Origin of the sequence: Enterococcus villorum (assembly GCF_007990225.1) — a bacterium.
GTDB classification, from domain to species: Bacteria; Bacillota; Bacilli; order Lactobacillales; family Enterococcaceae; genus Enterococcus_B; species Enterococcus_B villorum.
Genome location: NZ_BJWF01000010.1, coordinates 1 through 57,671, shown reverse-complemented (window position 1 = coordinate 57,671; position 57,671 = coordinate 1). Strand labels below are relative to the sequence as shown.

Sequence of the window (57,671 nt, the reverse complement as noted above, 5' to 3'; positions counted from 1 at the left end):
CTGATGCGGGGAAAAATAAGAAAGTCATTTCACTACAACCTGATGTATGGTATTTGAGTGGCGGTGGCTTAGAGTCAATGAAGATAATGATTGAAGATGTAAAGCAAGCATTGAACTAAAAATACATTGGAAAATTTCACTTTTAGAAAAAGACCAAATGATTTCGAAATTTAACTTCCTATTTTCGAGATCGTTTGGTCTTTTTCCTCTATTAATTTAGCTATATTACCATCATTTTTAATTTTTCTGCTCATCAGTGACATGTTTTGGGAAATCCGTCTTCAATATAAATTCATTATCTACTTCGTAAGGATCAATTCTAGATTGGTGCCGTGAAGTATTTTTTAAGCATCTAGTTCGCCTCCTCTTTGGTAACTACAAGGATAAAAGACGAACCTTAAGTAAGTCTTAAAAAGCTACATTTTTGTTTCAGCTAATGTTTGATAATTTAATATGGTCATTGTGCGATAAAAATCGACAGGTAGCTGCGACCAACGTTTTAGTAATTGGTAAAAATAACTTTCTTCGGCTTTAATTTTATATTCACTTAAAATTAAACCAAAAGAAGGCAGTTGTTTTTGAGACATTTTTTTAAATACCGAAAGAGCCTTTTCTTTATCTTCATTGACAAAGAGTGTTTTTACTTCAATGTAAGACCCTTCGATATTTTGTGTTTCTTCAATAAAATAGATTCTTTTTACATATTCTCTCATAGAAATCCCTCCATCATCCGTTATTTTTATTTGTTAAACTAAAGATACCTGAAAGTTGTTAATAAAACGTGAACAAAAAGTTATTGTTTTTCAAGGAATGATTAAGGATTTTTTACTTTTGAGTCACTCATTGCGATTTTAAGACTAGTTTAAGATGAATAGATTAGCTAGGTATTTTCTAGAATGTTTGTCACTTGCCACGCTGAATAAATTTCGATACAGTGAATAAAATGAACAAGTAAATGGGAGGAAGAGAAATGGAAGAAACAAACAGTCGAAATGTTATTTTTGCACAATATCAAAGAATTGAAACCAAGCGCTTGATTTTACGACCAGTAACATTACAAGATGCACAAGATATGTATGAATACGCAAAAGATGAAGAAACTACGCATTTTGTTTTTCCAATGCATCAATCAATTACCGATACAAAAAATAACATTGCCAATTACTTTATGGCAACTCCCTTAGGAAAATACGGGATCGAATTAAAAGACACGCATCAATTGATTGGCACCATTGATTTAAGAGTGCAAGAAAGCCAAGATAATGCAGAGATTGGTTATACCTTAAATAAAAAGTATTGGGGAAAAGGGATTATTGCTGAAGCTTGTCAGGCATTATTAAAGCTGGGTTTTGAAGAATTAAACTTGATTCGTATTTATGCCTATCATGATGTAGAAAACCCAAATTCTGGACGTGTGATGGAGAAGATCGGCATGAAAAAAGAAGGAGTCATCCCATATGCAAGACGTTCAAAGGGGAAAGTCGTTACTTTGGTTTTGCGAGGAATAACACAAAAGGAGTGGTTAGCACAAAAAGAATAACCACGTAGGAGTTATATCTGAATAAGAATGATAGTCCTAACTATAAACAAAGACTAGTCCACTTTAACGGAAAAAACAGTGTTGCACATATATGTTAAAAGTGAACTAGCTAAATTTCAATGCTATCTTTCATTGGTGAAGGAATAGCGTGAATGTAAAAAAGTAAGATTTTCTATCTGATCAGTAGGTGTAGATTTTTCTAATTTTTGTTGAATGGATGTGAAGTCTATTTTAGTTTTAGGATCAGCTCTAAATTTTTTTGCGTTCTCGATTTTATAATGAATCCACTTTGATTGACCCTCTATTTGAAAAAATGGTCTTAGCATAAAATATTTTAGTTTAGAAAGAGGGTCATTTTTATTGCTTAATCGATTTATGAACTTTTCATCTCTTTTCCATTTTATTTTTTTAGCATAATTTTTTCGGTTTAAATAATAGGTTTCAAAAAGATAATCCAATGTTTTATTAAATTCAGTATTATTTGTTTTTAAAGCTGTAAGGAATCTTCTTCGCATTTCTAATGTTGAATGAAAGGAAAAAATAGAGCCCCATTTTGGTGAAATTGTCGTTTGAGATGGATGATGCTCAAATAGGTTTATTTTACAGTTAAAAAGTGCTGTTTTCAGAGTTGCTTCAATCTCGCTGAACACACAATTGCCTATAAATTGCTTGTTCATTTTAATATTAAGTGGTGATAATTTTTTTTCTTTTGATAAAAAAACAAATTCGTTTAGCTCACCATAGAGATCCTTGTCGAATGGATGGACTTTGTTACTATGAAATAAATAATGACTAAGACTATCCAAATCATCTTTAGCAATAGTGATATAATTTACTGGATCAAAGCGATTCTTATCAACCATCATGAGGGTATAGGCTTCGTCTCTTTTATAAACGATGATTCCAGAAGTATGTATAGCATCAAGTGAATCATTGATTAAATAGTCGAGTGGAAGCATAAAAAAGGAGGTAGGATGATTATTTTCAAGTTTTTCAAGTAGCTGTTTGATAGACTCTCTATTGGTTGCTTCATAAAAATCAAGTGTATTTTTGAGTGAAGCGATGATTTTTTCTTTTTGTTCTTTATCAACAAAAAAAGCGTTAGTATCTTGTTCGATCATTTTTTGATAGGCTGAAAATAGTATAAGATAACTTTTTTTTAAGTCCGCCGTCACAGCAAAAATTTTATCGTTTTTCTTCATACCTAATGTAATAGCTAAAATTTCATAGCGTAGTTCATAATCATTCATAGCTTCATATCCTTTTAATTAATTGATTTGGAACATTAGCTAGTCTATCATAGCTTAGAAAGCAGCGGACTACGTATTTTTCCAAAAGTGGGAAAAGGTAGCAAGAAAACTTTTTCAGATAAATATCTCATTATTAATAGAAAGAGATGAACGGAATTGGATAGAAGGAAAAAGATATACGGTCTAAACAAGTTAGTTGCATCCCATTTGTAAAATCATTAAGCTAAACTTGAGGTGATTATAATGGAACTATTATTAACAGAAGAAGCTAAAGAAAAATTACAAAATCAAATAAACGAAGGTGAGCAAGTGTTATTTGATATAGAAGATGGCGATGGCCCATTTGCAGATAGTCGAGTGACTTGCCAACTCGATACGTCTTTTCGTTTAATTATTGTCAAGAAAAATACGACGAAGGACTTGAGTCTCTACACTGAAAAAGTAAAAACACCAATTGGAGTGATTTGGATCAAAAAAAGTGCGTTGATCTACATGGATAATCCTACAACGATTGCTGTTGAACCCACATATAAAAGTTTACAACTAAAAGGAGCAAGTGGATTATTGAAAGGGAACTTGCAAATCATGCACGCAGAATAAATGAATGAAGAAAGTTAGAAGGTAAGAAAATGGGGAAGTTAGCTATTATTAGCGATTTACATGTGGATATCAATAAATTCAGTGAAAAAGAATTAATGATGTTGTTGGATGTCTTAAATAAAAAAAACATTACCCGACTGCACTTGGCAGGGGATGTAGCCAATAAAGTTGATATTTGCCAAGGTGTCGTTGCATTTTTTGCTAAAAAGGGATTACCAACCACATTTAACTTTGGCAACCATGAATTAGCAGATGTCACAGGTGAAGAGATGATGAACCATTTTCCTGCCCCTCATTTTCTAAATGAACGCTATCTTGCTCTAAATGAACGCACAATTTTACTAGGGCTAAATGGCTGGTATGATTATCAATTCTCTGATCTGAAAGAACATAAACAAATCCTTCGCATGAAGAATCTTTACTGGTATGACCGATTTATAAAGCGTGAAGGAGATGATCTTGAAGTAAATGCGCGTTTTCTTAAAGCGGCCAAAGTATTATTAGATATCACTGCATCTAAAGGACTTGATGTGGTTTTAGCTACCCATTTCGTTCCCCAAAAAGAATTTATTGTGTATCAACAAGCGCCTTATGAACGGTGGAATAAATTGAATGCTTTTTTAGGTTCCGCTTCTTTTGGGAGATTGCTGGATCAATACAGCCATATTAAACAAGTGGTTTTCGGTCATACACATCGCAGATTTGAAGATAAAATGATCCATGGAACGATCTATAGCTGTCGACCGTTTGGTTATTACTATGAATGGCAGTTAACTAGAGACTTTGTGCAAGAGTATCAGCTGATTGATCGTTATAATCCCATGAAACTACGTGCTTTATTACGGGCACATCATCCAATGTTTAGTGCCTATCAAACTCAATATTTATCAAAAGAATTTGAAAAAGCCATGACAATTATTCCTTATTAAGGATAAGCTTGTCATGGCTTTTTTTGCTATTGATCGATACTTAGTGGCACTTGGGATTTAGCGTTTTTGTTCTTACTGTTTTCTTGGAAAATTATTTCTGTTTTTTCTTTTGCCTTAGCTATTTTTTCGAAAAGCATCACTTTTTCTTTTGCGTTGTTGTGAGGAAGGTTACATTGATTTTCAGCAGATAACTTCGAAAAAAAATCAATTCTCTTAATGACTATTCCTTCTTCATAAATATTTTTTCCGGATAAAATTTGTTGAATTTCAGGGTATTTATTCATTTCGCTTTTGATTTCTTGATGAATCTTTTTTTTTGTTTCAAATGGCGAAAAGCATAAAATCTTATTTCTTTCCTTTCTTTGTAGATAAAGTTTAAATAATAAATCAAAAGGTTTTTGGGGTCCGTTAAATTCTTGTTTTATTGCGTCTAAAAAATACATACGCATCATTATAACGGAATCAGGTTGAGTGTTCCATTTGATTTTTCCTAAACTTTGTGAGGCAAATAGATCGTGGCGACAGTGAAAGAGGGCTGTTTTTACAGTGGCTTCTATTTCTTTCACGATACAGTTTCCTGTCTTTTGAGGATGCATCCGATAAGATAGTGGAGTTATTTGTTTACCGTTTGCGTGCTCAATGATTTTGTGGTAGATATAATAAGGTTGTTCAGGATGTGGATTGTATTTGTTTAAAACTAACTGATCACAAACTGAGGGCATGTTATTATTGGGAATCGTAACAAAATAGATAGATGCATCTTTAAATTGTTTGTTAACCAAGAAAATTTTATATCCATCTTTTTCTTTATAAATATAGGAACCAAAAACATGACCTTCTGTTGCAGGAGGTTCAACAGTACAGCGTAATGGTAAAATCAGGAAATCTGCAGGATCATTTGGTGTCATTTGTTCCAATATATGTAAGAGTTGTAGATTATTGGTTATAGAGTAGGATAATTTACTTCTATCAAGTGATCGGATGATCGCTTTTTTATCGGATGAGCGTGCAAAAAATTCCTCCTGATCTTGTTCAAGCATTTGGCTATAAATCGAAAACAAGGTAGAATAATTGGAACTATGTTCCTCCACACGAGACAACCAATTATCATTGCGTTTAAATGATAATGAGAGTGCAAAAATATCTAGATATTTTTGCAATTTGTTTACATAAGTCATAAATTTACCTCCATTTATTAAGTTGAAAAATTTGCTTCTTTAGCTATTTCTAAGTATGGTATAATTAAAAACATGAAAATAACTACTTTTTCAAAAAATAAAAATAAATAGAAATCTATAATTGATGCTAAGCATTTTGTTGTTTATAACCAAAATCAATGACAGACAAAGCAGAGTGAAAAAGTTATTAAAGAAACAATCAAATGAAGAAGATGTTCCAAAAAATTGTTGTGATAATTGAAACCTATGGGACACCAATTGTTTTCAAAATCTTAAAATCGAATAAATAGCGTTCAGTATTACTTCTATGGCATTAAGACCATGTTTTTCGCAACCTTATATTTATGTTTTAATTGTAACTGATCTTATGTGCATACTATTTATTCAGTTAATAGCTACAGTTATCTTATAAAAAAACAGCCAATGAAATGACGATTAACCGTCATCTCATTGGCTGTTTGTCTAAATTAAGCCATAAATAAGAATTTGTATACGAATACCGCAACGATACCGGCACAGATTGGAGCAACAACTGGTACCCATGCATATTCCCATTGTGAAGATCCTTTATGTTTCAAAGGAAGGATTGCATGTAACAGACGTGGACCAAAGTCACGTGCTGGGTTTAGTCCTGGACCTGTAGGACCGCCTAGTGAAGCAACTAATGTCCAAACAAGAAAACCAAGGGCTAAATGAGCTGTTCCAAGATTGTCTTGGAAAAATGGTGCTTTAGTAATACCTAGTGCGCCAAAGAATAAGACGAATGAACCGAAGAATTCATTGACAAAACCGTTGAATTTAGAACCAACACTATTGATTGTTGAGAACGTACCTAATACGTGGTTTACGTCTTCTGTTTGATCGTAATAAGGTTTGTAACAAGCAACAACAATTAATTGTCCGATGATTGCACCAATTAATTGAGCAGCAATATAAGGCAAAACTTCCGCCCATGGGAATAAACCATTAGAAGCAAGTGCAATCGTGAATGCAGGATTAATGTGGTTTCCGCTAATTCCACCAAAGATCATTGCTGGTATCATAACACCACAACCATATCCCACAGCGATAAGCATCCAGTCACTTCCATAACCTTTTGTACCTTTTAAATCTACGTTTGCTACAGCGCCATTACCAAGAACGATTAATAAAGCTGTACCGATCATTTCCGCCACTAGACGGGTCATAAGTGAATAATCCATATATACCTCCAAAAATTATAAAAATGCAAAAAAAAAGAAACGTCGACACAATTGGTGTAGTGTTTCGCTTCTGTTATTTTCATTGGTCATAAATAAGTGCAGACAAAAAATGATTTCTATGTATAAAAGAAATCTGACCAACTTCCAAAACAATATTTGAAACTTTTCCATAAAACACCAATCTTAAGTATAAATATACCAAAAAAAAATAAGTATTTTTTTCAAAAAATGTTTGTTAGAAACAACATGTTTTGAAAATTTCAGAAAAAGTTTGTTAGTAAAATGAAAACTAGACGTAAGGAGTGTTTATTGAATGAAATTTTTTCAAGAATTTTTTATCATCCTTTTATTTTCTGTTTTAGGCGAGGGCACACGAGTATTGGCTCATTTACCTATCCCAGGAAGTATTCTCGGTATTTTATTTTTATTTCTTGCTTTTGAAATGCGTATAATTAAACCTGAAAATTTAGGGAAAACAGGTGATTTTTTATTAAATAATTTAACGATTTTGTTTGTCCCGGCAGGTGTCGGGTTACTTGATTATTTTGCAGATATTGCAGTCATTTGGCCGATTTTACTAGGTGCAGTAGTGATTTGCTCAATTGTTACGATGGTGGTTGTAGGAAAAACTGCTGAGGGTGTTGAGAAATTTTTGCGGTATGTCCGTCTTAAACAAACGACTAAAGTACGGACAATTCAAGAAGTAGAAAGAAAGGGGCAACAAATTGACTGAATTATTTCGTAATCCATTATTTGGTTTAAGTTTGACAATAGGTGTTTACGTGCTGTCTGATAAATTTTTACGTAAATACAAATGGCCAATTATCAATCCGCTTGTTTTATCTATTTTGGTCATTATTTTCTTTCTTCATTTTTCTGGTATTAGTTATCAAGAGTATAATGTAGGAGGTAGTTTTTTGACGATGTTGATCACGCCTGCCACCGTGGCATTGGCTATTCCATTGTATAAAAATTTTCATTTGTTAAAAGAAAATGTTTTTCCAGTAGTGCTAGCAATTGTAGCGGGAATCGTGGCAAATTGTCTGGTAAGTGTAGGAATCGGCTATTTATTTACATTAAAAAAAGAGATGGTGATTTCTTTATTACCAAAATCAGTGACTACAGCAATTTCAGTGGATCTTTCTCATACGATGGGTGGGATCAACGCTGTGACGTTAGCTATTGTAGTTTCTACAGGTATTTTTGGTTCATTGATTGCTGCACACGTTTTTCGTTTATTTAAGATTAATAGCCCGATTGCCAAGGGAGTGGCTTTAGGCAGTACATCTCATGCGATTGGTACAGCGAAAGCTATTGAAATGGGAGAGATTGAAGGGATTGTTTCGGGATTAGCTATTTGTGTAAATGGCCTGCTGACTGTTTTTTTATTACCATGGATATTTCAACCTTTTGCTGGTCTGTTTTGATGTGGATCAACGGAATTTATGCTACAATGAAAAAAACGTTCTAGCATAAAGGAGTGGTGAAAGTTGTATTTGTCATCAAAATATTTAAAGCAATTTGATAAAGACCTCTATTATAAGATTCTCCTGCTGGAAAGTTTTGAAGATGGTGAATGGCATACAGCTGCACAATTAGCGCAACTTGTAAAAATAGATGCAAGAAGTGTGGCGAAATATTTAAATGAACTGTCAAAAAATTATCAACATTTTAGCGAGAATAGGCAGTCTTTGTTTATTAAAACCCCTCGATTTGGCTATCATTTTTATGACACGCTTGATTCCATCGAACATGAGCGTTTTTTGATTTATCTCGTGCAAAACACGCTGAAATACCAGCTATTGCACGATATTTTTTTTGAAGAATTTCATACGATGTATCAATTTGCACAAAAAAAGTATATCAGTGAGTCGACCGCTCATCGTAAGATTAATGAATGGAAACAACAATTAAAAAATTATGGTATTTCTTTACAACGAGGAACCTATATCGCCCAAGGAGAAGAAGAAATTATCCGACTTTATCTACACATGACTTTTTGGCAGTTGTTTCGCGGGAAAGTTTGGCCCTTTGAAACGATTTCGCAATTAGATGTGAAAAATATTGCAGAACAGATGATGGCTTTTTTTAATGTTCGATTAAATGAAATCAAAAAAAGAAGATTAGAGTATATGTTAGGTGCATTCTTCTTACGTAAATCACAGAAACATTATGTGGTTTTAAATGAACGAAAGCGCCACTTGATTACTGATAACCCTTTATTTCAAAAGTTTTGTCGCTGGATGCAGCCAGTATTTCCCAATTATTTCCAAAATGAAGATGAATTGGGGGCACTATTTTTGGTATTAATGACACGAGAAGAGTATTATACGGATAAAAAAGTCAGAAAAAGTATCTTCTCTTTTCACCAATTGAGTCAATCACCTCCTTATACTGCTCTTTCTGAAGCAAAAAAGGCTTTGAAAGTTTATCAAGTAAAGCAAGGATTAGTAGAGGAGCCTTTAACTGACGAAGCTGAAAATTATTTGTTTAGTAGCCATTTATTTGCGTATCTTTTTCCTGAGGCTAAGGAAACGATTGACGGGAACGACAGCGATTTTATGAATCATTTAGTCATTGAAAATGAGGAATTAAAGCATTGGCTTGACTTGTTTTTTGAGATGGAACAATCAGTTCACCATCCTGCATTTCAAAATACCTCTTTTTTGATGGGGAGATATTTAACTGTTTTAAAAACGATGGGTGCTTTTACCCCACAATTGCCAAAAGTAAAGATTCTTTTGATGACCGATTTTCCCTTATTTGAAGAACAACTTTTAGTAGAAGGGTTGCAGCGCTTTTTCCGTAATGATTACCAGTTGGTGTTTTTACCCACAGATTATCGTGGAAGAGAAGTGGATCTCTTACTTTCAACAAGTAAAGTCCATCGTAAGCCTTGGTCTGATTTAGAATATTTTATTGTCACGGGAGAATTGCAGTTAACCGATTATATTGAACTTTATACCAGAATCAAATCGATTCAAACAAGCAAAGGAAAGGAAGAGAAAAAATGACATTTGAGGAAATTTTACCAGAATTAAAAAAAGGAGCGAAAGTACTTCGTAAAGGTTGGAGCGGTTTTGAACTTTATGTCGTACTTGTTAATGGAGAAGAATTTGAAGGATCTCCTGTTACTCCTTACTTTTTAATCAAAACAAGTGATGAAGGTTTTTCTAGTTTTGCTCCAACAGTCTGTGACATTCTAGCGGAAGATTGGATCATCGTTGAATGAAAAATAGATACCATGATTTAGCAAGACAAGTGGTGTTTGTCACTGGAGCTGCATCAGGGATCGGTGAAGCACAAGCCAAAGCTTTTTTAGAACAAGGAGCCTTTGTCTTTGGTTTGGATCACCAATTAAGAACAATGGCAGAACTTTCTAAGCAATATCCAGAAAACTTTGCGTATTTTTTAGGGGATGTGACTGAGAAAGAACAATTAATGAAAGCCATCAAACAATGTCATGATCAATTTGGAAAAGTGACGATTTTACTGAATACAGCAGGGGTATTGGATGACTATAAACCCCTATTAGAAACAAATGATCAGTTATGGGATCGTATTTTTGAAGTAAATGTGAAAAGCATGTACCGATTAACGCATTTGATTCTGCCTGATATGCTTAAACAAAAATCTGGCACTATCATTAATATGGCTTCAATTGCAGGGCTCGTAGCTGGTGGCGGTGGTATTGCTTATACGAGTGCGAAGCATGCCATCATTGGTTTTACAAAACAGTTGGCTTTAGATTATGCAGCTCAAGGCATTCGTATTAAGGGGATTGCACCAGGAGCAATTCAGACGCCGATGAATGTGGCAGATTTTGCAGGAAATGGCGAAATGGCAGAATGGGTAGCAAATGAAACTCCTGTTAAACGTTGGGCACGACCAGAAGAAGTAGCAGAGTTGACCTTATTTTTAGCTACTCCTCAAGCCAGTTATATTCAAGGATCAATTGTCCCTATAGACGGAGGTTGGCTCTTGAAATAATGGATTTGTCGAGTGGAGCTCTAGGCTATCTCTATGCTCAAAAAATAAGAAAGCTACTTTTTTTATTGATGTGTTAAACTAGAACTTATTTCTTTTAGCGAAATTATTTTTTAAATTTGGTCTAAACTTTGTTTAGACCAAATTTTTTTTTGCAAAATTATAGAACTGAATCAAGGCAGTTTGTATGGTTTAAGGGTACTATAAAAATTTTGTAAAGAAGGAGAATAATTGATGGATAACTTAAAGCCAACAACGTCAAAAATAGAAACTCAGCATGTAATGTCTATAGAAAAGCGACCGAATCATTTTATAGAATTAGATATAATGGGCATAAACGAGACAAAAAAGATATTAGGGAATAGCTACTATCAAAATGAATCAGAGCATTATTTTGAGATATTAGCGATGACCTTGGGATTAGTGGTAAGTGGAAATTTTGCTCTGCTGAACACGGTACAAAAAATCCTCAACTATTTGTATCTGAAAAAGACAAAAACGTGGCACTCCGTCGTTTTACATAAAAGAGAAAAAGTTCAATAGTTACTCTTTCTCTAGTTATTCCTTTATACGAAAAGAACGAAAATGTGACAAACGTTTTTTCAAGAACATACCTATCGAAGCGGCAGCAATGGATTTAATTGCTTCCGGGAAAATAAAAGGGAGAAAGCCACTTAAAAATGCCGTATAAAGAGAAAGTCCACTACTGATCATCAACCAAAGCATGCCACAACATAATGCGGCTATTGAACCAACTAGGTTGGCGGACAGTACTATAGGATAGCGTGATCCTACTTTTTCCATAATCGAACCAATCAACCAAGTTTGTACGATAAAACCTATGAGGTAGCCACCAGTAGGGCCAAATAATACACCAATTCCTCCAGTCATTCCAGAAAAAACGGGTAATCCAATAAGACCTAGCAACAAATAAATGAATACGGAGACTGTCCCCGTTCTTTTACCAAGAAAAGTAGCTGTCAACCCGATAGCGAAGGTCTGTCCAGTTAAAGGAATTAAACCTAATGGGAAAGTAAACTGCGAAAGTACAGCAATAATAGCAGCAAATTCTGCTGCAAGAATTAATTCTTTGAGTGATTTTGTCATAGTTCCTCCTAGTTCGTTAACTCATTATTTTTTAAGGGTTAACGGAATTGTAAAGGAAAAACTGATTTTTGTAAAGAAGGGTGGTTAAAATAAAGAGAGAAAATTAGTTTAATTTAAACGAGAATTTCCGATATAACAAAATAAGAAAAGTTCAATCATAAATTCAATCATTTTGGTGGATCATTTTTTTTATATTCTATGACAAAAGTGTAAGTATAAGACAATAGGGAAACGTGGTACTGTATAAGTGATCAAAGATCATCATTATTTGATCTTTTCTAAATAAAATAACAATATTTCTGGAGGAGATAGCTAAAAATGAAGAAAATTGTTTCAATGTTCATCCTTATCATAGGTACTATTACGTTATCTGCTTGTACGTCAAATTCTATGGAGCAATCAGCGATTACGTTTAAAGGAGGGAAGTTTACAGAACAAGATATTTTCAATAAAATCAAAAAATCAAACGATTCAAAGTCAATCTTACAATCGATGATTGTTAATAAAGTATTCGTTGACAAATATGGAAGCAAAGTAACAGACAAAGAAATTGATGAACAATACAAACAAACAAAAGAACAATTAGGAGATTCTTTTGATTCACAATTGCAAGCAGCTGGAATGACAAAAGAAACCTTGAAAGAACGTATAAAAGAAAATTTAGCTTATGACAAAGGGTTAAAAGCACATGTAAAAATAACTGATGCGGATCTAAAAACAGCTTGGAAGAGTTTTCATCCTGAGGTACAAGTACAAATGATCAAATTAAGTGATGAAAAAGAAGCAAAAGATGTAAAGGAAAAAGCGGACAAAGGCGAAGATTTTTCTAAATTAGTAAAAGAAAAATCAACAGATGAGGCATCAAAAAAAGCAGATGGAAAAGTAAAATTTGATTCACAAACAACGACTATTCCCACAGAAGTGAAGGAGGCTGCTTTTAAATTAAAAGGTAATGGGATCTCCGATGTTATCTCTAGTATTAATTCTACTAGTTATGCTTATGATTATTATGTAGTGAAAATGATTAAGAACCAATCTAAGGGTGATAACTTAGAAAAGTATAAAAAGGAGCTAAAAGAAATTGCTACGCAAACACAAATGAATAACAATGAATTTATAAATAAAACAATTGACGAAGAATTAAAAGCCGCGAATGTGAAAATAAAAGATAAAGATTTAACTGATGTTTTACAGGCTTATCAGACAACTGATTCAAGTAAGACCAAAGCAAGCGATACAAAAACAACTGACACCAAGACAAGTAAAACTAAATTAAGCGATACAAAAGTAAGTGACACAAAAACGACGAACTCTTCAAAGTGATAAAATTTCCCAGTTAAAAAGGAGAATTGACTAGTAAGAAGAGTGTATTCTGTGTCTAGTCACCTAAGTTAAGCTGAGACCGATGTGTTTATCCCTTATTGTTGAGGAGCTACTAATTGAATGCTGTAAATGCCATTTATACAAGTTTGGAGTTTGGAATAAAAGTATCCTTTACTTTTTATCCCAAGCTCTTTTTTGTTTTGCATTCAAAAAATTTTGGACAAGAAAAAAGATAGGAACAACCATTCTTTTAGGGAACGATTTGAAAGAATAGTTGAAATAAAAGTAGGAAAAATAAAAAGCCCAACTATCAAATAGATAGCGGGCTCGTAAACCAAAACTTTTGAAATTATAGGCTTTGGTTGTAGTATTCAACGACAAGAGCTTCGTCGATTTCTGGATATAGTTCGTCACGTTCTGGTAAACGAGTTAATGAACCTTCCAATTTTTCAGCATCAAAGCTTACAAATGCAGGACGGCCAACAGTTGCTTCTACAGCATCTTTCACTGTTACCATGTTTTGTGATTTTTCACGAACTGAGATCACTTGACCAACTTCAACGTGGTATGAAGGGATATCAACGCGTTTGCCATCAACCATAATATGACCATGGTTAACTAATTGACGAGCTTGACGACGAGTAGTTGCAAGACCTAAACGATAAACAACATTGTCTAAACGTTGTTCTAGTAAGATCATGAAGTTAACCCCGTGTTTACCTTCTTTGATTTTGCTAGCTTTAACGAACAAGTTACGGAATTGACGTTCATTCATTCCGTACATGTGACGTAGTTTTTGTTTTTCAGTTAATTGCATACCGTATTCTGATTGTTTGCCACGGCTGTTTGGTCCATGTTGACCTGGAGCGTAAGGGCGACGTGCTAATTCTTTCCCTGTGCCTGATAAAGAAATACCTAGACGACGAGAAATTTTCCATGATGGTCCTGTATAACGAGACATTAAAATTTCCTCCAATAAAATAAATTTAGTTTTTGGAGTAAAATAATCCGATGAAAAATTCATAATCGTGTAGTTCATTCTTCAATCTTCACCTTTGCAGCCGCGGTTACGCAATTGAACCCGAATCGGGGCAATGAACTAGGGACGTATTATTATTTTTCTGCTGCATTATTTTACACAAACTTCAGTATAATGGAAGTGAAGGTAAAATGTCAAGAGCGCAAGTGTTTAAAAACGCTTTACAAACCAAGTATCTCTCTATAAAATAAGAGGGCATTGTCAAAAAATGTAAAAACATTGAACAAATCTTAAAGGAGAAAAGAGATGAACCCAGTATCACCATTATTTGGAAAAATTGACGCATCAGTTGAAAAGAAAGTGGACTTGATTGACAATAGTTGGACACGCTATGCTTTACGTGCTACGCTTGCGTGTTTGTTTTTGACATTAGGCACAGCGGTAGCATTTGCCATTGCTATTAAAGGGGAAAGCATTGCCCACGGTTTTGGAAAAATACTTTATGCCTTTATGTTTAGTTGGTCATTAGTAATGATTTTATATATGAATGCAGAATTAGGTACATCAAATATGCTTTACATGACGGTGGGTGTTTACCGTAAACGTTTAAAAATTTCAAAAGCGACTAAGATATTAGGTACCTGTCTTTTGTTTAATTTAATAGGTGGATTATTATTTGGTGGGTTGATTTCTGCTACTACCCCATTTCAAAATCTAACATTAGACAATTATATGATGGAGGCTATTACCGCTAAATTAACCAAATCAACAACCACCATTTTAATTGAAGCTATTTTTGCCAATATTGTGGTGAATACAGCTGTTTTAATCAGTATGCGTATGAAAGATGATGCGGGGAAAGTATTAACAATCGTGTTTATTATTTTTATTTTTGCATTTTTAGGCTATGAACACGTGATCGCCAATTTTCCTGCCTTTACCTTAACTTTTTTTGCGTCTAATGGGCAAATGGATGCCATGACGTTAGGTAATATCGGACATAACTTATTGTTTGCCTTGATTGGAAATTATATTGGGGGTGGTTTAATCATGGGATTAGGCTACGCTTGGTTAAATCAATCAAAATCTGCTTATGTTGATTGATTTTTTTGCTGGAACTTTTTAAGGAGGAAAAACAGTGGAATATTTGATTTTTCCAAAAAATGAAGAAAAAGCGCATCAAATGGCTGCATATATGAAAAATCAATTTTCATTTGCTGGTATGCCTAAACCAGAACGCTGGGAATGGCAAAAAGCGATGCTGTTAAAAAGTAAAAAAATGCCTCTTTCAGAACTTCTTTTTATAACCTCTTTTTATTATGAAAAATCAGAACGAGAGTATCAGTATTTAGCCATTGATTTGATTCAACAAAATATTAAAAGACTAACTTTAAATGAGTTGGTTCACCTAATGTCTTTGGTACAAGAAAAAGAATGGTGGGATACGATTGATGCTTGGCGGAAAGTTTATAGTACTTGGTGTAAACTGCATATGGATCAATTAGAAACGGTTTCCCTTCTATTTGAAAAGCAAGAGGATTTTTGGTTGCGCAGAATAGCTATTACCTTACAGTTAGGATTTAAAGAAGAGACAAATGTCCAGCTACTAGAAAGAGTGATCCTAGAAGATCAGTCAACTAAGGAATTTTTTATTGAAAAAGCGATAGGCTGGGCATTACGTGATTACAGTAAAACAAACGCTGTGTGGGTAAAAGAACAATTGACAAGAAAATGGCATGCTTTGACAATCAGAGAAGCAAGCAAGTATCTATAAGAAAGAGAGACGACTAAAAAATGAAGCGCAAATTATTTGCATTTGATATTGATGGAACACTGCTAAATACAAATAAACAAGCATTAGACAGTACAAGAGAAGCATTAGACAAATTACGTAAAGCGGGACACCTCGTAACGATTGCAACTGGACGTAGTCGGTTTCATGCGCAAGAAGTGATTCGAGATTTAGCATTTACAAATTATATTTTGTGTAATGGTGCGGCAGGCTTTTTAGATCATGAACAAGTTTACAAAAATCTTCTTGATCGTGAACAACTAGATCATTTTGTAAAAGAAGCGCAAGAAAAAAATGTCGACACTGCTTTTGTGAGCTTAGATAACATCAAACGTTTTTCTTCTAATCATGTTCATGTAATGGAGGAAGCCATGCATTCTTTCGGTGCCGTTTTACCTGAATTAGATCAATATTTTGTTGAAGAACAAGATATCTACCAAGCACTTGCTTTTTTTGATCAAAGTTATGATCAACAATTTGCTAATTATGATAAAATTCGCTTTGTGCGTTGGCATGAAAATAGTGTAGACGTTGTGCCTCATGATGGTTCGAAAGCTGCGACGATTTTACATTTAGCAGAACAAGTAGGGATTGCGCAAGAAGATATTATCAGTTTTGGTGATGGACAAAATGACCGAGAAATGCTCCGTATGTCAGGAATTGGCGTGGCAATGGGAAATGCTGTGCCTGAAGTGCAAGCAGAAGCAAATATGGTGACTGATACCAATGATCAAGATGGAATTTGGAAAGCGTTAAAAGAACTTTCTGTTATCTAATATGTGGCATGTTCCACTATCTAAAAATAAAAAAGTAGAAACTAGCGAGAGAATGATTTCAGCTAGTTTTTTTCTTTGTTAAAAATGGCAAAAGCGAAAAGAAGAAAGGGATTTTTCAGCTCTTTTCTTTCTACAAAAAAACAACTATAATATAGAATGACGTTAAAAGAGAAGAGGAAAATGTGTGCGGGTTTTATTTATTGGTGATGTAGTAGGTTCAATGGGAAGAGAAATGATTACAGAATACCTTCCTCGTTTAAAAAAGAAGTATCGACCACAAGTAACGATTGTGAATGGGGAAAATGCAGCTTCCGGAAGAGGGATCACTGAAAAGATTTATAAAAAATTTTTACAAGATGGCGTAGATGTTGTAACGATGGGAAACCATACATGGGATAATCGTGACATTTTTGAATTTATTGATCAAGCGAAAAAAATGGTTCGTCCTGCCAATTTTCCAGAAGGAACTCCTGGGCAAGGAATGGTATTTGTGAAAGTCAATCAAGTAGAACTTGCCGTGATCAATATGCAAGCACGTTCATTTATGGTCGATCTAGATGATCCATTTCGTAAGATGAATCAACTGATTGAAGAAGCTAAAAAAAGAACGCCGATTATTTTCGTAGATTTTCATGGAGAAACTACCAGTGAAAAACAAGCAATGGGTTGGTTTTTAGATGGCAAAGCTTCGGCTGTTATTGGCACGCATACCCATGTACAAACAAATGATGCGCGTATTCTGCCACAAGGTACGGCTTATTTAACAGATGTTGGAATGACTGGTCCATATGATGGGATTTTGGGGATGCGCCGAGAGCCAGTTATCGAAAAATTTTTAACGGCCTTACCAACACGTTTTGAAGTCGTCGAAAAGGGACGTAGTATGCTTAGTGGTTGTCTCCTAGAACTTGATGATATGACTGGTAAAGCGAAAGAGATCCAGTTAATCCAGATTAATAACGATCAGCCATTTTTAGAATAGAAAGTGAGAGACTTTGTGCAAAAAGAACCAAGTATTCAAAGAGAAGTAGCAAAGCTAGCCCAATTTTTAAGTGAACATGAAACGATCATTCGATACAAGGAACTGGAACAAAAAATTCAAAACAATCACTATTTAACCCAGTTGACAGAAGCGATCAAAACAGCCCAAAAAAATGCGGTAAATTTTGCGCATTATGGGAAAAAAACGCAGAAAAAGAAGCGATTAGCCGCATCGATCAGTTAACCAAAATGTTTGACCAGCAACCCATCGTTGTCGCTTATCGAAAACAATTGAGTGAAGCAAATGATCTTTTGCAACATTTAACTAGTATGTTGCAAGACGAAATTAATGAATGGATAGAGGAGGAAGACCATGCCTCAAAAAACTAAGAATACTCCAATGATGGAACAATACTTAAGCATCAAGGAACAATACCAAGATGCTTTTTTGTTCTATCGTCTAGGTGACTTTTATGAATTGTTTTACGAAGATGCGATTAACGCATCTCAAATTTTAGAATTAACGTTAACTAGCCGAAACCGAAATGCAGAAGAACCTATTCCAATGTGTGGCGTCCCTCATCATGCCGCCCAAGGGTACATTGATGTATTGATTGAAAAAGGATATAAGGTGGCTATTTGTGAACAGGTAGAAGACCCTAAGACAACTAAAGGAATGGTCAAACGAGAAGTGATTCAATTAGTCACTCCTGGAACGGTTATGGATAGTAAAGGGCTTTCGGCGAAAGACAATAACTTTTTGACAGCTATTGTTAGTCAAGGAAATGAGTTTGGTTTTGCTTATGTGGATTTAAGCACAGGGGAGCTAAAAACCGCCCATCTATTTGATGAAGAAGCAGTGTTAAATGAAACCTCTGCTCTCCAAACGAAAGAGATCGTCTTAGGAAATGAAATCAGCGAAAAGCTCTCTGAGCAGCTAAGTAATCGTTTAGGATTAGTTTTTTCAAAACAAGAAACAAGCGAAGCGAATGCAGAGTTCAATTTTTTAACTAGCGAACTAACTGATGACCTTGAAAAAGAAGTCGTCGGAAAATTACTAACCTATTTAGCAGTGACCCAAAAAAGAAGCCTAGCACATATTCAAAAAGCAGTAGAATATCAACCAGACCATTTCTTGAAAATGGATTACTACTCAAAGTTTAATCTAGAGCTAAGTCAATCGATTCGTACCGGTAAGAAAAATGGCACACTTCTATGGTTGTTGGACGAGACGAAAACAGCGATGGGAGGGCGGTTGCTTAAACAATGGCTTGATCGTCCGTTGATTCAACTTAAGCAAATTAACGAACGTCAAGAAATGGTTGCTTCACTTTTAGCAAGTTATTTTGAACGACTTGATCTGCAAAGTGCATTGACGAAAGTGTATGATTTAGAGCGATTGGCAGGACGAGTAGCCTTTGGAAATGTCAATGGTCGAGATTTGATCCAATTAAAAACCTCTTTGGAACAAGTACCGATGATCCGCCAATTGATCGAAGGAATTGATCAAGGACAATGGACAAAACTGCTAGAAGAGATGCAGCCAATGGATCAACTGGTTCATTTAATTGATCAAGCGATTCAAGAAGCTCCGCCATTACAAATTACGGAAGGCAATATCATTAAAGATGGATTTAATGAACAACTGGATGCTTACCGTTCGGCGATGAAAAATGGGAAACAATGGTTAGCAGAGTTAGAAACAAAAGAACGTCAAAGCACAGGCATTAAAAACTTAAAAATTGGTTTTAATCGAGTTTTTGGTTATTATATTGAGATCACTAAAGCGAATCTTGCAAATGCTACATTAGAAAAATATGAACGTAAGCAAACATTGGCGAACGCAGAACGTTTTATTACCCCCGAATTAAAAAAATTGGAAACACAAATCCTAGAAGCAGAAGAAAAATCTGTAGACTTGGAATATCAGCTATTCTTGGCAGTGAGAGAAGAAGTAAAAAAAGCCATTCAACCTTTACAAATATTAGCCAAGTCAATCAGCACGGTGGATGTGTTGCAAAGTTTTGCTACCATCAGTGAACGTTATCAATATGTTCGGCCTGAAATGGTCACAGACCAACATCGACTACTCATTCAAGAAGGACGGCATCCTGTCGTTGAAAAAGTTTTAGGACATCAAGAATACATTCCTAATAGCGTAGAAATGGCAGAAGATGAAATGATCTTACTGATCACTGGACCGAATATGTCAGGTAAAAGTACGTATATGCGCCAACTTGCATTGACGGTCTTAATGGCTCAAATGGGCTGTTTTGTCCCTGCACAAAAAGCAATCTTACCAGTGTTTGATCGTATATTTACAAGAATTGGTGCAAGTGATGATTTAATCGCTGGTCAGAGTACTTTCATGGTGGAAATGATGGAAGCAAATCAAGCATTGCGCCATGCGACACCAAATAGCTTAATTCTCTTTGATGAATTAGGACGAGGGACAGCAACTTATGATGGTATGGCACTGGCACAAGCGATTATTGAATACATCCACCAACATGTGCAGGCCAAAACATTGTTTTCAACCCATTATCACGAACTAACAGTGCTTGAAGAAGAATTACCGCAATTAAAAAATATCCACGTAGGTGCGGTAGAAAAAGATGGTGAAGTAGTATTCTTGCATAAAATGATGGATGGACCAGCTGATAAAAGTTATGGGATTCATGTTGCTAAGATTGCAGGCTTACCTTCTCAATTGTTAGAAAGAGCTTCAAAAATTTTGCAGATATTAGAAGCCGGAGCAGTGTCCCATCATTCAGCCGCTGTTGAAAGAGCACAAGTAAAAGCAGAACCCCAATCAGCAGATGAAAAAATGGTGGATAGTCATCAAGAAGAAACACAACAATTATCGTTATTCAACGAATTAAGTGAGGCAGAGATGTCTGTCATCTCATCGTTAAAACAAATGAATTTGTTAGAAATGACACCAATGGATGCGTTAAATCAGCTATATGAATTGAAAAAGCAGTTGTAGCATTGGCATAACAGATAAATGACATAGGAAGAAGGCGTTAAAACGATGGCAAAAATCCAAGAATTATCAGAACGTTTAGCAAACCAGATCGCAGCCGGGGAAGTCGTCGAACGTCCTGCGTCAGTGGTAAAAGAGCTTGTTGAAAATGCGATTGATGCTGGGAGTAGCCAAATCGACATTTTAGTTGAAGAGGCGGGATTAAAAACCATTCAAGTGATTGATAACGGAGAAGGCATTCTGGAAGAAGATGTTCAAAACGCCTTTAAACGTCATGCCACAAGTAAAATTCATAACCGAGATGATCTTTTTCGTATTCGGACACTAGGTTTTCGTGGGGAGGCACTACCAAGTATCGCTTCTGTGTCTGAAATGACCGTCGAAACAGCCAATCAGGAAGAAAAGAAAGGAACGTATTTATCACTCAAAGGAGGAGAGGTCGTGGAGCATCGTCCAGCTCCTTTGCGTCAAGGAACAAAAATTACGGTCAGCAATCTTTTCTTTAATACACCAGCTCGTTTGAAATACGTCAAAACATTGCACACAGAGTTAGCAAATATCGGGGACATCGTGAATCGTTTAGCATTAAGTCACCCAACGATTGCTTTTCGCTTGGTCCATGATGGCAATAAAATGTTAGCCACTTCTGGAAACGGGGATTTAAAACAAACGATTGCCGGCATTTATGGTCTAAGTACCGCAAAAAAAATGTTGAAAATCGAAGCCAAAGACTTAGATTTTGAAGTGTTTGGTTACATCTCTTTGCCAGAAGTGACACGCGCTAGTCGAAACTATTTATCAACAATCATCAATGGTCGCTTTATCAAAAACTTCTCGTTAAACAAAGCGATTGTTGCAGGATATGCTTCTAAATTAATGGTTGGACGCTTCCCGATTGCTGTTTTAGAGATTAAAATGGATCCGCTTCTAGTGGATGTCAATGTTCATCCAACCAAACAAGAAGTGCGCTTATCAAAGGAACAGGAGTTAACCGAACTAATTATCCAAGCGATTCAAACGGCTCTTATGCAAGAAAATTTGATTCCAAGTGCAGCTGATAATTTGAGGTTCAAGAAAAAAGTGCCGGATCAGCCTAAAGCCGAACAAATCGAAATTGATTTGTCTTATGCTTTTGAGGAAGAAAAACCAAAAGCACCTCAAAGTCTAAATTTTGACCAAGAAACAGGCACCTTTTATGTAAAGGAAGAAAAAGCAAAACTTGTGAATGGAATTGTTGATAAGTCTGTGGAAAATGTTGAAAACAATTCGATTTTTTCTGAAGAAACACCGAATTATCCAGAAAATAAACGAAAAACAGTGGATAAACCTGGTGAAACTGTTGATAACTATGTAGAAAACCCCGTGGATAAGTATGAAAATGAGTTATCCACTGTTGATGATTCAACGAATGAAGAAAAACGAAAAGTGGAAGAAACAGCTACATCAGCCAACGTCTATGAGAAAGATCTGGTGTTACATCCAGAATTTGATCTGTTACAAAATGGTCGAGCATTAGATCAAGCCATCCAAAAATTAGAAACAGAAAAAACAACCCAACGTTTTCCACAATTAGAATATTTTGGGCAAATGCATGGTACGTATTTATTTGCTCAAAGTAATGAAGGGTTGTATATCATTGATCAACATGCGGCACAAGAACGGATCAAATACGAATATTTCCGTGAAAAAATCGGCGAAGTTTCCGATGATCTTCAGGAACTACTGATTCCCTTCGTATTAGATTATCCGAATAGTGATGCTTTAAAATTAAAAGAACAAAAGACATTACTTGAAGAAGCAGGCATTCATTTAGAAGAATTTGGTCAAAATAGCTTTATCGTAAGGGCGCATCCTACTTGGTATCCACATGGCGAGGAAGAAGCAATTATTCGTGAGATGATAGATATGTTACTAACGACAGGAAGCGTAAGTGTCAAGAAGTTTAGAGAAGCTACTGCGATCATGATGAGTTGCAAACGTTCGATTAAAGCAAATCACTACTTAAATGAAGCACAAGCACGTGTGTTATTGCAAGATTTAGCTCAGTGTGAGAATCCGTTTAATTGTCCACATGGCAGACCAGTGTTGATCCATTTTACCAATTCCGACATGGAAAGAATGTTCAAACGAATTCAAGATCCACATTAAGAATAGAGATGTGGTGAATAAGAGGAGAAGAAAATAAATGAAGGTTGTTTTGGCTTCGCAATCTCCCAGAAGAAAAGAATTGTTGGGAAGATTGCTCCCTGAGTTTGAGATTCACCCGGCAGATATTGATGAAACGCCATTTGATGAAGAAGATCCTAAGAAGTACGTTCAGCGTATGGCAGCAGAAAAAGCAGCGATAGTCAAAAAACGCTATAAACCAGATGTATTAGTGATTGCTAGTGACACCACTGTTGTTTTTGAGCAGGAAATCTTAGGGAAACCTGTAGATGAAAAAGAAGCAAAAGCCATGCTACAAAAACTTAGTGGAGCAACACATGAGGTCTACACCGCAGTCATGTTGACGAAGGGTACTCATGAAGAAGCTCTCTTGACCCAAGCCTCAGTAACCTTCTATCCCTTGACTGATGTGGATATCGAAACTTATCTAGCTACGGGGGATTATGCCGATAAAGCGGGAGCCTATGGTATCCAAAGTTTCGCAGGAGCATTTGTGAAAGCAATTAAAGGAGATTATTATAGTATTGTGGGATTTCCAATTGGTGCTGTTTATCAAGCATTGAAAAAAATAAAATAAAAAACATACTATACTAAGATGAGAGGAGAAATTTATCGACACATGAATTTCTTCTCTATTTTCTTTTTTTATGTTTGTAGTCGCGAGTGAGAGGAAGACCGACCATTGCTTTATGGTCTTCTAGTTCTTACAAAAAACGTTCTCTTTCATTGGCATTTTAGAATTTAGTTTAAGCATGTTGGGATTTCAAGCTAACGCAAAGGAGTTTAGGAACGAAGTGAAGTAGTAATGAGCCTTTTAAGAAAGGAAATAAGGCTGATGAAGAAGTATTTCGCTTCAAGCGAATAGAGGTCAATTTTTAAAATAGCTTCTCTTATTATAGAAAATTCAGCGTTTATTGTTGAGGAGTTGCTACTCCTGTAGATAGGTTGCGAAAAGGCTGTATCTCAATCAATAGGAACAAAAATGTGAAAATAGTTTCTCTTATTTTTACATTTTTGAGCTTAATTTTCGTAGAAGTAATGCTGTGAACACCGTATATATGTTTAGAGGCTGGGACAGAAGCGTTTAACGCCAAGAAATAAGAAGGAATTCACGAAAATTACTTTTCAAATTTTTGTGAATTTCAGCCTATTTCCGAAGGCGTTGCTTCTGCTTCCGCCGTTTATACTTGTTTAGAGCGTGAGGCGAAAGTATTCTTTCCTTTTGCCTCACGCTCAGTTATATGAATGTTTTTTGATTTTAAGCTAGCTTATTTGATTTTCGCTACACCGACTTGCTCACTGTGGCGAACGAGCCCTGTTTGATCGAATGTTAAACTAGCAACTTTTTCTTTATTCGTTAAAACTACTAATATATCCGTTTTCTTTCCGGCTTGTTCAATCGCCGTTAAATCCATGTCAGCAATAAGAGTCGTTGGAGAGACTTGATCGCCTTCTTTGACATAAACGGTAAAAGGAGCGCCTTTTAATTCTACTGTGTCTAATCCCATATGAACAAGTATTTCTAAACCTTCATTAGTCAAAAGACCGATGGCATGTTTTGTTTCAAAGACATTCGTTACTTTCCCCGTAACAGGTGAATAAACTTTTTCATTTGAAGGCACAACAGCATATCCTTCACCCATCATTTTTTGAGAGAATACAGGGTCTGCTACTTCAGTGATGTCTTTGATCTGTCCATCTGCAACAGCAAATAATTCTTCCATTGGAGCAGAAACAGTCGCTACGTTAACAGGCTCAAATTTTTGAGGAGAAATACTATTTCCATTTGCTGTTTGTAATTGTAAGGATGATTCTTCTGTTGGTACCACAGGATCAATTTTATTCAAAATTCCTTGACGTCTAAAAATGACAGTTAAGCCAAAAGGTACAATAATGGCAATAATCATTGAGATAATAAATGGCAACCAAGTTTCCGGTTGAATGGCTAGAATACCTGGTAAACCACCAACGCCGATTGCGTTTGCACGAACATCCATCAAGTTGGCAAACATGCCTGCTAAACCAGAGCCGACCATTGCTGCAACAAAAGGATAGACATATTTTAAGTTGATCCCAAACATTGCAGGTTCAGTGACGCCTAAATAACAAGAAATCATCGCAGGAATGGAAATTTGTTCTTCTTTTTTATTACCTCTGTGTAAGAAGATAATCGCAAGAACTGCTGAACCTTGTGCGATATTTGATAAAGCAATCATTGGCCACAGATTGGTTGAACCAAAATCAGCGATTAACTGCATGTCGATGGCATTGGTCATGTGATGCAAACCAGTAATAACCAAAGGTGCGTACAAGAATCCAAATATGGCACTAAATAACCAGCTAATTGAAGAAGTCAATCCAGTATTTACGATTGTTGAGATCCAGCTACCAATCGTCCAACCAACAGGACCTAAAATAACGTGAGCTGCTAAAACTGTTGGTAAAAGTGAAAATAGTGGCACAAAGATCATTGAAATGGATTGCGGAATATATTTACGGAAGAAAATTTCAAGATAAGCCAGCATAAATCCAGCAAGCATCGCTGGAATGACTTGTGCTTGATACCCGACCATATTTACTTGAGCAAAACCAAAATCCCAAAAAGGTATATCAGCTGCGGCAGTTGATGCTACACTGTAAGCATTTAATAATTGCGGTGAGACCAATGTAATTCCTAAAACAATTCCTAAAATTTGGGTAGTACCCATTTTTTTAGCGATACTCCAAGTAATCCCTACTGGTAAGAAATGAAAAATAGCTTCACCTGGTAGCCATAAAAAACCATTCACACCATTCCAAAATTGAGAATGTTCAACGATTGTTCCACCAAGGCTTTCAAATTGGATTCCCTCTAACACATTACGAAACCCTAAGATTAAACCACCAACGATGATTGCAGGAATTAACGGAGTAAAAATTTCTGCTAAAACGGCAATGGCTCGTTGTACAGGATGTAGATTTTGTTTGGCTGCGGCTTTACTTTGTTCTTTGGATACGCCTTCAACTCCGGAAACAGCAACAAAGTCGTTATAAAAAGTTGAAACATCATTACCAATAATGACTTAAAATTGACCTGCATTTGTAAACATTCCTTTTACGCTAGGAATATCTTCAATGGCTTTTTCATCCGCTTTTTGTGGATCATTTAAGACAAAACGCATCCGAGTGGCACAATGACTAACTGCAGCAATATTTTCCTTCCCACCGATTCCTTGTAACAGTCTTTCGGCGTCTGCTTGATACTTTGCCATAGGTATAAACCCCTTTCTTTTTAAACTTGTATAAACAAGTTGATGTCTATTCATACTATACTGGTTTCTTGACCTGATTGCAAGCGTTTTATAATAAAAAATTTAAAAATTCTGTAAACGCTACACGGGGTATGAAAATCAAGAGAAGTAGAAAATAGTAGAACATTGAAATCGTAAAAAAGCTGTAGTATAGTTTAAAAGCGAGTACAAGAATTTTACAAGTTAAGTGGAGGAAAGAGGATGAATAAATTTAACGAAATCTTTTTAGATTTGGAGAAAAAAATTTTAGAAAAACAATACCCTCCGCACACCTTACTTCCCAGTGAAAATCAGTTGATCCAAATTTACGGTGTTTCACGAGAAACAATTAGAAAAGCACTTAATCTTTTAACCACACAAGGGTATATCCAAAAAAAACAAGGGAAGGGTTCAATTGTTTTGGACCGCAATCGTTTTGATTTTCCCATTTCTGGGTTGACTAGTTACAAAGAGTTACAAGACACACAACGTATACCCAGTGAAACAATCGTTCAACTTTTAGAAGAAACGGAAGTGGATCAAGCACTAAGCGAGACAACAGGCTGGCAAAAAGGTACGGCGGTTTGGCATTTAATTCGTCAACGAAAAATCAATGGCGAAGTAGTGATTTTAGACCGTGATTATTTATTGAAAAAAGTGGTTCCTTCTTTAACAAAAAAACAAGCAGTTGGTTCAATCTATGACTATTTTGAAAATGAATTAGAGTTATCGATTGCTTATGCTCAAAAAGAAATCACGGTAGAAAAAGTTACGCCTGAAATAGACGAAGCGATGGATCTTCATGGAGATCCATATGTGGTGGTAGTAAGGGGACTGGTTCATCTAGAAGATACAAAATGCTTTGAATATACGGAATCAATTCATCGTTTAGATAAATTCCGTTTTGTTGAATTTGCGCGACGACGTAAAGTATAAACATTCTTTATGATGAGCAGATTGTTTGCTTCTTATTCTTTTGTCATTATGATTAAAAGAAAAAGGGGGCATTTTAGTGAGTAAAATAGAAAAGAATGAACATGAACTAAAAGAAAACTTGTCACCAATTTCTTACGCTGTAACCCAAGAGAATGCAACAGAACGACCGTTTAGTGGGAAATACGATAACTTTTATGAAAAAGGCATATATGTGGATATCGTCAGTGGTGAACCCTTGTTTAGCTCTGCAGAAAAATATGATGCAGGTTGTGGTTGGCCAGCCTTTAGTCAACCGATTGCACGAAAAGATATTAAAGAAAAAGCTGACTTTTCTCATGGCATGCATCGGGTAGAAGTTCGTAGTAGTCAAGCCGATTCTCATCTAGGACATGTATTCAATGACGGCCCAATTGAAAAGGGTGGTTTACGTTACTGCATCAACTCTGCCGCCTTGAAATTTATTCCATATGAAGAGATGGAACAACAAGGATATGGTGAATATCAGTCTTTAGTTGAATAAGGTTAATTCAGCAGAAGTTCATTTGTGAGAAGATGTTGTGAAAGTAGCGGTCAGCTCCGAGCGAATAAGCGCTAAATTTTTAAAATAGCTCTCCATATTTTTAATTTTTAATTCCGTAGAAGTAATTCTGTGAGCATCATTTATAAGAAGAGGTTATAAAAACACTGTTTAACTCTGTTGAGAATAAGAAAAAATTTTTTGAAGTAGCTTCTCATATTTTAAAAAATTTAGGTCTATTTCAAGGAGTTGATGCTTGAATATCATTTGTACATGTTTAGAGCGTGAGGCGATTCTTTATTTTTTGTCTCACGTTCTTTTTTAGCACCAGAAAGTACTAATTTAGCTATGATAGCTATAAGGGATACTGAAAAATCAGGGATGATTGAAAAATTATTAAGATACTTTGTTCTCTTTTTTCAAAAGAGAAAGTATGCTACAATGAAAGAAAAATATGGGAACGTATGTGTGCAAAAGAAAGAGGACAACAGGATGTATGAATATCTTATAGGTGTAGTAACTTTTATCAATCCTTATTATTTAGTGATTGAAGCAAATGGAATTGGCTATCAAATTGCTTTGGGGAACCCCTATCGCTACAGTAGTAAGATAAACAAAAAATTGAAGCTCTATGTTCATCAAGTGATCCGAGAAGATGCTCATCTTCTTTATGGCTTTGATTCTTTAGAAGAAAAACAATTATTTCTAAGATTAGTAAGTGTTTCAGGAATTGGGCCTAAAAGTGCTTTGGCGATTATGGCAAGTGAGGATCACACTGGATTGATCCAAGCAATCGAAACAGGCGATGTCACGTACCTAACTAAATTTCCAGGAGTGGGGAAGAAAACTGCACAACAAATGATTTTAGATTTAAAAGGAAAATTTGGCGAATTAAGTATAGAGACACCATTTAATTTATTTGACGAAACAACGAAACAAGATGCCACAGCTTTATCAGAAGCAATGGAAGCTTTATCGGCACTAGGATATAGTGATAAAGAAATCAAGCGAGTAGAAAAACAGCTCAAAAAAGTAGAAAATCAAACAACAGATGAATACTTGCGCCAAGCCTTAAAATTAATGATGAAAAAATAAGGAGGGAAACCATGACAGACGAACAGTTATTATCACCTGAAACAGGCGAAAATGAATTAAGTTTAGAAAAGACCCTCCGCCCACGATTACTTTCCCAATATATTGGGCAAAAAAAAGTAAAACAAGAATTAAAAATATACATTGAAGCCGCACGCAATCGTGAAGAGCCATTGGATCATGTTTTGCTTTATGGACCTCCCGGATTAGGGAAAACAACGATGGCAATGGTGATTGCTAATGAAATGGCGGTAAATATTCGAACCACTAGTGGACCAGCAGTGGAAAGACCAGGGGACCTCGTCGCTATTTTAAATGAACTGGAAGCAGGCGATGTCTTATTTATTGATGAAATTCATCGTATGCCACGAATTGCAGAAGAGATGTTGTATTCTGCAATGGAAGATTTTTATGTGGACATTATGGTAGGGCAAGGTCCTACCGCTCATCCGGTTCATTTTCCTTTGCCACCGTTCACTTTGATTGGAGCAACAACGAGAGCAGGCATGCTTTCTGCACCGCTTCGTGATCGTTTTGGTATTATTTCTCATATGGAGTACTACGAAGAAGCTGATTTAAGAGAAATTGTGATCCGTTCTTCTGATATTTTTCAAACAGAAATCATGGAAGAAGGCGCTCTAGAGATTGCCAGACGTTCAAGAGGGACTCCCCGAATTGCGAATCGCTTGCTAAAACGCGTACGCGATTTTGCGCAAGTCCAGGGTAATGGGAAAATTGATCAAAAAATTGCTGATCAAGCGTTAACCTTATTACAAGTAGATCAAGCAGGATTAGATTACGTCGACCAGAAACTTTTGCGGACGATGATCGAACTATATGGTGGAGGGCCAGTAGGGCTAAGCACCTTATCTGTGAATATTGGGGAAGAAAGAGAGACAGTCGAAGATATGTACGAACCTTTCTTGATTCAAAAAGGTTTCTTGAAACGGACTCCCCGTGGACGAATCGCCACAGCTTATGCTTATGATCACTTTGGTTACGATTATCAAGGATAAAAGATGGTGTGAAACGTTGATTAAACAGCTTTTTCTAAATGAGAAATCAAGAAAAAATTATCTAAAGAAAAACCAGGAGGAATAGGAATGGGCGAAACCGTACAGACGAAACAGTTGATAAAAAATGCGTTAATTGGTCTCTGCCAAAAACAATCTTTTCGAAAGATCAGCGTACAAAAAATCACCCATGAAGCAAAGATCAATCGCCAAACATTTTACTATCATTTTACCGATAAATATGATTTGCTACGTTGGGTCTATTATGAAGACTGTCTGCATTATTTAGATCCGCAAGCTCTTTCTTTAGATAATTGGGAAGAGCAAGCATTGAAAATGTTAAAAGCCATTGCGGAACAAAAAGAATTTTATGCAAATACGGTTTTTTCTGATCAAAAGATCTTACAAAAAGAATTTACAACGATTATTCAGCAATCATTTATTCAAATTTTTGATCAGATGGATGAAGAAAAGCAGTTATCCAAAACCGATAAATTGTTTTATGCACGTTTCTTTTCTTATGGCTGCAGTGGGGTCTTAATCAATTGGATTACCCACCATTATACAGAAACACCATTAGAAATTGCGATGCAACTATTTCGTTTAGCAAAAGATACCGAATTATATTCTTATCGGCTGTATGCAAAAGAAGAGTTAGAAAAAGAAGAGTGATCTAAAGGAGGTAACATATGACTAAGGTTTTGTTTGTATGTTTAGGGAATATTTGCCGTTCACCGATGGCTGAAGGCTTATTAAAAAAGAGAGTTTCTGAAGCAGGCTTGTCTGATCATTTTCATATTGACTCAGCTGCTACAAGTACTTATGAAATTGGTCGTCCCCCTCATCCTGGAACGCAAGCAATTTTAGTAAAAGAATCAATTGATACAAGCCAAATGGTGGCTCGTCAAATCACAAGAGACGATTTTCAAACGTTTGATTGGATCATCGGTATGGATCAATCAAATGTGGAGGATTTGAAACGAATCGCACCAGTAACAGCGCAAGAAAAAATTCATTTATTTTTAAGTGAAGTGCCTGGGAAAGAAACAAAAAATGTTCCTGATCCTTACTATACCAATAACTTTGATGAAACGTATCAATTGTTAAGTGAAGGTATAGATTATTGGATGCAAACTTGGAAAAAGAGTAAATAAAATAACTAAATATATATAAATAAAACGTTTACTTTATGAGCGTGATAGTGGATAATATTCTTGTGGTTTAGCTAAATCTTAGGTAAAATGTAGGTATTAAGTAACACTTTCTTAGCTAAAGGAGGAGTGCATTCAATGAACGAAGAGACAGTATCACCAATGAAGAAACTGACTAAGTTAGTCACGCACACGTCGTATCAGCTTTTTGATTCTTTTATAAATGACACTGAAAAAATAGCAGAGAATGTACGTTTGCAAAGAAAGTTTATTTTAGAGTTGCAAAAAGCAGCGGTTCAGCATAGTTTAGTCATTTTACAAATAAGAGAAAATCGCAAAAGCAACAAATATGAGACGATCTCAGGTTGGGTTGCAACCAAAACGATTGAAAAAGATGTCGTGATGATTCGCTTGCAAGACAAAGAACAGCAAATACGAATGGTTCCTATTGAACAAATTGAAAAAATTACCAGTCTTTCCCCAGCAGGAGATCAAGAACGGTTATCGAAATAGATGTAAAAAATTTATGCAAAAGTGTTCAACTTGATGTAATAAGTCATCGTTCACGAAAATGGTTTTTCCAGTTTCTATGATCGATGGCTTATTTTTGCTGTGCCTGTAAGCGCTTGGTTACTTTCGGAATAAAAAAATGTCCTGCTAACCGGGGAGTTAGCAGGATAAGGAGTTAAAAATGAAAAAGTGTTGTTAGGGTTGTTTGTTGGTATGCTTATATAATACTCAGGAGTTATGAATTTTTTGTGACGAAAGTTTTTCAAAGTTGGGTCTTTTTTTAGGAAAAAATATAAAAAAGATGTGTCATAGGAAGATTGATCAAATCTTTCTTTTTTATAGAAAAAAAGAACTGGTTTTTATAAAAACGAGAGTAAGTTGTACTTAAAAAGTGCAGGAGATTAAGATGACTAATTCAACAGAGGAGTTTATTTTATGGGATTCAGTGGAAAGATACATGGGCTTGTGGAAGAAATACGATAGATGGCAATAATGATTTACTAACTCGTATCTTGTTACGAAATTTTTGGGAGAAGTATTCAGAGAAAAAACACATAAATAGCATTCCAAAAGAGGCGTAGAAGAGGTACGTAAATTCACATAAAACAAATGAGTTACTATTGTTGAAGGACTATTTTCAGAGGTTTAGAAAAAATGAAAAAATAGGAGAGATATTATTTATAGCTGAACCTTATTATATAAAGTAAAACAAAATACACGCTTAAAACGAACGGTCAGTTTTAAGCGTGTATTTGAAATGGCTAAAGAATAATTTTTACATTTGCCAAATATTTTTAGAAGAGTTTTTATTTTTAATTCAAATAAGTCTCGTCCTTTTTATTCAGTGATAGCTACCTCTTGTTTCGTCTTACTCCAAAGCAAACCGATCACAAACCCAATGATAGCTGGGACGATCCAACCCATGCCTAGTTTAAAGAAAGGAAGATAAGCATTGGCAAAATCTAATAAATGTCTGATGAAATTGGTTTGTTTGATCGAATCTGGACAAGCATTTAAGCCATCTAAAATAGAAGCAATCAATGTAAAATAAGTTGTCATGCGGTAAACGCTAGGTTTTTGTTTGAATAAAGGACCAATTAGAACTAATAAGATCAAAGTCATAGCTAAAGGATAAATAAACATCAAGACTGGCAAAGAAATTTGAATGATATTCGTTAATCCAACATTAGCAACTAAACAAGCTAGGAGACTAGCAAGTGACACAAAGAAAAGATAACTTCTTTTTGGGAAGAGTTCTGTAAAGGTTTCAGCAAAAGAAGTGATCAAACCAATTCCTGTTTTTAAGCAGGCAAGGATGACAATCAGTGCCAATAAAATGCTACCGTAAGTTCCTAAATAATGGTCAGCGATTTGCGCTAAGGCAACCCCGCCATTTGAACTTAACGCAAAACCACCCAAACTCATGGTTCCTACATAGGCAAGCATGGTATAAATGATACCCATTAAAATAATACTAATTGCGCCCGATTTAATCGTGCCTTTTGCAATATCAGCTGGTTTTGTAACTCCCATATTACGGATAGTCGTCACAATAATAATCCCAAAAGCTAAAGCCGCCAATGCATCTAGCGTATTATACCCTTGAGTAAAACCAGTAAAGAAAGGATTTTCTTGATAATTCGGTTGGATACTTTGTTCAACCGTACCAAGCGGATGAATGAATGCCAGTAACAAAAGGATGCCTAACAAAACCAAAAATACCGGATTAAGGAATTTTCCTACATAATCAAGGATTTTTGTCGGACGTCTAGATAACCACCATGTTGTAAAAAAGAATAAAATACTAAAAATAGCTAAAAATAATGTTTGATTTTTGGCATCAATAAATGGAGCTAACCCAATCTCAAAAGAGGTAGTAGCTAAACGTGGTAAAGCAAAAAATGGACCAATGACTAGATAAAGCAAAACAGTGAAGACAAACGCATATTTTTTATTGATACGCTGCGTGAGCTCATAAACACCTGCTGTTTTTGAAACACCGATGGCAATGACTCCTAAAAAAGGAAGTCCGATTCCTGTGGCTAAAAAGCCAAGGTTCGCCCAAAATACAGCAGAACCAGCTTCTTGACCCATGTGCACAGGAAAGATCAAATTGCCAGCACCAAAAAACAAGCCAAACAACATGGAGCCGATAAACATATTTTCTTTAAACGTCAATTTTTTTGTCATAGATTTCTCCTTTATTATTTATACTTTTTTAAAAGTAACAAAAATACCATGAATGATCAACTTTTTACGTATGAAACAAAAAATATAATTAGATAATAATAGTTATTTAAAGCGAGTTAAACCAATAAAGATTTATTTAGTAAGAACGATTAAAGTGAAAAGCATAATAGAATTTCTTCATTGAATACCTTCCACTTCTAAATGTTGCCTATGACTCATCCAAAAGGAAGAAAAACACTCTTTGGAGAAACATTTCTTAAAAAGAAATGTTTCGACTATATATACCCTTTTATGGGCTTATTTTTCGTATTTCATTCGATAAATCATTAATAATGCCATAAACCAAACGGGTGTTAATAGTAAGGCAATACGCGTATCTTTACCAAGAAATAAGACAAAACAGATAAAGAACATGAAGGCAAATACAAGATAATTACTATATGGATAAAAAGGCATTTTAAAGGTGTGCGCTTTTTTTCCAAGGATACTTTTGCGATATTTCAAATGGGTGTAGACGAGCATCCCCCAGATGAATAAAAAGCAAGTAGTAGCAATACTGCTGACCAGTGTAAAAACTTCACTAGGCATCACATAATTTAATACGACAGAAATAAAAATGACAATTGTTGAAAAAACTAATGCATTTCCTGGTACTCGATGGGAAGTGAGTCGTCGAAATTTTTTAGGTGCACTTCCTTCTTGAGCTAAGGAACGCAACATACGACCAGTACTGTAGATGGCACTATTACATGCAGAAGCTGCGGCACTCAATACCACCAAATTAATCAACGAAGCAGCAATCGTAATACCTATTTCTGAAAATACTTCCACAAATGGACTGTTATTAGCATTTAAGCTATTCCAAGGATAAATGGACATAATGACTAATAATGAGCCAAGGTAAAAAAGAATGATCCGAATTGGAATGTTATTGATTGCCTCAGGGAGTACTTTTTTAGGATTTTTTGTTTCACCGGCTACTAAACCAACTAATTCGATTCCTGTAAAGGCGAATGTCACCATTTGAAAAGAGAGAATAAATCCTTTTGTGCCAGTAGGGAAAAAACCGCCATGGGACCAAAGATTTGTGAGACTAGCAGATCCAGCACTTGTTTTATAGTGAGTAATAATCATGTAAATGCCGATGATAATAAATGCGATAATCGAAACAACTTTGATTAATGCAAACCAAAATTCTAACTCACCAAACAGTGAAACAGCGACCATATTTAAACCAAGTAATAATACTAAAGCGATGATTTCCGGAAGCCATTGTGGAATGCCAGGCACCCAATAGCGTACATACATACCAACAGCTGTTAAATCTGCCATTGCTATAGCAATCCAACAAAACCAATAAGTCCAACCAGTCACAAAAGCAACTTTTTTCCCAAGATATTCTGCAATAAAATCCAAAAATGAGTGATTATCTGTATTGGATAAGAGAAGTTCACCTAAGGCACGCATAATGAAAAAACAAATACAGCCAGTTATAAGATAAGCAAGTAAGATAGAAGGCCCAGCTAACTGAATTGTTTTTCCTGCTCCTAAAAATAGACCCGTTCCAATCGCTCCTCCAATTGAGATCAATTGGACATGGCGATTTTTAAGCCCGCGCTGTAATTCTTGTTGCTCTTCAACCATTGTAAATCATCCTAACTAAAAAATTTAATTATTTTAATATTAATTGAATTTTCTAAAAATTACAACTTAATTCAGAAAATATTCAAAAATACCTTTCATAAAACCAATATTCAGGCCTATAATTCTAGCAATAACCTTAGGTTGAAATAAGATAAAGCACAGTAAAAAATGATAAATTCATCGAAACTTTCTTAATACAGGTATGAGAACCTAAAGATAGAGAAGAAAACAGCCTTTATCAAACCGATTAGAGGTGGTTGATAAAGGCTAGTTTTTATTTTTTTAAGATACGGGATAAAAATTCTTTCGTACGTTCTTCTTTTGGATGAACGAAGATATCATCAGAAGTACCTTGTTCGGCAATCACACCTTTGTCCATAAAGATCACACGATCAGAAACATCTTTTGCAAACTCCATTTCGTGAGTCACGATGATCATGGTCAAACCAGTGTGAGCTAAGTCATTGATTGTATTTAATACTTCACCCACCATTTCAGGATCAAGGGCAGAAGTAGGTTCGTCAAAAAGCATCACGTCTGGGTTCATGGACAAAGCACGAGCGATAGCGACACGTTGTTTTTGCCCACCGGATAATTGAGAAGGTTTGGCTTCGATGTAACGTTCCATTCCGACTTTTTCTAGGTTTTCAAGAGCCACTCTGCGGGCTTCTTCTTTGTTTCTTTTTAAGACCGTAAGTTGTCCAGACATACAGTTTTCTAAAACATTCATATTGTTGAAAAGGTTGAAAGATTGAAAAACCATGCCAACATTTGTCCGATATTTCGGTAAGTTGTATTTTGGTGCGAGAACATTTTCACCGTTATACATAATTTCGCCACCGGTTGGTTTTTCTAAAAGATTGATGCAACGTAAGAAAGTTGATTTACCTGAACCAGAAGAACCGATGATCGTTACCACTTCGCCTTTTTGAATGTCCATGCTGATATCTTTTAACACTTCGTTTTCACCAAAGCTTTTTCTTAAATGATTGATTTTAATGATTGCTTCACTCATGATTCTTCCTCCTTATTCTTGCAAGTTTGCGTTGTCAATTTCTTCAATTTTTGTATAAGCTGAAGGACCGTCAATTTTTTTCTCCACCACACGCAAGATTCTGGTGATCGTAAAGGTCATAATCAAATAAATGATACCTACGATCGTAAAGGTTTGGAAGAACTGGAAGTTCGCACCAGATGCTGAGTTTCCTTGGAAGAATAGATCAGCTACTCCGATAACACTTAAAACAGCAGTATCTTTGATATTAATCACAAATTCATTTCCAGTCGCCGGCAAGATGTTACGTAGAACTTGTGGAATAACCACTTTTCTCATTGTTTGTCCATGTGTCATACCGATTGCTTGTGCTGCTTCAAATTGGCCTCCATCGACTGCAAAAATACCACCACGGACGATTTCAGTCATATAAGCTCCCGTATTGATGGAAACAATGAATAAGGCAGCAATCGTACGATCAAGGGAAATTCCAAATGCTAAAGCTAACCCATAAAAGACAACCATTGCTTGAACCATCATAGGTGTGCCACGGAAGACTTCAATATAAATTGACAATAAGAGGTTTGCTAATTTTTGGAAGAAGCAAGTAACTGCATTATCTGATTCAGGAATAGAGCGGAAGACACCGATTAGTAGGCCTAAAGTCGTTCCAACGACTGTTCCGATTAATGCGATAAATAAGGTAAGACCAGCACCGCGTAGAAACATATTACCGTATTGATCCCAAATTGTTTTAAAATCACTCAACAAACCAGCTTTTTCTTCGTCTGAACTTGTTGAAGCAGGTTGATCTTTGATTGCTTGATCCATGATATCTGTTCGTTGATCTTTCGAAATACCGCTAAGGATTTGATTGACTTTTTGGATATCAGGATCGCCTTTACGCATACCAACAGCAATTTGTACATCTTCTGGATTGGTTTGGAAACCGTTTTTTCCTTCTAGTTCCAACATTTTTAAATCTTTGTTGACACTTGTTGCTGTGACACCCTCAGGACGTTCACTTACGTAACCATCGATCATGCCTGATGCTAAAGCAGTACGCATGGCAGAAAAATTATCCATGGCTTGTTGTTTATTCACACCAGGAATTTGATCAATCACATCATAATGGAAGGTGTTCAATTGAGCAGTGATTTTGGCACCAGAAAGGTCAGCTAAACTTTTGGCGTTCGCATATTTGCCATTTTTTTGTACCACTACGACTAATTGTGATTCATAATAAGGATCAGTAAAGTCGATCTCTTTTTTACGCTCTGCTGTGGGGCTCATTCCAGCAATAATGGCGTCAATTTTACCAGACTGTAGCGCTGGAGCAAGGCCATCCCATTTAGTTTGAATAATCACTAGTTTTTTACCTAAACCATCTGCTACTTTTTTAGCAATTTGGACATCATACCCACCAGCGTAACTTTTTTGACCTTGAATAGGTACGGCATGATTGGCGTCGGTTTGCTGTGACCAGTTGAAGGGGGCGTAACCCGCTTCCATTCCTACACGAAATTCATCGTCTGGTGTTTTTTCATCAGCGTTGACAAAACTTCCCATACTAAAGAATGAAAAAACAAAGGCTATCATTAAAATAAGTGTCACTGAATTTTTTTTCATTTTTTTCTCCTTTTCTTTTTACACATATGGCTTTGATTTCATGAAAAATGAAACGACTGAAAAGCCATTTTAAGTTAATCTAATTTTACGTTCCAATAGATGGACGAATCAAATTAACTGTTTACGCATAATTTTTTGCACGAGTGGTCAAACAAATGCGTTGCATCAGCTTATCAAGGAGAAATAAAAAACGACCACTTTCAAAACAGAAAAGGGCCGCTAACATTTCACAGAAGTGATAAACCTCTCACAAAACATAGCGCAACTTAGCATCACTGCTAAGACAGTCCACAAGCTCTTAACTTGTGTCCCAACGTAAACTTCAAGCAAAGAAGAGTACATTTCGGCGATCCTCCCTAGGCCTGTTTCAACGTGTTTGCTTCACTCCACAGGGGTAATGATTCTCGCGACCTCTACCTCATTGATTGAGGTATCTCGTATTCAGTTATTTATACAAAAAATAGTTTACGACAGACAAGAAGGTTTGTCAATCTATAACAGAATTTTTCTCTAAAAATGTTGATAAATAGAGTTAAGTTTATATTTATACAACTTTCATGAGAAATATCATCAAAACTTGCAATAAACAAAAAAGCATAAATATTCATTTTAAATAAAAAAGACTTAGGACCCAAAAGAAGTCCTAAATCTATCAAACAATGTGAAACTTTGCGTTTACGCTTATTTTTAAGCTTACGCTGGTTTACTCACGACTTTTTTCTCACGACCTAAAATAGCTTGAAGAATAATAGTTACGCCGTAAATAGCTAATACTAAATAGATCAAACTTGAATATTGAGTGATTCCCCAACCCCAAGTTCGGTAAACAACTAACGTAATGGCTAAAACGATGGCAGCAAGTACATTGAAAAAGGCAAATGCCCAAAGATTTCCGTTTTCCTTGCGTGCAAGATAAAAAATAGAGAAATAAATACTTAATGCTAACCAGGCGATACAAGCTAAAATCACGCCCCAGTAAATAATAAATGGTACCATATCAATTCACCTCACTTTTGTCTTGTCCGTTTGGTTTGTCTTTCAAAAAAAGTAAGAACACACCAATAAACACAGCAGTATTGTAGCACGTTTTCATTCGTTTGTCAGGTAAGATTGTGAGGTATTTCTCAAAAAAATGATGAAACGAAAATTGTTTGAAGAAATATAAAGCGAAGGTATACGTGTCACTTCATTTCGATCTATACTATAATAGAATAGAGGTGCAAAAGAATGAAAAAAATAACCATAGAAGACGCAGTAGAGACAATTGCTTCATCCTCAGCGATTACTTTTTTGACCGGTGCTGGTGTGTCAACTCCTTCTGGCATTCCTGATTATCGTTCACTTAAAGGAATATACCATGGAATAGATCAGCCAGAGTATCTTCTAAGCGTTGAAGCAATGAAAAATGAACCACAAAAATTTTATTCCTTTGTTAAAAATATTTATCACCCAAAGGCAGAACCAAACGTTATTCATTTAGAAATGGCAAGATTGGCAACAACTAAAAATGTTTGGGTAGTCTCACAAAATATTGATGGGTTGCATAGAAAAGCAAGAAGCCAACAACTTGTTGATTTTCATGGAAGTTTGTATCATTGCTATTGTAGGAAATGTGGACAGTCCGTTTCTTGGCGAACGTATTTGCAAACGGATCGTCATGAAAATTGTGGTGGTCAACTTCGTCCGGCTATCGTGTTGTATGGCGAAGGATTTTCTGATGAAACAATCGAACAATCGATTTTGGCAGTCCAACAAGCTTCATTGATTGTAATTGTTGGGACAAGCTTTCAAGTTCATCCATTTTGCGATCTTATTCAATATCGTTCGCCTAATTCTAGGATTTTAGTCATTAATCAAGAACCTATCCGTTTAGCTCAAGAATATGATTTTCTGCAAACAGACGGTACGGTCGTCTTTGAAAAATTAGCGAAAAGGAGCATACTATGACAATCAAATCAGAAAAAGAAAAAATGATTGCAGGCGAACTATACTTTGCCAACGATCCAGAATTAGTTGCGGATCGGCAATTGGCTAGAAGTCAAAGTAAAATCATTAATCAAGCGGAAACACCAGAGCTTCGTTCACAATTAATAAAAGAAACGTTTGGAAAAACAGGGAAAAAAATCTATATGGAACCTACCATAAACTTTGATTACGGCTACAATATTTTCGTTGGCGAAAATTTTTATGCAAACTTTAATTGTACGTTTTTGGATGTTAGTACGATCGAAATCGGTGATAACTGTATGTTTGCTCCGAATGTGCAACTTTATACAGCCACTCACCCTCTCCATCCAGTAAAAAGAAACAGTGGATTAGAATATGCGAAACCAATCAAAATCGGACATAATGTCTGGTTGGGCGGTGGTGTAATCATCGCTCCAGGGGTCACTTTAGGTAACAACGTAGTAGTTGGCGCTGGCTCAGTTGTGACGAAATCTTTTCCTGATAATGTAGTCATTGCAGGTAATCCTGCCCGAGTGATTAAACGGATAGACGAAGACCAACAACCAGAAAATCTGGAGGAGTTACGACAAACGATTGATCAGGTGGATCGACAAATTGTCAAGCTACTTGAAAAACGAATGGCAACCGTCACCAAAATCGGACAAATAAAAAAAGCCACAAAAAAAGCAATTTATGATGAAGAAAGAGAAAAACAGGTATTAGCTAAAGTAGCAAACTGGTTGGAATATCCTGAATACAAAGAAACGATTGTTGCCACTTATACAGATGTAATGAAACATTCTCGTGATTATCAAAAAGAGCAAAATGAGGAGAAAACAGATGATTGATGGGGAAATACGACGCAAAGAGATCCTTCATACGTTGGCAAACGAAGAGAGACCTGTAAGTGCCAGTAAATTTGCTTCACGCTTTGACGTAAGTCGTCAAATTATTGTAGGAGATGTCGCTTTACTTAGAGCTTCAGGAGCTGCAATCATCGCTACAGCTAGAGGCTATGTCCTAGAAACAAATGAAACACAAACAGGCCTGATTAGTAAAATTGCCGTTCAACATGGAAAAGAAAAAACAGAAGAAGAATTAAGATTGATCATTGAAAATGGTGGAGAAATCTTGGATGTCATTGTTGAACATCCACTTTATGGTGAATTAACAGGGATGCTTCACATTAAAACAGAGCAAGACATTCACTCATTTATGAAACGCTACAAAAAAAGCAATGCCTCTTTGTTATCTGAATTAACGGGAGGAATTCATTTGCATACGATACGCTATGAGAATCAAACGATATTGAAAAACATTAAACAACAATTAGCTATAGCAGGAATTTTATATGAAGGGTAACTTAACGAAAGAGAAACCTTAGTATAAATAAAATAATCGGGAAAAGAAAAACCATTATGTTTGGTCTTCTTAAACCGATTATTTTATTTTTTAGAAAAAAAAGTAGTATGGATGTCATTTTTCTAAATTAAACTGTGTGAGAGTTTAAATTTATTTTTTACTACCATTAGGAGGAAGAACATGGAGAATAACGAGCAAGTAAAAAGTTTTGGAAAACATGTTTGATTTTAGGAAACAAGAAGAGATATGACGTGAACGGTCTAGAAGAAAATTTTACATCAAGTGATCGTTTTGAAAATGCAAAAGAATACGCTAAGGGGATTATAGAAGCACTACTTAAAAATGAAGAAATGATAAATGATAAACAAAGTTGGAAAGAATTTTGTCGGAATTTTCCTGACTACCTTAGAGAAGAATCGAAAATAAAACTTTCAATGTGGCATGATTTTCAAAAAGTAAGTAGAGATGTTAAAGAGTTGCATCTTGAGAGTTTAATCGAACGAAAGGAATTACTTAAGAAATTAAAAATTGAAAAGGAGAAGACAAGGAGAATTTACTTAACCCCTAAAGAATTAACGGAAGAAATAATTGCAACTTTTACGAATGAACTAAATAAAAAAATCGGTATATTGGCTATGGAGGTGGCTAAAAGAAACAAAGATGTAACCTTTTTTTTATTATGATCCTAAATTGTCATTAGCTAAAGAAATAGTGCGAGATAATAGTGAAGATCTTGATAAAATAGAGAGTATAAGAGATTTGTTGGACGATCCAAAACAGTCACTGTTAGAAAAAGAGTTAAGTTATACAGAAATGTTCTCTTATGAAAGTAGTGGAAAAAAAGAAATTTGTGCTATTTGTATCACAATGGGGATCAGTTAAAAGATAGGTTGTTACTGTTTGATAGCAGAGGTCATCTACTTAAACAAAAACCTTGGGAAAAAAATCCAGAGTTAGCACAAACATGGGCAAAGAGCCAACCGTTAACCCTTACATCAGTAGCAGGACAAAAGGTTGAAATAAAGCAAACAACCCCTACTGTTTCAAGTCCTACGATATCAGAAGCATCCACATCTAGAAATTTGGAAAAACAAGCTTCGAAGCAAGAAATATTGAAAAAAATGAGTGAAATAACTAAGCAACAATCTATGCGTGACGTATCTACACCTGATCAAATAAAAAAGCAAGTTGAGCGAGCAAAACGACAAAGGATAGAGTAAAAGAAAAGCGTTATTACTGTCCAACATAAAAGTGAAAAAGATGAGTCAAAGGATGTCAAACAAGGATCAGTAAAAGATCGTATACGTATATTTTCGAAAAAAGAAGATCGCTAAGGATGTTCTGCGGTCAGTTACACAAGAAGAACGTTTTTTATAGTTTGCTATTAAAAAGTCGATCTGGAGAAAGGAGGAGAAGGCAATACATAAAACTGAACATAATGATGTGAGAACAACAGAAGCAAAAGACTTTGAACGAAGAATTGATATGTTGGCATTAACTTTGTCTTTGAAGTGGAAAAATGAAAAGTGTTTTGATAATTCTGAAGGATATCATTTATTATTTTCAACTTATATAGAGATGATAAAAAACGACAATGATCATTTTTTTGTTGAGAAAGAAAAAAAAGACCCCATTTTGCGTTCATTAAAACGAACGATCGATTTATATAGTTTTAAGGATGCCTCTACCATTGAAGAATGCTTGCATAAGATGAGGTCAGATGAGCCAACAGATTTTATGATTTATCCCTGTAATTTTGTGGCTAAAATTGATCCCACTGGCAAGAAAGTGGGACATAGGGTTGGCCTAATCATTTATAAAAAAAGGAATCATTTTGTCGTGGTGAAAGTGGATAAAGAAAAGTATTTTGATGGCAATCAACTATCGTATTTGGAATTTTCTAATGAAAAAATTGGGAAGTTAAGCCAATTGCTTTTTTTGAAAAGAGACGATCAACCTGCCGAAATGTATTTAATATTAAAAAAACTTATCAATTGTTCCCAAAACGATCATTTTGTGCCGATTTCAACAAAGATGAAAAGACAAAAAACGGGTACTTGTGCAGTGAGTGAGATCGAAGCTTCTTTAAAAGTTGCTTTATTTAATTGTCAAAAAAATTTATTTTCCTTAGACAAGGGAGAAAAATTACTTCCGAACTGGAATTCGAAATATACCAAAGCCACTTTAGAAATGAGAAAAAGGTTTCTTAGCGCTATGAAAGGTGACAATCAAGACTGGAATCAACATTTTGACTATGTTTTTAATTGTTATGTCCATAAAGACAAAACGTATGATAGTCAAACAAGACAGAAGTTATTTGGATTGGATCTTTACATTCCAGAAATGTTCATGAATAAGGGGAAAATCTTAAATCAAGAGGAGTCGAGTTCTCTAGAAAAGATAAATGAACCATCGATTTTCATACAAGCAAAATATAGTATATATGCAGATGATAAAAAATTAAAAATGATAACTAATGATGATTTAAAGGACGAGTTGTCCCAATTAGAGAGCTACTTAAAGATACTTGAAGAACGCTTACCATTTGTTACTATTGAAAGAGCAAAAAATTTATTCCAACAAGAGCAAAAATTTTTGCAGGATCGTATAGAGATTTATCAGACAGAAATAAAAAGTCGCCAAGAAATACAACTGAAGAGTAAAAAAGAAACCCAGGAATCGTTGATTACCACAAAAAACGTTGGATTAAATCAAAAGAAGAACAGGGAACAATTATCACCCCAAAAAGTAACAACGGCATCAAAAAAATTTGTGGAAAAAATTGATATGTTGGCATTCACTTTGTCTTTGAAGAAGGAAAATGAACAAAGTTTCCATACTTCTGAGGCATATCAATTATTATTTTCAATTTATGTGGAAATGATAAAAAATGACAAGGATCATTTTTTTGTTGAGAAAGGAAAAAAAGAATCAATTATTCTTTCATTAGAACGAACGATCAATTTCTATAATTTTAAGGATATGCACACTCCTCATGGATATTTGGATAGGATGAAAACGGATGATCCTACAGACTTTGCAATTTTTCCTTGTAAATTTATGGCTAAAGTTGACGGATTTTGCAAACCTAATCTAAGTACACATCTGTCTGGGTTAATCATTTATAAAAAAGAGAATCATTTTATTGTGATGAAAGTGGATAAACAAAGTGATCATCAGCTATCATACTTAGAAATTCCTAAAGAAAACATGGCAGGCTTAAGTCAATTCCTCTTTTTTGGAAGAAACTTTCTCCACTGCGAAGAATCTTTGGTATTAAAAAAGCTTGTTCAACTTTCAAAAAATGATCATTTCATTCCGATTTCAGCAGAGATGGAAAAACAAAAAGCAGGTAATCATTCAGTAAGTGCATTAGAAACTTCTTCAAAAGTCGCTCTATTTAATTGTCAAAAAGATTTATTTTCCTTAGATAAAGACGAAAAGATACGCCCTTACTGGAATTTAAAGTATGCCAAAGACACTTTAGAAATGAGAAAAAGATTTCTTACCGCTATGAAGAGGGACGATCCGAAATGGAATCGTCATTTTGACTATATTTTTAGTTGCTATGCCCATAAAGATAAAACATATGATCATGAAACAAGACAAAAGTTATATGGAAAAGACCTTTACATATCAGAAATGTTTATGAACACGGAGAAAATTTTAAGCCAAAAGAAAACAAACTCTCTAGAGAAAATAAATGAACCATCGATTTTCATACAAGCAAAATATAGGATGTACGCAGATGATAAAAAATTAAAAGTGATGGCTGACACGAATTTAAAGGACGAATTGTCCCAACTAGAAAATCATTTAAAAATACTGAATGGACGACTGCCCTTCATCAATATAAAAAAAGCAAAAAAAATACTCCAACAAGAGAAAAAATACTTGAAAAAATGTAGAAAAAATCATCAGGCAGAAATAAAAAGACGCCAAGAAATACAACTAGAGAACAAAAATGAAACGCAGGAATCGTTGATCATCCAAAAGGACGTTGTCTTAAATCAAAAGGAAAAAAGTGAACAACAATCATTCAAAAGAGTGGAAGTACGACCAAAAGAAAACCAACAAGAAAGACAACAAAAAATGGGGCAGAGAAGTTTTCTTGCCATTCAGCAAAGAGGTGAAAAAAAACAAAACACAGCCTGTTGTTCAGGACTCAGTAAGAGGTTGTTATCAATGTTTTCAAAAAATGAACATCGAAATATTCAATTCCAACAAGAGAGAAAAAGAATGGAAGATTTGTCAAAAAAAATTCACGCAGAAATACAACAAAAGAAAAAACAGAAAAATTTGCTTACCATTCAGCATAGATAAGTCAAAAATAAACCAGAAGCTACTGTTTCCGATAGCTGAAAAAGAAAGATCATGTACGAATGTTTAAAAAAGATTGGTCGCTCATTCCTAACGCTAAGTGGCATAAGGAAAAGCGTTTTTGAGTAAGTAACTGTGCTATTTACCAATTCATTAGACTGATCAATAATAAATTTCTAACAAACAATATCCCTCATCCACCGCTAGAGGATGAGGGATTACTGATTGAATGATGTTCAATTTTTTCTATTAAGATAGAAAAAATTTCTTAGTTGAAGTTTATCTATTTTTTGATAGACAGCCATTTATTCAATGACTAATACGCCTTCTTTTAATGCAAAAGGATTCTTTTCATTAATGTGATCATAGAACATGACGCCATTGATATGATCAATTTCATGTTGGACGACGATGGCTTCATAATTTTTTAAACGGATTTTGTGTTGTTCTCCGTTCATATCGTAATAAGAGACGGTAATTTTTGCGTGACGTACCACGTAACCTGGGACTTCTCGATCCACCGACAGACAACCTTCACCTTCACCAAGGCAGGCATCTTGGACAGAGTGACTGACAATTTTTGGATTATACATGACAGTACTTAAAGTCGGTTCCGTTATTTCTGGATCAGGACTTGGCACGTGTACGGCAATGATTCGTTTAGAAATATCAAGTTGAGGAGCAGCTAAACCAACACCGCCACGTAAGTTTAATTCTTCCGCTTTAATCGGATCTTGACTATTTTTTAGAAATTCAAGCATTTCTTTTCCTAGTGAAATATTTTCTTCGGTTAATGGAAGGGAAACTTCCTCAGCCACTTCACGTAACGTTGGATTACCTTCTCGGATGATATTATCCATTGTGATCATGGAATATGTACCCCTTTCTTTTTAGACAATGATAAGTCTATTTTCGGATTATAGTTTAACACAAAAATTAAAAAGTAGGCGAAAGATTGTTTAAAAACTAATTTTTCTTAATGATTCTTCACTTGCTTTCTCGTGTATATTCAGGTAAAGTATAGCTGTATGCGTAAGGCATACTACCTGTTACTTGGTTAGGCGAATCACCAACGTTTTACTCAGTCACAGGGGAATAATTGAAAGAGGTGAAAGAAATGGCAATTTCAAAAGAACGTAAGAATGAAATCATCAAAGACTATGCACGCCATGAAGGAGATACTGGTTCTCCAGAAGTACAAATTGCTGTATTAACGGAAGAAATCAACCACTTGAACGAACATGCACGTACGCATAAAAAAGACCATCATTCATACCGTGGACTAATGAAAAAAGTTGGTCATCGTCGTAACTTGTTAGCTTACCTACGTAAGACTGACGTACAACGTTACCGCGAATTGATCAAACGCTTAGGTCTACGTCGTTAATTTTTACAAGAAAAGTGGGGTTCAAATGAATCTCACTTTTTTTACTGTAACACTTAATACAACCATTCTCGTTAAAAGCATGATAGACACCTACTAACCAAATGAAAGCTGATTAAGCTTCGTTTGACGGTTTTCATTTGTTTAGTAGCGTCTTGCTTTCACGGGAAAGAAAAGGAGTAATTATGTCAGAAAAACAAATATTCAAAACGACATGGGGAGGCCGCCCCTTACAAATTGAAGTCGGTCAATTAGCAAAACAAGCAAATGGAGCAGTTTTGGTTCGTTATGGGGATACAGTCGTTTTAAGCGCTGCTGTAGCGTCAAAAGAAGCCAAAGATACAGATTTCTTCCCATTAACTATCAATTATGAAGAAAAAATGTATGCAGCTGGTAAGATTCCTGGAGGTTTTATTAAACGTGAGGGTCGTCCAAGTACAGAAGCAACCTTGACTGCTCGTTTGATCGACCGTCCAATTCGTCCGATGTTTGCCGAAGGATTTCGTAATGAAGTGCAAGTAACAAATATTGTGATGAGTGTCGACACTGATTGTTCACCAGCTATGGCTGCGATGCTCGGTTCTTCTTTAGCATTATCCATTTCAGACATTCCATTTGATGGACCAATTGCTGGTGTTGAAGTCGGTCGTGTTAATGGCGAATATGTATTAAATCCAACAGTTGAACAAGCAGAACAAACAGATATCGAATTGAGCGTTGCAGGAACAAAACAAGCCATCAATATGGTTGAAAGTGGCGCAAAAGAAGTTTCTGAAGAAGATATGCTAGGAGCATTACTGTTTGGTTTTGACGCTATTAAAGAATTAGTAGCTTTTCAAGAAGAAATCGTACAAGCAATTGGCAAAGAAAAAATGGAAGTTTCTTTATTACAAGTAGATGCAGACTTGAAAAAAGAAATCTTTGACGCTTCTTATGGGACAATGAAAGCTGCTGTCATGACGGAAGAAAAATTAGCGCGTGAAGACAATATCGAACAAGTGAAAATCGATATTCGTGAAGCTTATGCAGAAAAATTTGCTGGGCATGAAGAAGAAGCCCACTTATTAAAAGAAGTTAAACAAATCACAGAAGACTTAGAAAAAGACGTGGTACGCGAATTAATCACAATTGATAAGATTCGCCCTGATGGACGTAAATTGGATGAAATCCGTCCACTTTCTTCCGAAGTTAGCTTATTGCCACGTGTGCATGGTTCTGGTTTGTTTACCCGTGGACAAACTCAAGCGTTATCTGCTTGTACACTAGCACCACTAGGCGAACATCAAATTATTGATGGACTAGGTGTGGAAGTCAGCAAACGGTTTATCCATCACTACAATTTCCCACAATTTTCAGTTGGTTCAACAGGACGTGCCGGTTCACCAGGTCGTCGTGAAATCGGACATGGAGCATTAGGAGAACGTGCTTTGGCACAAGTTATTCCTTCAGAAGAAGACTTCCCTTACACGATTCGTTTAGTTGCTGAAGTTTTAGAATCAAATGGTTCTTCTTCACAGGCAAGTATCTGTGCCGGAACGTTAGCTTTGATGGATGCAGGTGTGCCAATTAAAGCACCGGTTGCTGGGATTGCTATGGGGCTTGTTTCAGATGGCGAAAACTATACGATCTTGACCGATATCCAAGGGTTAGAAGATCATTTAGGCGATATGGACTTCAAAGTAGCTGGAACAAAAGATGGAATTACAGCTTTACAAATGGATATTAAAATCCAAGGAATCACAGAACAAATCCTAAAAGAAGCCTTAGCGCAAGCCAAAAAAGCTCGTATGGAAATTTTAGAAGAGTTAACTACAACTATAGCAACACCACGTGAAGAATTAAGCCCATACGCACCGAAAATCGAAATGATCCAAATCGATCCTGCGAAGATCAAAGATGTGATCGGTAAAGGTGGCGATACGATCAATGGCATCATTGAAGAAACAGGCGTGAAAATCGATATCGATCAAGATGGTAAAGTAAGTATTGCTTCATCTGATAAAGAAATGATCCAAAAAGCAATCAAAATCATTGAAGATTTAACGAAAGAAGTCAAAGTTGGAGAAGTGTATCTAGGAAAAGTTGTCCGCATTGAAAAATTTGGTGCGTTCGTTAACTTAATTAAAGGAAAAGATGGACTTGTACACATTTCTCAACTTTCAAATGAGCGTGTTAATAAAGTAGAAGATGTGGTAAAACTTGGTGATGAAGTTCTTGTTAAAGTGACTGAAATCGATAAGCAAGGACGAGTAAATCTTTCAAGAAAAGCCATGTTAGCAGAAGATGGCTCAGAAAAAGAAACAAAATAACTATTAGGTCTAGGCAAATCAGTCAATAAAAACAAAAAACTGAGCGTTTATTTTTAAAAATAGATAAAGAGGCAGTATTTCTCTACAAGTGCTACTTGATAGAGACAAACTAGTGAGTGGGGCAATTATCAGATTTTTATCTGACGGTTGCCTCACTTTTTAGTATATATCGTGATTATATCTCTTTAGGGAAGAAATAGTATATACCTTCACTTTTTATTGTGTTTTACTTACTTTATACGTATCATACCCAGAACCAAAATAAATAAGTTCGTTACGATAATTAATGGGATTTTTAGTAAGAGAATAGGCAGAATCTTTTAGGGAAGAAAGTTCTTGGGTTAAAGAGTCGGGGATCTCAGTTATTTACTTGTGAAACGCTTAATTCTTGGTTTATTTTTTTAGAAAATCGTAAAATAAAAGTGGATTGTTTTTTAGAAGGAGGGAACGAGATGATCCATTTTGTTATGACATTAGTCGTGGGTGGTGTTTTAGGGTTGATTGCTGGATTGATTTTAAATGAAGAAGTACCTGGTGGCGTGACTGGGAATGTAGTCATTGGTTTTTTAGGCAGTTGGTTAGGGGAATTTGTACTCGGTAACTTAGGACCTGCCATTAAAGGTTTTTATCTCATCCCTTCATTAATAGGCGCATTGTTTTGCTTGGGTATCTATTCTTTATTAGCAGACTATATTCGTCGACATTTTTGGGATTGATCTTGTATAATTATTTGACACTTATCCCAATTCTTTCGATCATGAAAAACACAGCTAAAAGTATCCAAATGATCCATTGAGAATGATAAGAATAAAACAGTAGAAATGAGGAGGAAATTTGACAACAAAACACAATACTAAAAAAATTTCAATGGCTGGTCTTTTGGTCGCTATGGGGGTCGTGTATGGCGACATCGGAACAAGTCCATTATATGTTATGAAAGCGATCGTAGAAGACAATGGTGGACTTCGTGGCATTAATCCAGAGTTTATCATTGGTTCAGTTTCATTGATTTTTTGGACCTTAACCTTACTTACGACCATAAAATACGTGGTTATCGCATTGAATGCAGACAACCATGGAGAAGGTGGGATTTTTTCTTTGTACACCTTGGTTCGAAAAGGTGGAAAGTATCTCATCATTCCGGCAATGATCGGTGGGGCAGCTTTACTTGCTGACGGGGTGTTGACTCCTGCTGTCACGGTTACAACCGCTATCGAAGGGTTAAGAGGCATTCCTCAATTTTTTGATCGCTTCGGGAATAACCAAAACATTATCGTTATTATCACTTTAGTTATTATTTTTGTGTTATTCATGGTTCAACGTTTTGGTACAGATATTGTGGGGAAAGCATTTGGTCCGATCATGTTTTTATGGTTTACTTTTTTAGGTGTCATGGGGTTGGTGAATTTTAGTCAAGATTGGACTGTCATCCGAGCATTGAATCCGTATTATGCGATTCAGTTGCTTTTTAGCCCCGACAACAAGCTTGGGCTTTTTATTTTAGGAAATATCTTTTTGGCTACTACCGGAGCAGAAGCTTTGTATTCAGACTTAGGGCATGTAGGAAGACTGAATATCCGTTTGAGTTGGCCTTACATCAAAATTTGTTTAGTCTTGAATTATTTTGGTCAAGCAGCGTGGCTATTGAATGTTTATCAAAATCAAGAAATGCAAAAAATCGTTAATTTAAATCCTTTCTTCCAAATGTTACCTGAGGGCTGGTTAATTATCGGAGTAGCTTTTGCGACTATTGCTGCGGTGATTGCTTCACAAGCTCTAATTACCGGTTCATTTACGTTGGTTTCTGAGGCAATCAAGTTAAAATTATTACCACGGTTGAAAATTATGTATCCAGGAAACAGTATTGGGCAGATGTATATTCCAGCAGTGAACTTAATTTTATGGTTGGCTTGCTCACTCGTTGTAGTGACATTTCGAACCTCGCATCATATGGAAGCTGCTTATGGTCTTTCTATTACAGTGACAATGTTGATGACAACAGCGCTTCTTTATTTCTATTTGATTCAAAACAATTACTCGAAATGGCTGGCTTGGCTCGTGACTTTCTTTTTTGGTGCTATCGAGATCGTGTTCTTTATTTCAAGTATTGTAAAATTCTTCCATGGTGGCTTTGTCGCTGTCTTGATTGCGATTGTTATTTTAGCAGTGATGTTTGTATGGGAACAAGGAAATATTATTCGGGAGTCGGCAGCTCAAGACGTAGATTTAAAAGACTACATTCCTCAACTAGCTGAATTGCGAAATGATAAATCATTACCACTATATCAAACGAACGTGGTCTTTTTAGTACCTGATATGGCCAAAGGTAAGGTTGGGCGTCAATTTGTCTACTCTATTCTTGATAAGCGTCCAAAAAGAGCACGCGTCTATTGGTTTGTGCACGTTGAAGTGACAGATGAACCTTATACGAAAGAATATCAAATTGATATGATGGAAACAGATTTTGTGGTACAGGTTAATTTGTTCTTAGGCTTCAGGGTACAGCAAGAAATTAATGTCTATGTTCGTCAAATCATTCACGATCTGATGAAACAAGGCAGGTTGCCAAAACAACCTCAAACATATTCTTTAACACCAGGAAGAGAAGTGGGCGATTTCCAATTTATTTTGATTGATGAAGTCATTTCCAATGTTACAACCCTTAGCAAATGGGAAAGACAAATCATGCAAGCCAAACTGGCGATCAAAAAAATCGCTACCTCCCCAGAAACTTGGTTTGGGTTAGAATACAGTGAAGTAAAACACGAGACCGTTCCTTTACTCATTGGTGTGACAAGGAAAACTTGGTTGAAAGAACGCCAAAAATAAAATGGTTTGAAAGTAAAAATTTAGTGAGTGGAACAAAAGAAATCAATAGTTTCGACTCTAAAAACGAATAAACAGCAGGAGCAGAAAAAGCAGTCCATCTTATTTTTCGGAACTTAATTTCTGCTCTGCTTTTTTTACTATTAACGTTGACATGAATTTTTTCGCAGACGTTTTTCGTTTTCTTTCTGCTCGTATTTTTCCTCTTCTTTTAGAGAACGCTTTCTAATATTTATCTGATTTTGTATTTGCTGTTTTGCTAAAAAAACTTTATCTAGATAAGTTTCGATTTCATTTGGTTGTTTCTGTAGGCTTTTTATATACAATTGAGTCTCTTTTTCACTTCTTGCCAATGATTCTTTCTGTTTCTCTTGTATAAATTCTTTTTGATACGTTTCAATATCCAATTTTATTTGAGCCAAAGTTTTTTGATAAGTCAATTTTCTTAGAGCTTTTACTATATGTTTAGGCAAGTTGGTACGATCAAATATTATTTCAAATGCCTGTTTCTCACAACCTATTTTGACCATTGATGACAGCTTATTTAAGACGACAAAGGTGTGATTCCGTAAAATGAGTGAGCATTTAAAAAACAGCCGATTCGTTGAGTCTGGCAAATTCAAATGATCAATGATGAAGGAGATACTATTTCCATCACGAAATCCATCGGTGATGATTGTAAATTCATTTTTTACTTTTAATTTTGTAGTAAGTTCATTTAGTTCTGCCACACCTTTGGTTTCAATGTACTTATTTAATTGGTCAATTATTTGCTTTTGATTATTTTGATTTCTTCTAGTTAATGTGTGTATTTCCTTTTCTCGATCAATTGATTCCGCTAAATCTATATTATTCAAGATAAATGTAATATTGTCTTCATCATGATAGCTATTTGCGAGGATATCTAACGTTTTTTGGATTCTTTGTGTTTTTATTTTTTCTTGTATTTCAGGTAGATTTAATAGTTTTTCTAAATTTTTTGGACTTAAATTCTCTATCATTTCTGATCCATGATTTTCTGGTAGATAAAGTAATTCTGGTATATGTATTGCTATGAGTACCGTTAGCTCGGCTCTTTGCACTTGTAGTAGTTCCTTTAGTTCTTCTATCTCTGATGTTTGGTTGTATTTATTTAATAATTCAATCTCTATTTCACGTATAGCTATATTCGCTTGATTTTGTTTACTGATTATGTTTAGTTTTTTCATATGATTGATTGATTTTGGTAAAGGCAGTTGATTCATGAACAATCGAATCGTTTTCTCATCATAATAATTATTAGAAAGTCTAAATAAGGCTTCGTTTATTCCATTTTCTGTAATTACTTGTTTTAATTTGTTTAATTCCTGTAGTTGCTTTGGATTTAATTGGCTTAACGAGTGTAATTGCTTCGGCATTTTTTCAGTATCACTCGTTTCATGTAATATTTGGTCATTTGGCATTCCATATCCTCCTTTACAATAAATGTATGATAAAGCCTTAGTCAAAACACAAGAAACGTTTTTTTTTTGAGAAAGAAGATTTAACGTAACATTATGTAAAAAATAGGAAGGACCTTTTTGGAAAGTCTTCGCCTACTTTTTTATTTAGTATATTCTGAAATATTTTTGTTTTTACTTGTACTAGACAACGACTGATGTGAAGAACCAGTTTTTGCTTTTTCTTTCAATTCTTTAAAGTGAATTTTATCTAGGTAAGCTTCAATTTCATTTGGGTTACTCTGTAGTTCTTTTATATAACCCTTTACTTGTTTTTCTGCGTTTTCTAATTTTATTTGTTTAGCTGTCCATTTTATTTCATCCAGATAACTTTTAACATCGTGTTCAATGACTTTTTGAGTGGCTAGAATTGCTTCTTGTTTTAATGTTTTAGCTTCATTTTTCGATAATTCAAAGGTATCGATGAAGCGGTTTAGTGTGTGTGAATCCAGTCTTTTCTCTGCTAAATTAGTTATATTTCCTCTAAACTTCAATAGAATATTTTTTTTATTTGCTTCAATTATTTTTTCTGTTTCAGTTGATCGATTCATTGTTTTAGGTAACTGAAGATTAGCCATGATAAATTTGATACACTTAGGTCTATAGCTTTTTTTAGATAAAGATTCTAATACTCTTTGTGGTCCATTTATTTTAATCTCCATATTCCATTTGTTAATAGTCCTTACTAACGCTTCGTTAGTTTTAAAATCCCAGCTTAACTCTTTTTGATTTTTTTTAATAATATTTTCAGCTAAATTTACTCGATCCAACGATTCTGGTAAGGAGAGAGAAGCTACGAGAAACTTAATGCTCTGATCGCTGTAGTTGCAGGTAGATAGAAAAGACAAAGTTTCGCTTGGACCCTGGACGTCATTCATTGTATTCAAAAATTGCATTGTTTTTACTAAATTTTGACTAGATGTGAAATCCGAGGTCAATTCTAGTTTATACATGTCAATAATATTTTCAGCTGCGATTACTCGATCCGTCGACTTTGGTAAACGCAGGTTAGCTGTAAGAAATCTAATGCTCTGATCGTTGTAGTTGCAGGTAGATAGAAAAGATAAGGTTTCACTTGGACCGTACATTTTAAGCATCGTATTGTATGCATCAGTACTGATTAATAACTCCTTTATAGATTTGAAATCTGGATGTGTTTCTAGAGTATTTTCGGAGTGAACTATGTTAAGGGAATTATCGTGATTCCATAAATTAGATAGCATCTGCCTCTTTAATTTTTTTCGTACATCTAAGTTCTTGATAATTTGTATGGTTTTTTCAACTTCGTCTTGGAATGTAGACAAAAATATTGTTGTTTCCTCCACACCATGTACTTCAAGCATTTTCTTCCAAGCTTCAATACTATTGTCTATTTTTCCTTGTTCTTGAATCTGTACCATAAAGTATCCCTCCTTTAATGATCTGTTACATATTTTATTGTAAGGGGTTGCATGCCTTGTAGGATATTATTTTTTCTTTAGCAAGAATTTTTTGTTTTCCATAAACTAATTCAAGTTTTTTAGTGCGTTATAGTAAGAAAGTCAGTTTATGGAAGGTCTTTTTATCTGTTAGGTTCGTGTTCTTTTTTGTTTTTATTTGTATCCTGCAATGGATGATCTGACGGATTGTTTTTTGCTTTTTCTTTCAATTCTTTAAAGTAAATTTTATCTAGATAATCTTCAATTTCATTTGGTCGTTCATTCTGTAGCTGTTTTATGTAATTTTGTGTTTTTTCCTCAATACTCTCAACTGGTTGTTTTCTTGGCTCTTCTTTCAATTTGTTTTGATACTGTTCGATAACTGAATAATGACTTTCCCAACATTTGTTAATAGCCCATTTTCTTATTTCTTTTTCTAAATCTTCTGGGAGACTTACTTGCTGAAATACTTTATCCAGCGCTTGTTTATCACATAATGAATGGATCAGTGGGGTTAACTTATGTTTAGTTAAAAAGTTTTGGTTATTTCTAATTAGGAATTCTTTTATTTTTTCACGAGTGATCCATGTAGGAAAATCCAGTTTATCTATGATAAATGATAGACTCTTTGCATCGCTAAAACCACGAGGAGCGATAGAACGAAACTTATTTAATATCCTTTCTTCTTCAACTTTACTGGTAGGAAGAACGTTTTCTTTGGTATCGATCGAAAGAATTACGTTTTTAATTTTCTCATTCAATTTCTTAATGACTTGCTCTTGTAATGTTTGATTCTTTTTAATTAGTAAAACATTTTCTTTCTTACGATCTATTGATTTTGATAAATGCAACCTATCTATAATAAAGATGACGTTTTTCTCATCATGAAAACCATTTGCGAGACGAGTAAGGGCATCGCTCAACTTTTGATCTTTGATGTAATCCTGCAATACGGAAATCTCTATTTCACGCATTGCTCGATTCGCTTGATTTTTTTTGATGAGTGAGGCAGTTTCTTTCTTGCGATTTATTGTTTTTGGTAAATGCAGTCTATCCATGATAAATATGACATCTTCCTTATCATAAAAATGATTGGCAATATCAGCAAAAGCTTGATCAGTTCCTTGTTCTTTGATTATTCTGTTTAATTTTTTGTTTCTCGTATTAATTCGTGATTTTCTTCATAAAATTGTTGTTCGTAGCAATGTAGCATAAATAAAATCCCCTTTTAACTATTTTTTGCTAGCTCTATTTTAATTAATTATTTTGGGTGTCAAAAAACTTTTTTTTAGAAAAATAAATTTTTTAGTTCTTACTTTTTATATTTTTCAGTGCAATCCTTCCTTGTTTAAGAAAAAATATTTACATATGTATAGGGTTAAAAATTATTCGCTACACGCCTTTACACAGAACAAATTAGTAGAGAGATGCTCTAATTTATCCTAATTTTTTGAAAAAAGAGGTACAATAGAAATGAAAAGAGAGGCGGGAATGTATGGTACTTAATTTTGTCATTTTATTTTTAATGATTGCTGTGACATCATTTTTTGTAGCAAGTGAATTTGCACTAGTAAAAATACGACGTTCACGTTTGGAACAGTTAGAAAGAGAAAATGTGAAAAATGCTAAGCTAGCATTACATGTTACCCATCATTTAGATAACTATTTATCGGCTAGCCAATTAGGGATTACACTCACTGGCTTGATCATTGGTTGGGTTGGGGAAGGTTCAGTTGCTGCTTTACTAGAGCCATGGATTGGAAAATTACCTTTTGCTTCGACTTTAAGTGGGACGATTTCTGTTGCATTAGGATTTATTTTAGTGACTTATATTGATGTTGTCATTGGCGAACTTCTACCAAAAAGTTATAGCATTGTGAATACAGAGCAAGTCGTTCTTTTTGTTGTACGACCATTGCATTATTTTTATAAAATCATGTTTCCTTTCATTTGGGTATTGAATCATTCAGCTGCTTCATTGGGAAAAGTATTAGGCGTGAAGCTGGTTTCAGAAGGTGAAGAGACGTTATCTCAAGAAGAGTTAACCTTAGTAGCTTTAAATTCCTATGAAAAAGGGGAACTGACCAAAGAAGAATACTACTATTTAGAAAATGTTTTTGAGTTTGATGATACATTAGCAAGAGATATCCAAGTTGATCGGACCTCTATGCAAGTATTTGAAGCTAGTGAAACAGTCAAAGAAGCGATCCAAGCATCCATTGAACGTGGACATACTCGTTATCCTGTAATTTCAGAATCAAAAGATCATATCCTTGGTTACGTCACATTGCCAGATTTGATTAAACAATCTTTTAAAGATGATCAATTGCCAGTGGAAGAATTGGTAGAAGAACCAATTATTGCTTCTGAAATGATACCGATCAAAAAATTATTGACAATCATGCGAAAAAAAGGAAAACATATTGCTATTTTAAAAGATGAATATGGTGGAACGAGTGGTTTGGTAACGATTGAGGATATTTTAGAAGAAATTGTTGGTGAGATTCGTGATGAAACGGATTTAGATGAAGCTTTAATAGCCAAACAAACGGATGGCAGTTATATTCTTTCTGGCAAATTGACTTTGGATGATTTTGAACGTTACTTTCATGTATCCATTCCTGCGTTTGAGGAATCAACCTTTATTACTTTGGCTGGTTTTATGTCCAACTATCAAAAAGGGATAGAAGCAGGCACGGTAATTGAAATTGAGCAGTTTCAATTTACTGTACTAGAATACAACCATGCGCATATTGATTATTTTAAAGTTGTGAAACAAACAACCAATTGATAGGGAAAAGCTTTCTTCACTATTGCTCCTGCGGTTACTCGTCGCATTATAAAATTGGTGAGTACTCAGGTCAAAACGCACTTTTCATGACCTCT

Annotated in this window: 51 protein-coding genes, 2 pseudogenes and 1 riboswitch (1 of these 54 running past the window's edge); of the genes and pseudogenes, 37 read left to right on the top strand and 16 right to left on the bottom strand. The window is 35.1% G+C overall.

Going from position 1 to position 57,671, the window contains the following annotated elements; translation table 11 throughout:
• A protein-coding gene (locus EVI01_RS05805; protein WP_010750755.1) for a siderophore ABC transporter substrate-binding protein crosses the window boundary here: on the top strand, positions 1 to 119 show its end. The gene continues 832 nt to the left of window position 1, outside the view; the window shows 119 of its 951 coding nt (coding positions 833–951); its start codon lies off the left edge, out of view; its stop codon occupies positions 117 to 119.
• Positions 120 to 416: 297 nt separating this feature from the next.
• Here the strand turns inward: EVI01_RS05805 and EVI01_RS05800 are convergent, their stop codons facing one another.
• Positions 417 to 713, bottom strand: coding sequence for a hypothetical protein (locus EVI01_RS05800; protein WP_010750754.1), 297 nt, complete (start codon positions 711 to 713; stop codon positions 417 to 419).
• A gap of 257 nt (positions 714 to 970) precedes the next feature.
• Between EVI01_RS05800 and EVI01_RS05795 the strand changes: the two genes are divergently transcribed.
• A complete protein-coding gene (locus tag EVI01_RS05795) occupies positions 971 to 1,540 on the top strand; it encodes a GNAT family N-acetyltransferase (protein WP_010750753.1) in 570 nt (189 codons plus the stop codon).
• Positions 1,541 to 1,662: 122 nt separating this feature from the next.
• Here EVI01_RS05795 and EVI01_RS05790 read toward each other — a convergent pair whose 3' ends face one another.
• Complete coding sequence (locus EVI01_RS05790; RefSeq protein WP_146811568.1) at positions 1,663 to 2,790, bottom strand: hypothetical protein; 1,128 nt, start codon at positions 2,788 to 2,790, stop codon at positions 1,663 to 1,665.
• Positions 2,791 to 3,033: 243 nt separating this feature from the next.
• On the opposite strand from EVI01_RS05790, the gene EVI01_RS05785 reads away from it, so the two are divergent.
• Together EVI01_RS05785 and EVI01_RS05780 are read left to right on the top strand one after the other, a co-directional pair.
• Entirely contained in the window at positions 3,034 to 3,390 is a 357-nt protein-coding gene (locus EVI01_RS05785) for an iron-sulfur cluster biosynthesis family protein (RefSeq protein WP_010750751.1), read from the top strand.
• 29 nt (positions 3,391 to 3,419) lie between these two features.
• Positions 3,420 to 4,319: a metallophosphoesterase gene (locus tag EVI01_RS05780; RefSeq protein WP_010750750.1), complete on the top strand. Its 900-nt coding sequence runs from the start codon at positions 3,420 to 3,422 to the stop codon at positions 4,317 to 4,319.
• A gap of 26 nt (positions 4,320 to 4,345) precedes the next feature.
• On the opposite strand, the gene EVI01_RS05775 is transcribed toward EVI01_RS05780, so the two are convergent.
• Both EVI01_RS05775 and EVI01_RS05770 read right to left on the bottom strand, forming a co-directional pair.
• Positions 4,346 to 5,497 carry a hypothetical protein gene (locus tag EVI01_RS05775; protein WP_010750749.1) on the bottom strand — a complete coding sequence of 384 codons (1,152 nt, stop codon included), beginning with the start codon at positions 5,495 to 5,497 and terminating at the stop codon, positions 4,346 to 4,348.
• Between the two features lie 467 nt (positions 5,498 to 5,964).
• The gene (locus EVI01_RS05770) at positions 5,965 to 6,699 is read right to left on the bottom strand and encodes an MIP/aquaporin family protein (protein WP_010750748.1); all 735 of its coding nucleotides are present in this window, start codon (positions 6,697 to 6,699) and stop codon (positions 5,965 to 5,967) included.
• A 313-nt stretch (positions 6,700 to 7,012) separates the two neighbouring features.
• Here EVI01_RS05770 and EVI01_RS05765 point away from each other — a divergent pair, with 313 nt between their 5' ends.
• The 6 genes from EVI01_RS05765 to EVI01_RS05740 all read left to right on the top strand — a co-directional run bounded on the left by EVI01_RS05765 (position 7,013) and on the right by EVI01_RS05740 (position 11,229).
• A complete protein-coding gene (locus EVI01_RS05765) occupies positions 7,013 to 7,432 on the top strand; it encodes a CidA/LrgA family protein (protein WP_010750747.1) in 420 nt (139 codons plus the stop codon).
• Positions 7,425 to 8,126 (top strand): LrgB family protein, encoded by a 702-nt coding sequence (locus EVI01_RS05760; protein ID WP_010750746.1) that lies wholly within the window; start codon positions 7,425 to 7,427, stop codon positions 8,124 to 8,126. Before EVI01_RS05765 ends, EVI01_RS05760 begins: the two co-directional genes overlap by 8 nt.
• 63 nt (positions 8,127 to 8,189) lie before the next feature.
• Positions 8,190 to 9,713 carry a helix-turn-helix domain-containing protein gene (locus EVI01_RS05755; RefSeq protein ID WP_010750745.1) on the top strand — a complete coding sequence of 508 codons (1,524 nt, stop codon included), beginning with the start codon at positions 8,190 to 8,192 and terminating at the stop codon, positions 9,711 to 9,713.
• Positions 9,710 to 9,931 carry a DUF2829 domain-containing protein gene (locus EVI01_RS05750; RefSeq protein WP_010750744.1) on the top strand — a complete coding sequence of 74 codons (222 nt, stop codon included), beginning with the start codon at positions 9,710 to 9,712 and terminating at the stop codon, positions 9,929 to 9,931. Before EVI01_RS05755 ends, EVI01_RS05750 begins: the two co-directional genes overlap by 4 nt.
• Positions 9,928 to 10,689, top strand: a complete 762-nt coding sequence (locus tag EVI01_RS05745) for a 3-oxoacyl-ACP reductase (RefSeq protein ID WP_010750743.1) — start codon at positions 9,928 to 9,930, stop codon at positions 10,687 to 10,689. The genes EVI01_RS05750 and EVI01_RS05745 overlap by 4 nt, the downstream gene beginning before the upstream one ends.
• 231 nt (positions 10,690 to 10,920) lie before the next feature.
• A complete protein-coding gene (locus EVI01_RS05740; RefSeq protein WP_010750742.1) occupies positions 10,921 to 11,229 on the top strand; it encodes a hypothetical protein in 309 nt (102 codons plus the stop codon).
• Between the two features lie 15 nt (positions 11,230 to 11,244).
• Here the strand turns inward: EVI01_RS05740 and EVI01_RS05735 are convergent, their stop codons facing one another.
• Positions 11,245 to 11,793 (bottom strand): biotin transporter BioY, encoded by a 549-nt coding sequence (locus EVI01_RS05735; protein ID WP_010750741.1) that lies wholly within the window; start codon positions 11,791 to 11,793, stop codon positions 11,245 to 11,247.
• A gap of 318 nt (positions 11,794 to 12,111) precedes the next feature.
• On the opposite strand from EVI01_RS05735, the gene EVI01_RS05730 reads away from it, so the two are divergent.
• Positions 12,112 to 13,116, top strand: a complete 1,005-nt coding sequence (locus EVI01_RS05730) for a peptidylprolyl isomerase (RefSeq protein ID WP_010750740.1) — start codon at positions 12,112 to 12,114, stop codon at positions 13,114 to 13,116.
• 349 nt (positions 13,117 to 13,465) lie between these two features.
• Here the strand turns inward: EVI01_RS05730 and rpsD are convergent, their stop codons facing one another.
• Entirely contained in the window at positions 13,466 to 14,077 is a 612-nt protein-coding gene (gene rpsD, locus EVI01_RS05720; RefSeq protein WP_010750739.1) for a 30S ribosomal protein S4, read from the bottom strand.
• A 324-nt stretch (positions 14,078 to 14,401) separates the two neighbouring features.
• Here rpsD and EVI01_RS05715 point away from each other — a divergent pair, with 324 nt between their 5' ends.
• From EVI01_RS05715 to EVI01_RS05680, 8 genes and pseudogenes are all read left to right on the top strand, one after another.
• A complete protein-coding gene (locus tag EVI01_RS05715) occupies positions 14,402 to 15,199 on the top strand; it encodes a formate/nitrite transporter family protein (RefSeq protein WP_010750738.1) in 798 nt (265 codons plus the stop codon).
• 34 nt (positions 15,200 to 15,233) lie between these two features.
• Positions 15,234 to 15,869 (top strand): DNA alkylation repair protein, encoded by a 636-nt coding sequence (locus tag EVI01_RS05710; protein WP_010750737.1) that lies wholly within the window; start codon positions 15,234 to 15,236, stop codon positions 15,867 to 15,869.
• A gap of 20 nt (positions 15,870 to 15,889) precedes the next feature.
• Positions 15,890 to 16,663 (top strand): Cof-type HAD-IIB family hydrolase, encoded by a 774-nt coding sequence (locus tag EVI01_RS05705; protein WP_010750736.1) that lies wholly within the window; start codon positions 15,890 to 15,892, stop codon positions 16,661 to 16,663.
• Between the two features lie 184 nt (positions 16,664 to 16,847).
• On the top strand, positions 16,848 to 17,645 hold the full coding sequence (locus EVI01_RS05700; RefSeq protein WP_010750735.1) for a TIGR00282 family metallophosphoesterase: 798 nt from the start codon (positions 16,848 to 16,850) through the stop codon (positions 17,643 to 17,645).
• 15 nt (positions 17,646 to 17,660) lie between these two features.
• Positions 17,661 to 18,034: pseudogene (locus EVI01_RS05695) on the top strand (YlbF family regulator).
• The gene (gene mutS, locus EVI01_RS05690) at positions 18,018 to 20,633 is read left to right on the top strand and encodes a DNA mismatch repair protein MutS (protein WP_010750733.1); all 2,616 of its coding nucleotides are present in this window, start codon (positions 18,018 to 18,020) and stop codon (positions 20,631 to 20,633) included. Before EVI01_RS05695 ends, mutS begins: the two are co-directional and overlap by 17 nt.
• A 45-nt stretch (positions 20,634 to 20,678) precedes the next feature.
• Positions 20,679 to 22,778 (top strand): DNA mismatch repair endonuclease MutL, encoded by a 2,100-nt coding sequence (gene mutL / locus EVI01_RS05685; RefSeq protein WP_010750732.1) that lies wholly within the window; start codon positions 20,679 to 20,681, stop codon positions 22,776 to 22,778.
• Positions 22,779 to 22,815: 37 nt separating this feature from the next.
• Positions 22,816 to 23,373, top strand: coding sequence for a Maf family protein (locus EVI01_RS05680; RefSeq protein ID WP_010750731.1), 558 nt, complete (start codon positions 22,816 to 22,818; stop codon positions 23,371 to 23,373).
• Positions 23,374 to 24,064: 691 nt separating this feature from the next.
• Here the strand turns inward: EVI01_RS05680 and treP are convergent.
• Positions 24,065 to 26,047, bottom strand: a pseudogene (gene treP / locus EVI01_RS05675) (PTS system trehalose-specific EIIBC component).
• A gap of 240 nt (positions 26,048 to 26,287) precedes the next feature.
• On the opposite strand from treP, the gene treR reads away from it, so the two are divergent.
• The 7 genes from treR (at position 26,288) to EVI01_RS05640 (ending at position 31,287) form a co-directional block, all read left to right on the top strand.
• A complete protein-coding gene (gene treR, locus EVI01_RS05670; protein WP_010750729.1) occupies positions 26,288 to 27,001 on the top strand; it encodes a trehalose operon repressor in 714 nt (237 codons plus the stop codon).
• A gap of 76 nt (positions 27,002 to 27,077) precedes the next feature.
• On the top strand, positions 27,078 to 27,521 hold the full coding sequence (gene msrB / locus EVI01_RS05665; protein ID WP_010750728.1) for a peptide-methionine (R)-S-oxide reductase MsrB: 444 nt from the start codon (positions 27,078 to 27,080) through the stop codon (positions 27,519 to 27,521).
• A 489-nt stretch (positions 27,522 to 28,010) separates the two neighbouring features.
• A complete protein-coding gene (gene ruvA / locus EVI01_RS05660) occupies positions 28,011 to 28,613 on the top strand; it encodes a Holliday junction branch migration protein RuvA (protein ID WP_010750727.1) in 603 nt (200 codons plus the stop codon).
• A gap of 11 nt (positions 28,614 to 28,624) precedes the next feature.
• Positions 28,625 to 29,626 carry a Holliday junction branch migration DNA helicase RuvB gene (gene ruvB, locus EVI01_RS05655; RefSeq protein WP_010750726.1) on the top strand — a complete coding sequence of 334 codons (1,002 nt, stop codon included), beginning with the start codon at positions 28,625 to 28,627 and terminating at the stop codon, positions 29,624 to 29,626.
• A gap of 87 nt (positions 29,627 to 29,713) precedes the next feature.
• A complete protein-coding gene (locus tag EVI01_RS05650) occupies positions 29,714 to 30,295 on the top strand; it encodes a TetR/AcrR family transcriptional regulator (RefSeq protein ID WP_010750725.1) in 582 nt (193 codons plus the stop codon).
• A gap of 17 nt (positions 30,296 to 30,312) precedes the next feature.
• A complete protein-coding gene (locus EVI01_RS05645) occupies positions 30,313 to 30,777 on the top strand; it encodes a low molecular weight protein-tyrosine-phosphatase (RefSeq protein WP_010750724.1) in 465 nt (154 codons plus the stop codon).
• A gap of 135 nt (positions 30,778 to 30,912) precedes the next feature.
• The gene (locus EVI01_RS05640) at positions 30,913 to 31,287 is read left to right on the top strand and encodes a hypothetical protein (RefSeq protein ID WP_010750723.1); all 375 of its coding nucleotides are present in this window, start codon (positions 30,913 to 30,915) and stop codon (positions 31,285 to 31,287) included.
• A gap of 834 nt (positions 31,288 to 32,121) precedes the next feature.
• On the opposite strand, the gene brnQ is transcribed toward EVI01_RS05640, so the two are convergent.
• From brnQ to EVI01_RS05615, 5 genes are all read right to left on the bottom strand, one after another.
• The gene (brnQ, locus tag EVI01_RS05635; RefSeq protein WP_010750722.1) at positions 32,122 to 33,474 is read right to left on the bottom strand and encodes a branched-chain amino acid transport system II carrier protein; all 1,353 of its coding nucleotides are present in this window, start codon (positions 33,472 to 33,474) and stop codon (positions 32,122 to 32,124) included.
• A 297-nt stretch (positions 33,475 to 33,771) separates the two neighbouring features.
• Positions 33,772 to 35,118: an amino acid permease gene (locus tag EVI01_RS05630; protein ID WP_010750721.1), complete on the bottom strand. Its 1,347-nt coding sequence runs from the start codon at positions 35,116 to 35,118 to the stop codon at positions 33,772 to 33,774.
• Positions 35,119 to 35,392: 274 nt separating this feature from the next.
• Positions 35,393 to 36,133, bottom strand: a complete 741-nt coding sequence (locus EVI01_RS05625; RefSeq protein WP_010750720.1) for an amino acid ABC transporter ATP-binding protein — start codon at positions 36,131 to 36,133, stop codon at positions 35,393 to 35,395.
• Between the two features lie 12 nt (positions 36,134 to 36,145).
• Positions 36,146 to 37,741, bottom strand: coding sequence for an ABC transporter permease subunit (locus EVI01_RS05620; RefSeq protein WP_010750719.1), 1,596 nt, complete (start codon positions 37,739 to 37,741; stop codon positions 36,146 to 36,148).
• A 249-nt stretch (positions 37,742 to 37,990) separates the two neighbouring features.
• Positions 37,991 to 38,165: riboswitch (Lysine riboswitch) on the bottom strand.
• A gap of 269 nt (positions 38,166 to 38,434) precedes the next feature.
• Positions 38,435 to 38,737 carry a hypothetical protein gene (locus EVI01_RS05615; protein ID WP_010750718.1) on the bottom strand — a complete coding sequence of 101 codons (303 nt, stop codon included), beginning with the start codon at positions 38,735 to 38,737 and terminating at the stop codon, positions 38,435 to 38,437.
• 231 nt (positions 38,738 to 38,968) lie between these two features.
• Here EVI01_RS05615 and EVI01_RS05610 point away from each other — a divergent pair, with 231 nt between their 5' ends.
• The 6 genes from EVI01_RS05610 to EVI01_RS05585 all read left to right on the top strand — a co-directional run bounded on the left by EVI01_RS05610 (position 38,969) and on the right by EVI01_RS05585 (position 45,373).
• Positions 38,969 to 39,688: an NAD-dependent protein deacylase gene (locus tag EVI01_RS05610; RefSeq protein ID WP_010750717.1), complete on the top strand. Its 720-nt coding sequence runs from the start codon at positions 38,969 to 38,971 to the stop codon at positions 39,686 to 39,688.
• The gene (locus EVI01_RS05605; protein WP_010750716.1) at positions 39,685 to 40,536 is read left to right on the top strand and encodes a chorismate mutase; all 852 of its coding nucleotides are present in this window, start codon (positions 39,685 to 39,687) and stop codon (positions 40,534 to 40,536) included. Before EVI01_RS05610 ends, EVI01_RS05605 begins: the two co-directional genes overlap by 4 nt.
• Positions 40,529 to 41,050 (top strand): transcription repressor NadR, encoded by a 522-nt coding sequence (locus EVI01_RS05600; RefSeq protein ID WP_010750715.1) that lies wholly within the window; start codon positions 40,529 to 40,531, stop codon positions 41,048 to 41,050. The genes EVI01_RS05605 and EVI01_RS05600 overlap by 8 nt, the downstream gene beginning before the upstream one ends.
• A 251-nt stretch (positions 41,051 to 41,301) precedes the next feature.
• Complete coding sequence (locus EVI01_RS05595; RefSeq protein ID WP_010750714.1) at positions 41,302 to 41,733, top strand: hypothetical protein; 432 nt, start codon at positions 41,302 to 41,304, stop codon at positions 41,731 to 41,733.
• 165 nt (positions 41,734 to 41,898) lie between these two features.
• Positions 41,899 to 42,270: a hypothetical protein gene (locus EVI01_RS05590; protein WP_010750713.1), complete on the top strand. Its 372-nt coding sequence runs from the start codon at positions 41,899 to 41,901 to the stop codon at positions 42,268 to 42,270.
• 223 nt (positions 42,271 to 42,493) lie between these two features.
• On the top strand, positions 42,494 to 45,373 hold the full coding sequence (locus EVI01_RS05585) for a hypothetical protein (protein WP_010750712.1): 2,880 nt from the start codon (positions 42,494 to 42,496) through the stop codon (positions 45,371 to 45,373).
• A gap of 302 nt (positions 45,374 to 45,675) precedes the next feature.
• On the opposite strand, the gene def is transcribed toward EVI01_RS05585, so the two are convergent.
• Positions 45,676 to 46,239, bottom strand: a complete 564-nt coding sequence (gene def / locus EVI01_RS05580) for a peptide deformylase (protein WP_010750711.1) — start codon at positions 46,237 to 46,239, stop codon at positions 45,676 to 45,678.
• A gap of 248 nt (positions 46,240 to 46,487) precedes the next feature.
• Between def and rpsO the strand changes: the two genes are divergently transcribed.
• The 4 genes from rpsO to EVI01_RS05560 all read left to right on the top strand — a co-directional run bounded on the left by rpsO (position 46,488) and on the right by EVI01_RS05560 (position 51,892).
• Complete coding sequence (gene rpsO / locus EVI01_RS05575) at positions 46,488 to 46,757, top strand: 30S ribosomal protein S15 (protein WP_010750710.1); 270 nt, start codon at positions 46,488 to 46,490, stop codon at positions 46,755 to 46,757.
• Positions 46,758 to 46,939: 182 nt separating this feature from the next.
• On the top strand, positions 46,940 to 49,063 hold the full coding sequence (gene pnp / locus EVI01_RS05570) for a polyribonucleotide nucleotidyltransferase (protein ID WP_010750709.1): 2,124 nt from the start codon (positions 46,940 to 46,942) through the stop codon (positions 49,061 to 49,063).
• 452 nt (positions 49,064 to 49,515) lie between these two features.
• Positions 49,516 to 49,779, top strand: coding sequence for a GlsB/YeaQ/YmgE family stress response membrane protein (locus tag EVI01_RS05565; protein WP_010750708.1), 264 nt, complete (start codon positions 49,516 to 49,518; stop codon positions 49,777 to 49,779).
• Positions 49,780 to 49,897: 118 nt separating this feature from the next.
• Positions 49,898 to 51,892 (top strand): KUP/HAK/KT family potassium transporter, encoded by a 1,995-nt coding sequence (locus EVI01_RS05560; RefSeq protein WP_010750707.1) that lies wholly within the window; start codon positions 49,898 to 49,900, stop codon positions 51,890 to 51,892.
• Between the two features lie 140 nt (positions 51,893 to 52,032).
• Here the strand turns inward: EVI01_RS05560 and EVI01_RS05555 are convergent, their stop codons facing one another.
• The 3 genes from EVI01_RS05555 to EVI01_RS05545 form a co-directional block, all read right to left on the bottom strand.
• On the bottom strand, positions 52,033 to 53,331 hold the full coding sequence (locus EVI01_RS05555; RefSeq protein WP_010750706.1) for a hypothetical protein: 1,299 nt from the start codon (positions 53,329 to 53,331) through the stop codon (positions 52,033 to 52,035).
• A 140-nt stretch (positions 53,332 to 53,471) separates the two neighbouring features.
• Entirely contained in the window at positions 53,472 to 54,767 is a 1,296-nt protein-coding gene (locus tag EVI01_RS05550; protein WP_010750705.1) for a hypothetical protein, read from the bottom strand.
• A gap of 161 nt (positions 54,768 to 54,928) precedes the next feature.
• A complete protein-coding gene (locus EVI01_RS05545; RefSeq protein WP_146811563.1) occupies positions 54,929 to 55,759 on the bottom strand; it encodes a hypothetical protein in 831 nt (276 codons plus the stop codon).
• 521 nt (positions 55,760 to 56,280) lie between these two features.
• On the opposite strand from EVI01_RS05545, the gene EVI01_RS05540 reads away from it, so the two are divergent.
• Positions 56,281 to 57,576: a hemolysin family protein gene (locus tag EVI01_RS05540; protein WP_010750703.1), complete on the top strand. Its 1,296-nt coding sequence runs from the start codon at positions 56,281 to 56,283 to the stop codon at positions 57,574 to 57,576.
• Positions 57,577 to 57,671: the final 95 nt, after the last annotated feature.

Excerpts from the sequence above, each read along its gene's own strand:
- EVI01_RS05540 (WP_010750703.1), top strand. The coding sequence starts at position 56,281 with ATGGTACTTAATTTTGTCATTTTATTTTTAATGATTGCTGTGACATCA.
- EVI01_RS05800 (WP_010750754.1), bottom strand. The coding sequence starts at position 713 with ATGAGAGAATATGTAAAAAGAATCTATTTTATTGAAGAAACACAAAAT.
- EVI01_RS05640 (WP_010750723.1), top strand. The coding sequence starts at position 30,913 with ATGAACGAAGAGACAGTATCACCAATGAAGAAACTGACTAAGTTAGTC.
- ruvA (WP_010750727.1), top strand. The coding sequence starts at position 28,011 with ATGTATGAATATCTTATAGGTGTAGTAACTTTTATCAATCCTTATTAT.
- EVI01_RS05740 (WP_010750742.1), top strand. The coding sequence starts at position 10,921 with ATGGATAACTTAAAGCCAACAACGTCAAAAATAGAAACTCAGCATGTA.
- EVI01_RS05705 (WP_010750736.1), top strand. The coding sequence starts at position 15,890 with ATGAAGCGCAAATTATTTGCATTTGATATTGATGGAACACTGCTAAAT.
- EVI01_RS05745 (WP_010750743.1), top strand. The coding sequence starts at position 9,928 with ATGAAAAATAGATACCATGATTTAGCAAGACAAGTGGTGTTTGTCACT.
- EVI01_RS05615 (WP_010750718.1), bottom strand. The coding sequence starts at position 38,737 with ATGGTACCATTTATTATTTACTGGGGCGTGATTTTAGCTTGTATCGCC.
- brnQ (WP_010750722.1), bottom strand. The coding sequence starts at position 33,474 with ATGACAAAAAAATTGACGTTTAAAGAAAATATGTTTATCGGCTCCATG.
- treR (WP_010750729.1), top strand. The coding sequence starts at position 26,288 with ATGAATAAATTTAACGAAATCTTTTTAGATTTGGAGAAAAAAATTTTA.
- EVI01_RS05790 (WP_146811568.1), bottom strand. The coding sequence starts at position 2,790 with ATGAATGATTATGAACTACGCTATGAAATTTTAGCTATTACATTAGGT.
- EVI01_RS05550 (WP_010750705.1), bottom strand. The coding sequence starts at position 54,767 with ATGGTACAGATTCAAGAACAAGGAAAAATAGACAATAGTATTGAAGCT.
- EVI01_RS05715 (WP_010750738.1), top strand. The coding sequence starts at position 14,402 with ATGAACCCAGTATCACCATTATTTGGAAAAATTGACGCATCAGTTGAA.
- EVI01_RS05565 (WP_010750708.1), top strand. The coding sequence starts at position 49,516 with ATGATCCATTTTGTTATGACATTAGTCGTGGGTGGTGTTTTAGGGTTG.
- EVI01_RS05680 (WP_010750731.1), top strand. The coding sequence starts at position 22,816 with ATGAAGGTTGTTTTGGCTTCGCAATCTCCCAGAAGAAAAGAATTGTTG.
- EVI01_RS05600 (WP_010750715.1), top strand. The coding sequence starts at position 40,529 with ATGATTGATGGGGAAATACGACGCAAAGAGATCCTTCATACGTTGGCA.
- EVI01_RS05610 (WP_010750717.1), top strand. The coding sequence starts at position 38,969 with ATGAAAAAAATAACCATAGAAGACGCAGTAGAGACAATTGCTTCATCC.
- EVI01_RS05765 (WP_010750747.1), top strand. The coding sequence starts at position 7,013 with ATGAAATTTTTTCAAGAATTTTTTATCATCCTTTTATTTTCTGTTTTA.
- rpsO (WP_010750710.1), top strand. The coding sequence starts at position 46,488 with ATGGCAATTTCAAAAGAACGTAAGAATGAAATCATCAAAGACTATGCA.
- EVI01_RS05780 (WP_010750750.1), top strand. The coding sequence starts at position 3,420 with ATGGGGAAGTTAGCTATTATTAGCGATTTACATGTGGATATCAATAAA.
- EVI01_RS05775 (WP_010750749.1), bottom strand. The coding sequence starts at position 5,497 with ATGACTTATGTAAACAAATTGCAAAAATATCTAGATATTTTTGCACTC.
- EVI01_RS05750 (WP_010750744.1), top strand. The coding sequence starts at position 9,710 with ATGACATTTGAGGAAATTTTACCAGAATTAAAAAAAGGAGCGAAAGTA.
- EVI01_RS05545 (WP_146811563.1), bottom strand. The coding sequence starts at position 55,759 with ATGCGTGAAATAGAGATTTCCGTATTGCAGGATTACATCAAAGATCAA.
- EVI01_RS05645 (WP_010750724.1), top strand. The coding sequence starts at position 30,313 with ATGACTAAGGTTTTGTTTGTATGTTTAGGGAATATTTGCCGTTCACCG.
- EVI01_RS05625 (WP_010750720.1), bottom strand. The coding sequence starts at position 36,133 with ATGAGTGAAGCAATCATTAAAATCAATCATTTAAGAAAAAGCTTTGGT.
- EVI01_RS05620 (WP_010750719.1), bottom strand. The coding sequence starts at position 37,741 with ATGAAAAAAAATTCAGTGACACTTATTTTAATGATAGCCTTTGTTTTT.
- def (WP_010750711.1), bottom strand. The coding sequence starts at position 46,239 with ATGATCACAATGGATAATATCATCCGAGAAGGTAATCCAACGTTACGT.
- ruvB (WP_010750726.1), top strand. The coding sequence starts at position 28,625 with ATGACAGACGAACAGTTATTATCACCTGAAACAGGCGAAAATGAATTA.
- EVI01_RS05785 (WP_010750751.1), top strand. The coding sequence starts at position 3,034 with ATGGAACTATTATTAACAGAAGAAGCTAAAGAAAAATTACAAAATCAA.
- rpsD (WP_010750739.1), bottom strand. The coding sequence starts at position 14,077 with ATGTCTCGTTATACAGGACCATCATGGAAAATTTCTCGTCGTCTAGGT.
- EVI01_RS05555 (WP_010750706.1), bottom strand. The coding sequence starts at position 53,331 with ATGCCAAATGACCAAATATTACATGAAACGAGTGATACTGAAAAAATG.
- EVI01_RS05630 (WP_010750721.1), bottom strand. The coding sequence starts at position 35,118 with ATGGTTGAAGAGCAACAAGAATTACAGCGCGGGCTTAAAAATCGCCAT.
- EVI01_RS05795 (WP_010750753.1), top strand. The coding sequence starts at position 971 with ATGGAAGAAACAAACAGTCGAAATGTTATTTTTGCACAATATCAAAGA.
- mutS (WP_010750733.1), top strand. The coding sequence starts at position 18,018 with ATGCCTCAAAAAACTAAGAATACTCCAATGATGGAACAATACTTAAGC.
- mutL (WP_010750732.1), top strand. The coding sequence starts at position 20,679 with ATGGCAAAAATCCAAGAATTATCAGAACGTTTAGCAAACCAGATCGCA.
- EVI01_RS05730 (WP_010750740.1), top strand. The coding sequence starts at position 12,112 with ATGAAGAAAATTGTTTCAATGTTCATCCTTATCATAGGTACTATTACG.
- EVI01_RS05605 (WP_010750716.1), top strand. The coding sequence starts at position 39,685 with ATGACAATCAAATCAGAAAAAGAAAAAATGATTGCAGGCGAACTATAC.
- EVI01_RS05735 (WP_010750741.1), bottom strand. The coding sequence starts at position 11,793 with ATGACAAAATCACTCAAAGAATTAATTCTTGCAGCAGAATTTGCTGCT.
- EVI01_RS05770 (WP_010750748.1), bottom strand. The coding sequence starts at position 6,699 with ATGGATTATTCACTTATGACCCGTCTAGTGGCGGAAATGATCGGTACA.
- pnp (WP_010750709.1), top strand. The coding sequence starts at position 46,940 with ATGTCAGAAAAACAAATATTCAAAACGACATGGGGAGGCCGCCCCTTA.
- EVI01_RS05650 (WP_010750725.1), top strand. The coding sequence starts at position 29,714 with ATGGGCGAAACCGTACAGACGAAACAGTTGATAAAAAATGCGTTAATT.